Genomic DNA, 56,726 nt, shown 5'->3' with positions numbered 1-56,726 from the left:
CACCGCGTCGCCCGGTGGCCGACGGCTTCAGCGGTCTCGCAGCGCCTCGTCGAGCCGGGTCCTGGCCTCGGCGAGCGACGGGCCGTACCAGGTCAGCAGGCGGCCGTCGACGAGGGCGCTCGGCACTCCGGGGAAGGCCTCGGGCCCGTCGTCGGCGGTGAAGCGGTACGGCTCGTCGGGGAGCACCACCAGGTCCGCGCCCGCCGCGTTCAGTTCGGCGACGGGGACGCGGGGGTAGCGGTCCTCGTGGTGCGCGTACACGTTGTCGACGCCCAGCCGGGCCAGGACGTCCCCCGCGAAGGTGTCGCGGCCCAGCACCATCCAGGGCCGCCGCCAGACGGGCACGATCGCGGCCCTGCGGCGCACCGGAACGGCCGGCTCCGCCCAGGCGGCCTCCGCCTCGTCCAGCCAGCGCGGACGTCCGCGCGCGCCGCAGGCGGCGAGCGCCCGGTCCAGCTCGCGGAAGGCACCCGGCACGTCCCGGACCTCGGTGACCAGCACCTCGATCCCGGCCTCGCGCAGAGCGGCCAGATCGGGTTCGCGGTTCTCCTCCTCGTTGGCGAGGACGAGATCGGGCGCGAGGCGTACGACGGCTTCGAGGCCGGGGTTCTTGGTGCCCCCGATCCGGGCGACGTCCAGGTCCGCCGGGTGGCTGCACCAGTCGGTCGCGCCGACCAGGGCGGCGGGCACCGTCACCGCCACGGCCTCCGTCAGCGAGGGCACGAGGGACACCACGCGCATACCGTCCGCCTCCCTGACGCCGTTCCCGTGTCCCCCATCCTCTCGCGCGGCGCCACCGGGCGTCTCCTCGCCCGTACGCCTCAGCGCTTGCCGAAGGTGTGGGGGTCCTCCACCGCGTCGATGTGGTCGGCGACCTCGACGACCACCACACGGGTGTCCGGGACGGTGGCGCGCCAGCGGTGGCGGACACCACCGGTCAGATAGAGCGTGTCGCCCCGTCCGAGGCGATGGGCACGGCCCTCCGCCTCGACCTCGACCCCGCCGTCGGCGACGTACATCAACTTGTCGTTGCGGTGCTGGAGTTCGCGGGCCTCTTCGTGTTCGCCGGTGAACTCGGTGGCGTGCAGCTGATGGTGACCGCGCACCAGGGGACGGGCCTGCGCCTCGGGAGTGAACTCGGCCCCGGCGTCGGCGCGCACGACGTCGACGCTGCACGCCGGGTCGGCGGCGGCGAGCAGGTCGGCGGCCGTGGTGCCGAGGGCCTCGGCGACCCGCTCCAGGGAACTTCTGCTGGGCCGCGCCCGCTCGTTCTCCACCTGGCTGAGAAAGGGCACCGACAGACCGCTGCGCTCGGACACGACGGCGAGGGTGAGGCGCAGCGCGCGGCGCCGCCGCCGTACGGCCGCGCCCACCCGAAGGGGCTGTTCTTTGTGGTCGCCCATCGCTCCGGCTCCCTCCCTCGCGTCGTCGGTCCACGAACCGCCCGGTTTTCCGGTCCGCCGGTTCTGTTGAGTTGTTTGCACCCTACGCATGTTCGGCAAACCGTTTCATGGAGCCGTCACATCGCTGTCACTTCGAGGGAGTGTGAGGGTTACAGTTCGCGCCACCGCGCGAGCCGTCGTGCGCCCGGCGCCGCCACCCCCGCGTACCGGGGCGAAAGGGCCGATCACGAGGGCGGGAGGCCCGACCGGACCCTTCGGCGGTTCGACGGTGGCCCGAACTCCGCTTCCCCGGTGCGCAGTTGGCGCATCGCGTCACACCGGGGCGCACGGCGGTGGTCGCGTCCGGGGGTTCCCGCGCACACGGGGCTGATGTGCGCCGGGCCAGCGGGCCCCCTCCGGGGCGGGCCGGTGCGGCGGCCCCGCGGCGGACGGCCCGGCCCGGGAGCGCTCCCGGCGGGCACGGCCGCCGGGAGCGCCACGGTTGTCCGGAACTCTCCCGTACGTCAGTACGCGGCCACCGGCTCCGTCGCCCGGGTGTACGGACCGGCGTCCACGTGTGCGGACCGGCCGGCGCGCGGGCGGCCCGGCGAGGCGCGGGCTCCGGGAACGCCACGAGGCTCGGGCTCCGGGAACGCGGTGAGGGGTGGTCCCCGTCGTCCGGTCGAACCGACCCTGACGACGGGGACCACCCCTCGGGGTGAACCGCGTACCGCGCGCCCCGTGCTCCGCGCGATGACGGCCCGCCTTCTACCGCGGAGTCATCCGCCGCACGACGTCCTGGTGCTTCTCGACCCACGCGGCGACGGCCTGCTCCTCGTGCCCCTGCCCGTGCTGCCTGATCTCGCTCTCCAGGCCGCCGAGTTCGGACTCGCTCATCCGGAAGTTCCTGATCCACCGCGTGAGCTCCGGGTACCGGCCGGGGAACTCGTTGCCGGCGATGGTCCGGATCGTGTTGCCCTCGCCGAACAGCTTCTTGTCGTCGGAGAGCTTGGTGAGCCCGTACTGGCTGTACGCCCAGTGCGGCGACCAGAGCACGACCGCGACCGGCTCCTTCTTGGCGTACGCGCGCTTCAGCTCGGCCAGCATCGCGGGCGTGGAGCCGTCGACGACCTCGTACTCCTTGTCCAGGCCGTAGCCCGGAAGCACCTTCTTCTTGAGGAGGTTCATCTCGCCGGTGCCCGGCTCGATGCCGATGATCTTCCCGCCGAAGGTCTTCGACCTGCCCTTGAGGTCGGCGAGGGACCTGACGTCCTTCACGTACCAGGGGACCGCGATCTCCAGGGAGGTCGGGCTGTACCAGGAGCCGAGGTCCCTCAGGTCACTCTTGTGCTGGTCCCAGTAGTTGGACTGGGCGTGCGGCAGCCAGGCGTCGAAGTTGAGGTCGAGGTCACCGGAGGCCAGGCCGGTGTAGACCGGGCCGACGTCCATCTGCTTGAGGTTGACCGTGTAGCCGCGCCGGGCCAGCACGTTCTTCCAGAGGTAGGTGACGGCGACGTCCTCGTCCCAGGGGAACCAGGCGACGTCCAGCGGGCGCTTCGCCTCGGCCGGCGCGGCGGCGGAACCCTTGACGGGGGCGAGGTCGCCGACGACCGAGGGGTTCTTCTTCAGCCAGGCGCGCACGGCGTCCTGCTGCCTGCCCTTGCCGGCCGTGTTGATCTCGGCTTCGAGACCGGTCAGCTGCTTCTCGGTCATCCGGAACTTCTTCAGCCACGCGCCGACGACCGGGTCGTCCTGCGCGAAGCCCTTGCGGGACAGCGTGTGCACGCCGTCGCCCTTGCCCCAGGCGCCCTTCGGGTCCTTCAGCTTCTTCAGCTTGTAGTCGCTGTAGGCCCAGTGCGGCGACCAGAGGGTGGCGACGATCGGCTGCTTCTTGGCGTACGCGCGCTTCAGCTCCGCCAGCATCGCGGGCGTGGAGCTGTCGACGACCTTGTACTCCTTGTCGAGCCCGTACGCCTTGAGCACCTTGCTCTTGAGCAGGCCCATCATTCCGGCGCTGGGCTCGATGCCGGTGATCCGTCCGCCGAACTTCGCGGACTGCCCCTTGAGGTCGTCGAGGGAGTCGATGCCCTTCATATAGGCGGGCACGGAGAGTTCCAGGGACGTCGGGCCGTACCAGGAGCCCAGGTCGTCGAGCTGCTTGCCGTACTTCTTCCAGTACTCGGCGTGCGTGGTCGGCAGCCAGGAGTCGGTCTCGAAGTCGATGTCCCCCTGGGCGAGCGAGGTGTAGAGCGGTCCGGCGTCGAACTGCCTGGCCTCGACCTGGTAGCCGCGCTGTTCCAGGATCTCCTTCCAGAGGAAGGTGGAGGCGACGCCCTCGTCCCAGGGGATGTAGCCGATGGTGATCTTCTTGCCCTGCCCGACGTCCTGGCCGTCGGCCGCGGTGGCGGGCGTGCCCGCGCCGCCGAACAGGCCCATACCGCCCGCGACCAGGGCGAGGACGACGACCCCCACCAGGGCGAACGCGGGACGGGGCCGGTACGACCAGAGCTTCACACCCTGCGCGGCCCGTGCGCGGGCGGCGGCGCGCCGGCCGAGCGGGGAGACCTGGGTGCCGAGCGCGCCGGTCATGCGGTCGAGGTAGATCGCGAGGATGACGATGGCGACGCCCGCCTCGGAGCCGAGGCCCACGTTCAGCTGGCCGATGGCCTCGTTGACGTCGCCGCCGAGACCGCCGGTGCCGACCATGCCGGCGATGGCCGCCATGGACAGGCCCAGCATGATCACCTGGTTGACGCCCGCCATGACGGTGGGCAGGGCGAGCGGCAGTTGGATGCGCAGCAGCGTGGCGCGCGGGGTGGTGCCGAACGCGTCGGCGGCCTCGACCAGTTCCTTGTCGACCTGGCGGATGCCCAGTTCGGTCATGCGGACGCCGGGGGCCAGCGCGAAGATCAGGGTCGCGACGATGCCGGCGGGGGCACCCGTCCCGAAGAACAGGATCGCCGGGATGAGGTAGATCATCGCGGGCAGCGTCTGCATGAAGTCGAGGACCGGCCGGACGATGCCGCTGACCCGGTCGGAGCGGGCCGCCCAGATGCCCACGGGCACGGACACGACGAGGGCGATCAGCGTCGCGACGAGGACCAGGGACAAGGTCGTCATCGCGTCCTCCCACAGTCCGAGGGAGTCGATGAAGGCGAATCCGGCGAAGGTGAGGACACCGGCGGAGGTGCCGCGCAGCCAGAAGGCGACGACGGCGAGGATGCCGGAGAGGAGCAGCGGCTGAGGCGCCTGGAGGACGGCGTCGATGCCGTCGTAGGTGCCGGAGAAGACGGTCTTGAGGAAGTCGAAGAGCCAGGCCATGTGGTTGAGGAGCCAGTCGACCGCGCTGTTGACCCAGTCACCGAAGGGAACCCTAGGCATGGGCCTTCACCCCCGTGTCCCGTCCGCCGGGACAGTTCGCGGGGGCGATCCGCTCGTCGCCGAGGAAGCCGAGGAGCCGCTGCCAGGGGACGACACCGACGAGGGCGTGCCCGGCGTCGAGGACGGCGACCGGGTGCGGGAGGCGGGAGGCGATCGCGCAGAGGTCCACGAAGGGGGTGTCCGGCCTGGCCTTCTCACAGGCGCAGTCGGCCTCGTCGCCACGCACGTCCGTGTCCATGACGGCGCCGGCGGTCAGCACGCGCGAGCGGTCGACGTCCTGGGTGAAGGAGGCGACGTAGTCGTCGGCGGGCCGGACGAGGATGTCCTCGGCGGTGCCGGTCTGCACGATGCGGCCGTCGCGCATGACGGCGATGCGGTCGCCGAGGCGCATGGCCTCGTTGAGGTCGTGCGTGATGAAGACGATGGTCTTCTCGAGCTTCTTCTGGAGCTCGATCAGCTGGTCCTGCATGTCGCGGCGGATCAGCGGGTCGAGCGCGCTGAACGACTCGTCCATCAGCAGCAGATCGGCGTCGGTGGCGAGCGCGCGGGCGAGACCCACCCGCTGCTGCATGCCGCCGGAGAGCTCGTCGGGCCAGGACTTCTCCCAGCCGGCGAGTCCGGCCAGTTCCAGGGCGGTGGCCGCCCGTTCCCGGCGTTCGGCGGCCGGTACGCCCTGGACCTCGAGGCCGTACCCGGCGTTCTCCAGCACGCTGCGGTGCGGGAACAGCGCGAAGTGCTGGAACACCATGCTGATCTTGCGCGAGCGGACCTCGCGCAGTTCACGCGCGCTGAGCGCGGTGAGGTCCTGGCCGTCGAAGCGCACGTGTCCCGCGGTGGGCTCCAGCAGACCGTTGAGCATGCGCAGCAGCGTCGACTTGCCGGATCCGGACAGGCCCATGACGACGAAGATCTGCCCCGGTTCCACCGTGAAGGACGCGTCGATCACGGCGGCGGTGGTGCCGTCGGCGCGCAGTTCCTCACGGTCGGCCCCCTGACGGAGCCGCTCCACGGCCTCTTCCGATCGTCTTCCGAACACCTTGTAGAGATGGTCGGCCTCAAGCCTGGATGACACAGGTACCTCTCTTCGGGGCAGGGGCACACGCTGGACGGGCGGTTCAGGTGGTCCCGGCTGCCGGTGACGGTTGAATACGTTCCATATGCAACCGAGTTCGTTCAGAGGCCGCGCCTGCCCCCGCTTACACGGAGCAAACGGGGGAGTGGTCCAGGTCACTGTCCGTGGCGTACGGCATGATGCGGAGCGTGACAGCTCAGACGCGACGACTCATGCTCCTCGACACCGCCTCGCTGTACTTCCGCGCCTATTTCGGCGTGCCGGAATCCGTGAAGGCCCCGGACGGCACACCGGTGAACGCGGTGCGCGGACTGCTGGAGTTCATCGACCGCCTGGTCAAGGACCACCGGCCGGACGATCTGGTGGCCTGCATGGACGCGGACTGGCGTCCGCAGTGGCGGGTCGACCTGATCCCGTCGTACAAGGCGCACCGGGTCGCGGTGCCGACCGAGACCGGCCCGGACGAGGAGGAGGTGCCGGACACGCTCTCCCCGCAGGTGCCGGTCATCGAGGAGGTCCTGGACGCGCTGGGCATCGCGCGCGTGGGGGTCGCCGGGTACGAGGCGGACGACGTGATCGGCACGTTCACCGGACGGGCGAGCGGCCCGGTCGACATCGTCACCGGCGACCGCGACCTGTATCAACTCGTGGACGACAAGCGGGGCGTGCGCGTGCTGTACCCCCTCAAGGGCGTCGGCACGCTCCAGCTGACCGACGAGGCCTGGCTGCGCGAGAAGTACGGCGTCGACGGCCCGGGGTACGCGGATCTGGCGCTGCTGCGGGGCGACCCGAGCGACGGGCTGCCCGGGGTGCCGGGCATCGGGGAGAAGACGGCCGCCAAGCTGCTGGCCGAGTTCGGCGACCTGGCCGGGATCATGGCCGCGGTCGAGGACCCCAGGGCGAAGCTGACGCCCTCGCAGCGCAAGCGGCTGGACGAGTCGCGCCCGTACCTCGCGGTGGCGCCGACGGTCGTCAAGGTGGCGGGGGACGTACCGCTCCCCGAGGTGGACACCGCGCTGCCGCACGCCCCGCGGCGTCCCGCCGAGCTGGACGAGCTGGCCGCGCGCTGGGGTCTTGGCGGCTCGCTGAACCGTCTGCTCACGACTTTGGAGGCATAGATGAACACTTCTGGCGTGACCGATACCGGTTCATGCATGGTTACCGCACACGAAGAGGTGCTAACTTAGGTAAGCCTAACCATGTGAACAGGAGGCAGTGATGGCAGAGCGCCCGGAACGCAAGCCCCGGAAGCCCCACTCCGCGAAGGTCGTGCGGACCGAGCGGCTGACCCCTCACATGCAGCGCGTGGTGCTGGGGGGCGACACCCTCGCCGGCTTCGCCACGAGCGGCAGAACCGACCACTATGTGAAGCTGCTGTTCGGACCGCCGGGTGTCACCTATCCCGAGCCCTTCGACCTGGAGCGTGTCCGCGAGGAGTTCCCGCGCGAGCAGTGGCCGGTGACACGGACGTACACGGTGCGCGCCTGGGACCCCGAGACACGTGAGCTGACCCTGGACTTCGTGGTGCACGGGGACGAGGGGCTCGCCGGGCCGTGGGCCCTTCGGGCGCAGCCGGGCGAGGCCGTGCGGTTCATGGGCCCCGGTGGCGCCTACGCCCCCGACACGGACGCCGACTGGCATCTGCTCGCCGGTGACGAGAGCGCGCTGCCCGCCATCGCCGCGGCGCTGGAGTCGCTGCCCGACGCCGCCACGGTCCGTGCCTTCGTCGAGGTCTCCGGTCCCGAGGAGGAGCAGAAGATCGACTCCGACGCGGAGATCGTCTGGCTGCATCGCGGCGACCGGCCCGTCGGCGCCGCCCTCGTGGAGGCCGTACGGGCCCTGGAGTTCCCGGAGGGCCGGGTGCACGCGTTCGTGCACGGCGAGGCGGGCTTCGTGAAGGAACTGCGGGCGCTGCTGCGGGTCGAGCACCGGATTCCGCGTGAGGACCTGTCCATCTCCGGCTACTGGCGCCTCGGCCACAACGAGGACGGCTGGCAGGCCGCGAAGCGCGACTGGAACGCCCGGGTGGAGGCGGAACAGGAGACCTCGGCCTGACGCCGGCTCCTTCCCCGCACCCCCCGTCAGGAGGCGGGCCCGCGTCATGCGGGCCCGCCTCCTGACGTCTGCGCGGGGTGCCCTTCGCCCGGCACCTGGGCGTCCACCGGCGGCACGAGCGGTACGACCGGAAGCCGCCGCCCGGCCGCCTGGCCGCCCGGCCGCCTGGCCGATGGCTACACCGAGCGCTGGTACGACCGGAAGGTGCGGATCGACAGCCAGACCGCCGCCACCGCGAGCGCGAGCAGCGCGCCCGTCCGGCCGAGGACGACACCCCAGTCGGGGTCCGCGGACATCGCCGAACGGCCCGCGACCATCGCCCAGTCGAGCGGGTTGAAGTCGGCGATGTGCCGGATCCAGTCCGGCATCCGGGACGGTGGCATGAAGGCGCTGGAGAGGAAGGTCAGCGGCAGCAGCAGGAAGGTGTTGATCCCGATGATCGACTCCCGCTCCCGCACCAGCATGCCCAGCGCGTTGGACAGCGCCCCGAACAGCGTGCCGAGCAGCACCGAGGCGAGGACCAGGACGGCCACGCCACCGACGCCGCCGGGGTAGTCGGCGCCCCCGGCCAGCCCGAGCAGGACGATGACGACCGACTGGAGGGCGGTGATCAGGCCGTTGTTGACGACGTTGCCGTTCATCAGCGCGGCCCGGCTGACCGGGGTGGTCAGGAACCGGTCCAGGGTGCCCCGCTGGATCTCCTCCAACGTCCCCATGCCGGCCCACATGTTGGAGCTGAGCGCGCTCATCACGACCACCCCCGGCACCAGGTAGTCGAGGTACGAGGTGGTGCCGAACCCGCCGAGCTCGACGACGTTCTTGAAGAGGCCGCCGAACAGGAACAGCCAGATCACCGGCTGGATGAGGGTGATGATCGCGTAGGCGGGCTGACGGGCGAACACCATCAACTGGCGCTGCGTCATGTACCAGGTCTGGGAAACGGCCGCGCTCATCGGGCACCTCCGGCGAGGACGAGGGAACCGGTGGCGTCCGACCCGGCTTCGGAGTAACGGCGGCCCGCGTAGCGGAGATAGACGTCGTCGAGCGAGGGACGGGCCACGGTCGCGGACACGACCGCGGTCCCGGCCCGCTCCAGCGCCCCGAGCAGCGCGGGCACGGTGGCTCCGCCGTCGTCGGCGCGGACGCTGATCCGCCGTCCGTCGAACAGGACTTGATGCACGCCCGGCAGTTTCCCGAGGGCGCCCTGGAGGAGCGTACGGCCGGCTTCGCCGACCGCCTCGGCCAGTTCCACATGGACGGCGTCGCCGCGGAGTTCGCCCTTGAGCGCGTCCGGGGTGCCCTCGACGACAACCCGTCCGCGGTCGACGATGGCGATCCGCTCGGCGAGCCGGTCGGCCTCTTCCAGGTAGTGCGTGGTGAGCAGGATGGTCAGGCCGTCGTCGCCGGCCAGCCTCGCGATCTCGTCCCACATCGCGGTGCGGGCCTCGGGGTCGAGTCCGGTGGTGGGTTCGTCGAGGAAGAGCACCTCGGGGCGGTGGACCAGCCCCAGTGCCACGTCCAGGCGCCGCCGCATACCGCCCGAGTACCCCTTGACCGGGCGCCGCGCGGCCTCGGTGAGGGTGAACCGCTCCAGGAGTTCGCCGACCCTGCGGTCCAGGTCCGCGCCCCGGAGGCCGTGGAGCCTGCCCTGGAGGCGGAGGTTCTCCCGGCCGGTCGCCACCGGGTCGGCGCCCGAGTTCTGGGCGACGACGCCGATCGCGCGCCGCACCCGGTCCGGGTGGCGCAGCACGTCGTGGCCCGCGACGGTGGCCGTGCCCGAGTCGGGGCGGGCCAGCGTGGTGAGGATCTTGACGGTGGTGGACTTCCCGGCGCCGTTCGGGCCGAGGAGGCCGAAGACGGTGCCCGGTTCGACGGTGATGTCCATGCCGCTGAGCGCGGTGACGTCACCGGAGTAGGTCTTGATCAGCTGACGCGCCTCGACCGCGGGCGCACGCGTGTCCGTCATGACGACTGCTCTCCCAAGTGAGCGGATTCCCGGCCGGGGGCCGGGTGATCTCGGATTCCCGGGTGGTACCGGGTGACTGCCGGGCCGCCCGGCGTGAAGCCGGGTGGTCCCGGGTGGCCGAGCCGCCCGGCATGAAGCCGGGTGATCTCGGGTGACTGCCGATCCGATCCGCGTGAAGAGCGCCGGGCTATCCTGGGTGTGCCGCACCTCGATCGCCTGGAGCCGCCGCACGGCGGATTCGGTCCGGGGTTCGAGACCCTGGCGGGACTGCTCCAACAGTCCTGCCGGGGTCTTTTTCCGGGGTCACTTCTCGAAGCCGCGTTCCTCCAGGTCCTGGAACTCGGGCGGGATCTCCCCCGTGTCGTGGAAGGTCCGCCACGCCTCGACGCCGGGCAGTGTGCCGTCCCTGAGTTCCGCGAGGAACCCCCGGACCCAGTCCGCCTGCGCCTCGATCATGTGCAGCTGGTACTCGGTCTCCACGAGGAAGAGCCGGGGCAGCGTCTCGTACAGCTTCGTCAGGCCGCCGCGGGCGCTCGCGGCCTGTACTTCCAGGGAGTTGAGCCGCTCCGCGAGCAGGCGCGCGACCTCGTCAGGAGGCAGCACCCCCATCAGGGACAGCGCGGTCTCGAAGATCGGGTACTCGCGCGCGGGGAGCGCCATCAGATCGGAGAGCCATTCGGTCATCTCCTCGCGCCCGGCCTCGGTGATGCCGTAGATCGTGCGCTCCGGACGGTTGCCCTGCCGCTCGACGTCGGTGACCTCGACGAAGCCGTGCTTCTCCAGGTTCTGCACGACCGTGTACAGGGACCCGTAGTTGATCTTCGTGCTGGTGTCCTTGCCCTGGCGGCGCAGCGTCCGGGCGATCTCGTACGGATGCATCGGCTTCTGCCAGAGCGTCGTCATGACGGCGAGCGCCAGCGGGTTGCTCAGCTTGCGCCGCTTCACCGCCATCACCTCTTCCGCCCAGGTCGCCTCGCGCCCGAATATCCGTAGCCGAACATATCGCGTGTCGACGAGAGGCGTCAAGACACACGATGTATCGCGTTTGAATGAACGCGGCAGGGGCGTACGGACGCGCGGGCAGCAGCCACGTAAGGAATTGGGCCCGTCGCCGATACGGCCGCGTCACGCGGGTGAAACAGCGCCTCCCTAATTTCTGTCACCCGACAGGAATCCCGATCGCCCTTCGCGCCGAAGGCAGGTGCCGCCGTGACCACCACCGCCCCCTCCGACGTACGTCCCGATCCGCCCGCGTCCCCGGACGACCGCTCCCTCACCGAGTTCGGCTACCGCCAGGAGCTGCACCGCAGCCTCGGCCGGTACGCCTCGTTCGCCGCCGGGTTCTCCTTCATCTCCGTGCTCACCACGGTCTTCCAGTTCTTCGCCTTCGGGTACGCGTTCGGCGGCCCGGTCTTCTTCTGGACCTGGCCGGCCGTGTTCGCCGGCCAGCTCGCGGTCGCCGCGTGCTTCGCGGAACTCGCCGCGCGCTATCCGATCTCCGGCGCGATCTACCAGTGGTCCTCACGGCTGTCGACCCCCTCCTTCGGCTGGTTCGCCGGCTGGATCATGGTGATCGGACAGATCGTGGTGGTCGCGGCGGCCGCGCTCGCCCTCCAGATGGTGCTCCCCGCGATCTGGTCGGGCTTCCAGCTGATCGGCGACGACCCGGCCCCCACCAGCGCCGACGGCGCGGCCAACGCGGCCGTCCTGGGCGTCGTGCTGCTCGTCCTGACCACCGTGGTCAACCTGCTGGACAACCGCGTGATGTCCGCGGTCAACCGGATCGGCGTCACCGCCGAGATCATCGGCGCGGTCCTGATCGCCGTGCTGCTGTTCACCCACTCCGAGCGCTCCCCCGGCATCACCTTCCACACCGGCCCGGGCGGAGGCACCGGCCTGTTCGGGGCGCTGATGGTGGGTTCGTTCATGGCCGCGTACGTGATGATCGGCTTCGACAGCGCCGGGGAGATGAGCGAGGAGACCCATCACCCGAGGCGCACCGCGCCCCGGACGATCCTCACCGCGCTCGGCGCCGCGGGCCTGCTCGGTGGGCTGATCGTGCTCGGCGGTCTGCTCGCGGCCCCGAGCCTGACCGACGGCCGGCTCGGCGTCGACGGACTGAGTTACGTGCTGACGAGCAGCCTCGGCGACGGGGTGGGCCGGGCACTGCTCGCCGATGTGGTGGTGGCCGTCGCGGTGGCGACCCTGGCGATCCAGACCGCCGCGAGCCGCATGCTCTTCTCGATGGCCCGCGACGGCCGGCTCCCGTTCTCCGGACGGCTCGCGAAGGTCGACCCGAGGACCGGCATGCCGGGCGCTCCCGCGCTGGTCGTCGGTGTCCTCGCGGCGGCCCTGCTGCTGCTGAACTTCGCCTCCCCGGACGCGTTCCTGGCCATCGGGACCACCTGCATCGTGATGCTGTACCTCGCGTACGCGATGGTCACCGGGCCGCTGCTGGTGCGCAGGCTGCGCGGACGGTTCGCCGCGGAGGGCACCGACGAGAACGGCGCCCCGCTCTTCTCCCTCGGCCGCTGGGGCGTCCCCGTCAACGCGCTGGCCCTCGCCTACGGCCTGTTCATGACCGTCAACCTGGCCTGGCCGCGGGCGGCGGTGTACGACCCCGCGGGCGGGCACTGGTACTTCCGCTGGTTCACCCTGCTGTTCCTCGCCGTGACGCTGGTGACGGGCGCGGCGTACCGGGTGTTCACGGCGCGGGCAGCGCGGGGGCGGACGTCCGAGGCGGCCGAGGCCTCGTACGCTTGACCGCGTGAGACGCAAGCCCCGGATTCCGCCCGCTCCCCTCCCGCAGCGCCACGGGGTCGACCCCGTACGGATCAGGCTGCCGCGCGAGGGGAGCTGGGCCACCGCCCGGGCCTATCTGGTGGACCGGCTCGCGGCGGGCGACGGAGTCGTCGACGCGATGATCGGCGAAGGTCTTGTCGTCCGCGAGGACGGCCGGCCCCTCACCGCCGAAGCCGCGTACGCGCCGGGCATGTTCCTGTGGTTCCACCGCGAACTGCCCGACGAGGAGCCGGTGCCGTTCCCGCTGGACGTGGTGTACCGGGACGATCACATCGTCGTGGCCGACAAGCCGCACTTCCTGGCCACCACACCGCGCGGCAGTCATGTCGCCGAGACGGCCCTGGCCCGGCTGCGCCGGGATCTCGGCCTGCCGGACCTGGGCGCGGCGCACCGGCTCGACCGGCTGACCGCCGGGCTCGTGCTGTTCACCGTACGGCCCGGGGAACGCGGCGCGTACCAGTCGCTGTTCCGTGACCGGCTGATCGGCAAGGAGTACGAGGCCCTGGCGCCGTACGAGCCCGGTCTGTCCCTGCCGCGCACGGTCAGCAGCCGCATCCTCAAGGAGCGCGGGGTGATGGCCGCGCGGGAGGTGGCGGGCGAGCCGAACGCGGTCACGGGGGTCGAACTGGCCGAGCGCCGGGACGGTCTCGGGCGCTACCGGCTGACGCCCAGGACCGGGCAGACCCATCAGCTCCGGGTGCACATGAGCGCGCTGGGCGTGCCCATCCTGGGTGATCCGCTGTACCCGGTGGTGACCGGGCCCGTCCCGGCCGGTGACTTCCGGCGTCCGCTGCAACTGCTGGCGCGGACGCTGGAGTTCACCGATCCGGTGACCGGCCTGGCCCACCGGTTCGTCAGCGGGCGGACGCTGGAGGCGTGGACCTCGTACGACTCCTGGTCGGTCCGCGGCGCCGGGGATCAGTAGCCGCGCCACCAGCGCAGCAGGCGCTGCCATGCGCTCGGCCCGCGGACGGGTTCGGGGGCGACGGCGGGGGCGGGTCCTGGGGTGGCCGGCTGCGGGGCGGGCGTGGCCGGTGCCCTGCCTTCGGTGGTCACCTGCCAGTGGGACCGCTGAGCGGGCAGGGCGCGTACGGACGGTTTCTGGGTGACCTCCTGCGTCGGCTTGGGCTCGAACCGCACGGGCAGATCGACGAGGTGGCGCGAGGACATGGTGCTGCGCCAGCGCAGATCGCTCTCGTCGCAGTCGAGTTCGACGTCCGGCAGCCGCAACAGCAGGGCGTCGACGCCGACATCGGCGATGGCACGGCCGATGTCCTGTCCCGGGCACTCGTGCGGGCCGCCGCCGAAGGCGAGGTGGGAGCGGTTGCCCTGCATGCTCGCGGCCAGGTCGGGGCGGATGCGCGGGTCGACGTTGCCGGGCGCGATCCCGAACAGCAGTCCGTCGCCCTTGCGGATGCGCCGGCCGCCCAGTTCCGTCTCCTGCTTGGCGAAGTAGCCGAGGACGGCGCTGAACGGCGGCTCGTTCCACAGCGACTGCTCGACCGCCTCGGGCACGGTCATCTGCCCGCCGTTGAGCTGGGCACGGAAGCGCGGGTCGGTGAGCAGCATGCGCAGCACGTTGGCGATGAGGTTGGCGGTGGCTTCGTAGGCGGCGAGCAGGACGAGCCGCAGGTGCTGGGCCACCTCGTCGTCGGTGAGCCGGGCCGGGTGGTTGATGAGGTGGCTGGTGAAGTCGTCCTCGGGCTCGGCCCGGCGCCGCAGGGTGTGCTGGGTCAGCACGCTCATGACGTACTCGTTGCTGGCGATGGCGGTGTCGGTGCCCTTGAGCAGATCGCGGGTGGCCTGCACCATGCGGTCGTTGTAGTCCTCGGGCATGCCGATGATCTCGCAGAGCACGGACATCGGCAGATGCTCGGCGAACTGGCCGACCAGATCAGCCTCGCCGAGCGGGCAGAACGCGTTGACCAGCCGCTGGGTGGCGCGGTTGATGTAGCGCCGCAGACTGCGGAAGTCGATGGTGGACATGGCGCCGGTGACCGCGCCGCGCAGCCTGAGGTGCTCGTCGCCCTCGGCGTGGGAGCAGATGGGCTGCCAGGCGATGTGGGGGGCGAGCGGATGGTCGGCTCCGGCCGTGCCGTCCTGGACGGCGGTCCACAGCCGGCTGTCGCGCGCGTAGTGCGCGGGGGTGCTGACCACGTGCAGGTTCTCGGCGTGGCCGAGGACCACCCAGATCGGTACGTCGTTGTGCAGCAACACCGGTGCGACGGCGCCGTGTTCGGCCCGCAGCTTCTCGTACAGCGCGCCCAGGTCCTCCGCCTCGGGCCCGTACAGGCGGCGCAGTCCGCCCGGGCCCACACCGGGTCCCATGGCGTGGGCGGGGCAGCCGGGCGGGGGGCCGAACGCGGGGTCTTCCGTACCTGCGGGGGAATGGGATTCGGTCGTCACAATGATCGCTCCGAAGCTCAAATACGTTCTGTGTATGGGTAGTTGGCGTACGGATGCTGTCTTCACCGTACGGTGTTCAGCGGTGCGCCGACGTCATCGCCAGGGAATGCAGGAACCGCATCAGGGTCATCAGGGTGTCGCGGCTCGACGCCCTGCGGCGGGCGTCGCACCGCACGATCGGGATCTCCTCGGCGAGGTCGAGCGCGGCCCGCAGATCCTCGACCGGGTACCGGGGCGCGTCGGGGAAGTCGTTTATCGCGACGACGAACGGAACGCCTCGCTCCTCCAGGCGTCCGATCACGTCGAAGCTGACTTCCAGACGGCGGGTGTCGATCAGGACGACCGCGCCGAGCGCGCCCTCGAACAGGCCGTTCCACAGGAACCAGAAACGCTCCTGGCCGGGGGTGCCGAACAGATAGAGCACCAGCTGGTCCGTGATGGAGATCCGGCCGAAGTCCATGGCCACGGTGGTGGCCGTCTTGGTCTCGGACCCGTAGTTGTCGTCGATCCCGATGCCGGCCTGGGTCATGGTCTCCTCGGTCGTCAGCGGCTTGATCTCGCTGACGGCGCCCACCATGGTCGTCTTGCCGACGCCGAAGCCGCCCACGATCACGATCTTCACGGCCGCCTGGGCGGTGTGCGGGAGGTGGTCCTCGGCACGAGGGCCCGTGATGGTGTCAGAGCTTTTGAAGTCCATGCATCACCGCTTCGAGGAGGGAACGGTCGGGGAGCGCCTGACGGACGATCGGGGCGCGCGCCCTCACCAGTTCTGCCGCCAGCAGCTCGGTGAGCAGGACGGTCACCACGCTGAACGGCAGATGGAGATAGGCCGAGATCTCGGCCACGGACAGGGGGGTCCTGCACAGCCTCAGCAGCGCCGACTGTTCCGGCGGGGTGGCGGGCGGCGGCGTGGCGTCACCGGCCACGACCAGCGTCACGAGGTCGACCTCGGCCCTGTCACCGCCGTCGCCGCCGCCCGTGAGCACGTACAGGCGCTCCGGGTTCTTCGGTTTGCCCTGGCCGTCCTCCCCCGCGGAGCCTTCCGGGTCCGCGCGGGGGGACGGCGGCGCGGGAGGTTCCGGGGGCCGCTCCCTGGGTTGGCGCCGTCGGCGTTGCGGAGGAGTCATACGGTCTGCCCGTTGCGGCGGGGCGGACTCGTGAGATGGGCGCCGATCCGTACGACGAGGTCGCGCATGCGGTTGCTCATCAGCCCGGGTTCCGCGGTCTGGTTGGCGAGCACGGCCAGGTAGGCGTTGGGGCCGGCCGACATCAGGTAGAAGTAGCCGCCGTCGATCTCGATGATGACCATGCGCATCCGGCCGTCGCTGCGGGGGATCTCCCCCGCGACGGCTCCCGCGAGGCTCTGGAGGCCCGCACAGGCGGCGGCGACGCGGTCGGCCGCGTCGGGGTCGCCGCCGTAGCGGGCGATGCGCAGCCCGTCGGCGGAGAGCACCACGATCTGCTGGATACCCGGCACTCCGTCGGCGAGTTCCTTGAGCATCCAGTCGAAGTTGGCTCGCTGCTGGATCACTTGAGGTCCCCCTCGTCGTCGCCCTCGGCCGGGGCCGGCTGGTTGTCCGTGCTGAATGCGGTCGGGTCCGGGTCGCCCTTGAGTCCGTTCATGAACGCCTCGACCCACAGCCCGGGTTCGGGCTCCTTCTCCTGCGGCTCGGGGTCGGGATGCCACGGGGAGGCAGCGCCCCCGGCCTCGGCGGCCTCCTGTTCGGCGCGGGCCTCGGCGTACCGCTGACTGAGCGGGACCTTCATGCGGCTGCGGCGCTGCGGAAGACCGCCGGGCGTCCATTCCGTGACGACCGGGACGTCGTCGTCGAGGGGGTCGCCGCCCGGCGAGGGGATGCGGGGTCCGGCGGTGGGCTTGCGCTTCTTGGGCTTGCGCGCCGGGCCCTCGACACCGCCGTTGTCGATGCCGGCCACGGAGCTGGCGCCGACACCGTGCGCGAGGCCGGGGGCGAAGTCGGTGGTGAGCATGTTCCGCGGTGCGACGAGGACGGCGCGGACACCGCCGTACGCGGACTGCCGCAGCGAGATCTGCATGCTGTACATCTCGGCGAGTCGTCCGACGACGGCCATGCCGAGCCGGGGTGCCTGGCCCATGGTGTTCGGGTCGACGCCGGCCGCGGCCAGCCGCAGCAGCTCCTCGATCTTGCCGCGGGCCTCGTCGCTGAGGCTGACCCCGCCGTCCTCGATCTCGATGGCGATGCCGGTCTGCACCTCGATCGCGGTGACGTGCACCTTGGTGTGCGGCGGCGAGTAGCGGGTGGCGTTGTCGAGGAGTTCGGCCAGGGCGTGGATGAGCGGTTCCACGGAGACACCGTTGACGGCGATGTCGACGATGTTGTGCAGCTCGATGCGGCGGTACTCCAGGATGCGGGACATCGCGCCGCGCAGCACGCTGAACAGCGGTACGGGTTCGGGCCACTGGCGTCCGGGACGGCCGCCGCCGAGCACGGCGATGGAGTCGGCGAGCCGGCCGATCAGCGCGGTGCCGTGGTCGATGCGCAGCAGGTCGTCGAAGACCTCGGGGTTGCGCCCGTGGTCCTCCTCCATCTCGCGCAGTTCGTTGTTCTGCTGGTGGACGATGGCCTGGACGCGCCGGGCGATGTTGACGAAGGAGCGCTGGGCGGCGTCACGCATCGACTCCTCAGTGTCGATGATCTTGATCAGCTTCTTCAGCAAGTCCTTCTGGGACTTGGGGAGCTCGTCCAGGCCCGGGTCGTCACGGCCCAGGGTGCGCATGACCTCCGAGGGGGAGCCGCCCTCGTGCAGCCGGTCGATCGCGTACGGCAGGATCTCGCGGGTGAAGCGCACGATCTCCTGATCGTGCCCGGCGAGACGCTGCTCCAGGGAGGCGGTGCGGCGCGCGAAGTCGGCGCGCAGGTCACGGATGACGCGACCGCGGCGGACGGCTTCGCCGCCGATCGCGATGACCAGCAGGGTGGCGAAGCCGCCGCACAGGGCCACCGCGCCCCGGGCGGGCTCCGTCACGACGGCGACGGCCGCGCCGGTCGCCACCGCCATCAGTACGGCCGGCAGCAACAGCACGCGCGCGTAGGGAAGTTCACTGTCACCGGGAGGCGATTGAACACTCACCATGTATGCCCTCTGAGACAAATCGGCTGGGGGGTGGGGGAATTTTGTGGGGGAATTCGACACGGATCGGTATGGGTCAAACCAGATCTTCGGAACTTTTGGGAACAAGCGCACGAATACATCTCAACTCGGTGCGCTGCGGGCGAGCTTAGTCCGACCGGATCAACGCTGTGTCATATTCAGCAAGCACCTGAAACCGCCCATAAGACTGGAGTACCCTCAGCCCCATTTACACGCTGCGCCCTCGTTCGCACACGGTGCGTGATGACGTACGGGCGCGCGACATCCCTGGCGGTGAGGGCTCAGACTCCGGCGACGCGCAGCGCCGCGTCCGCGGCGGCCTCGGCGAAGGCCGGGACCGGGCGCTGCGGATCGGAACGGCTCACCAGGATGACGCCCTCGATCAGCCCGAACAGCAGATCCGTCCGCAGATCGAGCTCACTCTTGGCGAGCACGCCACCGGGCGCCGTGGCGGCGAGCAACTGACGGTAGGTGTCCTTGAGTTCGGCCCGCACCGCGTGAAAGCCGGCGAAGCGTTCGGTGCGCACCTCGGGCAGCAGATACAGGACGCCGAGGTTGTGCGGTCCTCCGCAGAGCACCTCGACGTCGGCGCGGCACAGCTCCCAGAGCCGCCGCTGCGCGGGGGCCGTGTCATCGGCGAGGAGTTCACGCGCGTACGCCAGGGAGGGGGTGACCGTGGACTCCAGGAGCTCGGCGAGCAGCTCCTCCTTGCCGGTGACGTAGTGGTACATGGACGCCTGGCGCATCCCGGCCCGCTCGGCGACGGCCCGGGTGGTGGTGGCCGCGTACCCCCGTGTCGTGAACAACTCGGCGGCCGCGTCGAGCAGTTCGGCGCGTGGCGTCAGTCCGCTGTCCGGCCGCTGCGCGGCCCGAGGCCTGCCGACCCGCCGCCCGCCACCCGTTCCCATGCGTTCGATCCTCGCACATACGGCACGCCCGGACGGGGCGGCACGGCCCGCGCCGGCCCCGCGCCCCGCGTGAGGGACAGGTAACCCCGCGGCAACACACGGGACACGGCGGCGACCCACCCCGCGCCTAATTTCTGTCGCGCGACAGAAATTACCCAGGAGCCGGAGGACCCGCGATGGCGACAGCGACCACCCACGGAGCACGCGAGCACGCCCGTGCCCAGCAGGGAACCCGCGCCGAGACCATGCCCGTGGTCCCCGCGGCCGACTGGCAGGACCCGCCGCGCGAGGCGGGCCCGCTCGTCTGGGCCGAGACCGTGGCGGGCGGGAACTACACGCACAAGGTGCTGGCCCGGGGCACCGAACTGCGCCTGACCGACCTCGCCGGCGACGCCTGCGCGCACCTTCTGCTGTACGTCGCCGACCGGCCGTGGGAACGCCTGAACGTCGCCGACACCGTCAAGGTCCAGTGGAACGCCTACCTCGGCACGGGACGGCTGCTCCTCTCCGACCAGGGCCGGGTGCTCGCCTCGGTGGTCACCGACACCTCCGGACGCCACGACGCCCTGTGCGGCACCTCCACCCTCGTACGCAACACCGGGCGCTACGGCGACGGAACCCCGCAGTCCGCGTCCCCCGCCGGCCGGGAGCTGTTCAAGCTGGCCGCCGCCAAGAACGGGCTCGGGCCCCGCGATCTGCCGCCCTCGCTCTCCTTCTTCCAGGGCGTGGAGATCACCGAGGACGGCGCGCCGCGCTTCACCGGCTCGGCCGGACCCGGCGCCCACGTCACCCTGCGCGCCGAGCAGGACCTCACCGTCCTGATCGCCAACGTCCCCCACCCGGCCGACCCGCGCCCGGAGTACATCAGCACCCCGCTGGAGGTACTGGCCTGGCGCGCGCGGCCGACCGCGGCCGGCGACCCGCTGTGGGAGGCCACGCCCGAAGGCCGCCGTGCCTTCCTCAACACCGCCGAATTCCTTGCCACGAGGGGGCTCGCATGACCCACGTCACCGTCCCGGCCCGGGCCGCCTGGTCCGCCGTCGTCCGCGCGGGTCGGACGCTCACCGTCACCGACCTGCACGGCAACCAGGCCGTCGACTTCCTGGTGTACGACGCGGCGGACACCGCCGTCCGCTACAGCGCCCCCGACACGATCCAGGCCCAGGAGAACATCTTCCTGACCACGGGCAGCGTGCTGATGTCCAACGAGCACACCCCGCTGATGACGGTCGTCGAGGACGAGGTCGGGCGCCACGACACGGTCGGCGGCGCCTGCTCCAAGGAGTCCAACACCCTGCGCTACGGTCACCACACCTGGTCCCAGCACGCCTGCGTGGACAACTTCCTCGCCGAGGGCGCCCGTCACGGCCTGGGCAAACGCGATCTCGTGTCGAACATCAACTGGTACATGAACGTGCCGGTCGAGAAGGACGGCACCCTCGGCATCGTCGACGGCATCTCCGCCCCGGGCCTGAGACTGACCCTGCGCGCCGAACGCGACGTGATCGTGCTGGTCTCCAACTGCCCCCAGATCAACAACCCGTGCAACGGCTTCGAGCCGACGGCGGTCGCCATGACGATCGGGGACTCCGCATGAGCTTCGACACCCTTCTGGTCGCCAACCGCGGCGAGATCGCCGTCCGGATCATCCGCACCGCCCGCGAACTGGGCCTGCGCACCGTCGCCGTGTACTCCGACGCCGACCGCGCCGCACCCCACGTCCGGCTCGCCGACGAGGCCGTACGGCTCGGCCCGGCCCCCGCCAAGGAGTCCTACCTCGACGCCGACCTCGTCCTGAAGGCGGCCAAGGACACCGGAGCCGGGGCCGTCCACCCCGGATACGGCTTCCTGTCCGAGGACGCGGCCTTCGCCCGGCGCTGCGAGGACGCCGGGATCGTCTTCGTCGGGCCGACACCGGATCAGCTGGAGCTGTTCGGCGCCAAGCACACGGCCAGAGCGGCGGCCCAGGCCGCAGGGGTGCCGCTGGCACCGGGCACGGGGCTGCTCCCCGGCCTGCCCGAGGCCCTGGAGGCGGCCGGCCGCATCGGCTATCCCGTCATGCTCAAGGCCACCGGCGGTGGCGGCGGCATCGGCATGTCGGCCTGCCGGTCCGCCGCCGAACTGACCGACGCCTGGGACCGGGTGCAACGCGTCGCCGCGGCCTCCTTCTCCTCGGCCGGGGTCTTCCTGGAACGCCTGGTCGAGCACGCCCGCCATGTCGAGGTACAGGTCTTCGGCGACGGCCGGGGCCGGGTCGTCACCTTCGGTGACCGCGACTGCTCGCTCCAGCGCCGCAACCAGAAGGTCCTCGAAGAGGCGCCCGCACCCGGCCTCCCCTCCCTCGTACGCAAACAACTCGCCTCCGCAGCACGCGACTTGTGCGCCTCGGTGGGGTACCGCTCGGCCGGGACCGTCGAGTTCGTCTACGACGCCGCCCGCGAGGAGGCCTACTTCCTGGAGGTCAACACCCGCCTCCAGGTGGAACACCCGGTCACCGAGGAGATCTACGGCGTCGACCTGGTCGCCTGGATGCTGCGCCTGGCCCGGGGCGAGTCCGAGGTCGTCCGGGATCCGGGGACACCCCGGGGCCACGCCGTCGAGGCACGCGTCTACGCCGAGGACCCCTCGCGCGAACACCGGCCCAGCGCGGGCCTGTTGACCCGGGTCGAGTTCCCCGCCGGGGTCCGCGTCGACGGCTGGGTCGAGACGGGCACCGAGGTGACCACCTCGTACGACCCGATGCTCGCGAAGGTCGTCGCGTACGGGACGGACCGGGCCGAGGCCCTGGAGCGTCTGGACACGGCACTGGCCGCGACCCGGGTCGACGGGATCGAGACCAACCTCGGGCTGGTGCGGGCCGCGCTCGCCGAACCCTCCTTCCGGCGGGCGGCGCACTCCACCGCCACCCTGGCCGCGGTGAGCGATCCCACCCCTCGGGTCGAGGTCGTGTCCGGCGGCACGCTCACCACCGTGCAGGACTGGCCGGGACGCAGGGGCTACTGGCAGGTCGGGGTCCCGCCGTGCGGCCCGATGGACGACCTCTCGTTCCGGCTCGGCAACCGCGCGCTCGGCAACCCCGAGGGCGCGCCCGGACTCGAATGCACCCTCCAGGGACCGGCGTTGAGGTTCAGCCACGCCACGACGGTCTGTGTCACCGGCGCCCCCGCGCCCATCACCGTGGACGGGTCCGCCGTCGCCCAGTGGGAGCCGGTGACCGTCCCGGCCGGGGCGGTGTTCGAGGTCGGGGCACCTTCCGGGCACGGTCTGCGCACCTACGTCCTGTTCGCGGGCGGCGGCCTGGACGTGCCCGCCTTCCTCGGCAGCGCCGCCACCTTCACCCTCGGCCGGTTCGGCGGCCACGGCGGCCGGGCCCTGCGCACCGGTGACGTCCTGCACGGCGGCACGGCCACGGCGTCCGGGGCACCCGTGCCTCCCGCGGAACGCCCCGCCTTCACCGCCGCGTGGCGCGTCGGCGCGCTCGAAGGACCGCACGCGGCACCGGAGTTCTTCACCGAGGAGGACATCCACGACTTCTACGCCGCCGACTGGAAGGTCCACTTCAACTCGGCCCGCACCGGAGTGCGGCTCGTCGGGCCCAAGCCCCGCTGGGCCCGCGCCGACGGCGGCGAGGCCGGCCTGCACCCCTCCAACATCCACGACACCCCGTACTCGGTCGGCGCCGTCGACTACACCGGTGACATGCCGGTGCTCCTCGGCCCGGACGGCCCCTCCCTCGGCGGCTTCGTCTGCCCGGCGACGGTCGTCAGCACCGAACGCTGGAAGCTCGGCCAGCTCCGCCCGGGCGACACCGTGCGCTTCGCGCCCCTGGCCGACGACGGTTCGGCGCGGGCCGCGATCGTCGACGGCGGGATCCTCGCCCGGGACGGCGATGTCACCTACCGCCGCAGCGGCGACGACAACCTGCTGGTCGAGTTCGGGCCCATGCAACTGGACCTCGCCCTGCGCATGCGCGTCCACGCCCTGATGGAGGCGGTGACGGCCGCGGACCTCGACGGCGTCACCGACCTGACCCCGGGCATCCGCTCGCTCCAGATCCAGGCCGACCCGGGCCGGCTCCCCCAGCGCGCACTCCTGGACGCCGTACGGCACACGGTCCGCGCCCTGCCCCCCGGCGACCAGCTCGTCGTCCCCTCCCGCACCGTCCATCTCCCGCTGTCCTGGGACGACCCGGCCACCCGCGAGGCCATCGCCCGCTACATCGCCGGTGTCCGCGACGACGCCCCCTGGTGCCCGTGGAACATCGAGTTCATCCGCCGCGTCAACGGCCTGGACTCGGTGGACGACGTGTACCGCACGGTCTTCGACGCCGAGTACCTGGTCCTCGGCCTCGGCGACGTCTATCTGGGCGCGCCGGTCGCCACTCCGCTCGACCCGCGCCACCGCCTGGTCACCACGAAGTACAACCCGGCCCGCACCTGGACCGCGGAGAACTCGGTCGGCATCGGCGGCGCCTACCTCTGCGTCTACGGCATGGAGGGCCCCGGCGGCTACCAGTTCGTCGGCCGTACGACCCAGGTGTGGTCCCCCTGGCAGCAGCGCGGCGCGTTCGAACCGGGCTCGCCCTGGCTGCTGCGCTTCTTCGACCGGATCAAGTGGTACCCGGTGGAGGCGGACGAACTCCTGGAGCTGCGGGCCGACATCATCTCCGGCCGCTTCGTGCCCCGCGTCGAGGAGGGCACCTTCTCGCTCGCCGCGTACGAGACCTTCCTCGCCGAGAACGCCGGTTCCGTCGCGGAGTTCCGGTCCCGGCAGGGCGACGCGTTCTCCGCCGAACGGGACGCCTGGGAGGCGGCGGGCGAGTTCGCCCGGGCCGAGGCGGCGGCCGTCCCGCCGGCCCCGGCCGTCGAGGTGCGGGTCCCGGAGGGCGGCCGGCTCGTGGAGGCCGAGTTCGCCGCCTCGGTGTGGCAGCTGAACGTGGCACCGGGCGACCAGGTCACCGCGGGGCAGCCGTTGCTCGCCCTGGAGGCGATGAAGATGGAGTCGCGTGTCCCCGCCCCGATCGACGGCGTGGTCCGGCAGATCCTCACCCGGCCGGGCGACCAGGTGGAGGCGGGCACGGCCCTGCTCGTCCTCGCGCCCCTGGAACCGTCGGCATCCTGACCCCACGCCCCGCCCCGGCCGCCCACCTCCACGGCCTGCACCCCAGCCCCCGTACGACCTCCGTCCCGAGGAGTCCGATGTCCGCCCTCACCCGAGTCCGCGCCGCGTACGCCCGTATCGAGGCCGTGGACCGCCCCGAGATCTGGATCGGCCTGCGCCCCCGGGCCGAGGCCGAGGCCGAGGCCCGCGCCCTGGACGAGCGGGTCGCCGCCGGCGAGCGTCTTCCGCTCGCCGGCCGGCTCCTGGCCGTGAAGGGCAACATCGACGTGGCCGGCCTGCCCACCACCGCCGGCTGCCCGGACTACGCGTACACCCCGCGGGCCGACGCCCCCGCGGTCGCCCGGCTCCGCGCGGCCGGAGCCCTCGTGCTCGGCACCGCCAACCTCGACCAGTTCGCCACCGGCCTGGTCGGCACCCGCTCCCCCTACGGCGCCGTCAGGAACGCCCTGGACCCCGAACGGATCAGCGGCGGCTCCAGCTCGGGATCGGCAGTGGCCGTCGCCCTCGGCATCGCCGACCTCGCCCTCGGCACGGACACCGCGGGCTCCGGCCGCGTGCCCGCAGCGTTCAACGGCATCGTCGGCCTCAAGCCGACCCGCGGCCTGGTGCCGGCCACCGGCGTCGTCCCGGCCTGCGCCTCCCTGGACTGCGTCACCGTGTTCGCCCGCACCCTCCCGGAGGCCGAACAGGCCCTCGCCCACCTCGCGTCCCCCTCCGCGCGCGAACTGCCGCCCCTGGCACAGCGAGCACCGGGACCCTGGCGCGTGGCCGTCCCGCCGACGGCACAGCTCGGCGAACTGGACGAGGGCTGGGCCGAGGCCTACGAGGCGGCGGTGGACCGGCTCGTCGCGGCGGGGGCCGAGGTGCGCACCCTCGACCTCACCCCGTTCACCGAGGCCGCCGCGATGCTCTACGAGGGCGCGTTCGTCGCCGAGCGCTACACGGCGGTCGGAAGCTTTGTCGACAAACAGACCTCGGAGGGAGGTGCCGGACTCGACCCGGTCGTCGCCGGGATCATCACCCGCGCCCGGGACATCCCGGCCCACCGGCTGTACGTGGACCAGGAGCGGCTGGCCTGTCTGCGCGTCCGGGCGCTGGCCGAACTGGCGGACGCCGACGCGCTGTTCCTGCCCACCACGCCCGGTCATCCCACGCTCGCCCAGGTCGCCGCCGATCCGCTGGGCGCCAACGCCCGGCTCGGCCGCTTCACCAACTCCACGAATCTCTTCGACCTGGCCGCCGTCGCCGTACCGGCCGGGCGGACCCCGGCGGGGCTTCCCTTCGGCGTGATGCTGATCGGACCGGCGTTCACCGACGAACGACTCGCCCGGATCGCCCGTTCCCTGGAGCCCGAAACCCGCCTCGCCGTGGTCGGGGCGCATCTGTCGGGCCAGCCGCTCAACCCCCAGCTGCTCTCGCTTGGCGCCCGCCTCGAACGGACCACCACCACCGCCGCCGTCTACCGCCTGCACGCCCTGGCCACCAGCCCGCCCAAGCCGGGCCTCGTCCATGCCGGCGCGGGCGGCTCGGCGATCGAGGCCGAGGTGTGGAACCTGCCGGCGGACGGCCTCGGACGCCTGCTGGCGGCACTCCCCCGCCCTATGTCCCTGGGCAGCGTCCAACTCGCCGACGGATCGCACGTGCCCGGCTTCCTGTGCGAGCCGGGCGCGGCGGCCGGGGCGCCCGACATCACGTCGTACGGCGGCTGGCGCGCGTACCTCAGCCGCTGAAACAGGTGCGGCCGGTGGTGCGACGGCCCGGCTCCGCGAGGGCCGGGCCACGGTCGGTCAACCTGTCATGGGCCTCAGCCCACCGACGAGTAGGCCACCACTCCGCGCAGCAGGGCGTCGACCGCCTTGCGGGCGTTCTTCGCGACCGTGGACTTCTCACCGCCCGAGACCGGTGCGGCGGCCGCGATCTGGCCGAGGACGTCGATGACCTGCTTGCACCAGCGCACGAAGTCACCGGCGGGCATCTCGGCCTCGCGCAGCACCTCGTCCAGGCCCTTGCCCGAGGCCCACTCGTGGGCGGCCCAGGCGAAGCCGAGGTCCGGCTCGCGCTGGCCCACGCCCTCCGTCTGGCTGATCCGGAAGTCCTCCTCCAGCGCGTCCAGCCGGCCCCAGATGCGCACCATCTCGCCGAGCGCGGCCTTGGCCTTGCCCGACGGCACCTTCGGCGCCATCGCGTCGTCGGCGACCCGGGACTCGTAGACCAACGCCGAGACACAGGCGGCCAGTTCGGCCGGGGAGAGGCCGTCCCAGACACCGGCCCGCAGACATTCGCTGGCCAGCAGGTCGAGTTCGCCGTACAGGCGGGCGAGCCGCTTGCCGTGCTCGGTGACCTCGTCGGCCCGCAGATAGTCCAGCTCGGTCAGCAGGGCCACGATCCGGTCGAAGGTACGGGCGATGGTGTTCGTCCGGCCCTCGATCCGGTGCTCGAGCTGCGAGGTGTCCCGCTTGAGCCGGTGGTAGCGCTCGGCCCAACGGGCGTGGTCCTCGCGGTCGTTGCAGCCGTGGCAGGGGTGTGCGCGGATCTCCGTGCGCAGCCGGGCGATCTCCCGGTCGTCGGCCGCCTCGGCACGGCGCTTGCGGTGCCGGTCCGGCACGATGTGCCCGGCCTTGGTGCGCAGGGCGGAGGCCAGGTCCCGACGGGACTGCGGGGAACGCGGGTTGAAGGACTTGGGGATCCGCATCCGGTCGAGCGCCTCGACCGGCACCGGGAAGTCCATCGAGGCCAGCCGCTTCACCTGGCGCTCCGCGGTCAGCACCAACGGGCGCGGCCCGTCGTGCTGCTCGAAGCCGCGGTGGCCGTTCGAACGGCCGGCCGGCAGCCCGGGGTCCAGGACCAGCGCGAGTCCTGCGTACTTGCCGGTCGGCACATGGATCACGTCACCCGGCTTCAGCCTCTCCAGGGCGACGGCCGCCTCGGCACGGCGTTCCGACATCCCCTGCCGGGCCAACTCGGTCTCGCGGTCCTTCAGTTCGCGGCGCAGCCCCATGTACGCGTCGAAGTCCCCGAGATGGCAGGTCATCGACTCCTTGTAGCCCTCGAGGCCCTCCTCGTTGCGCTGGACCTGACGCGAGATCCCGACGACCGACTTGTCGGCCTGGAACTGCGCGAACGAGGTCTCAAGGAGCTCGCGCGAGCGGTGCCGGCCGAACTGCTCGACCAGGTTCACCGCCATGTTGTACGAGGGCTTGAAGCTGGAGCGCAGCGGATAGGTGCGGGTGCCCGCGAGTCCCGCGAGGTGCTCGGGGCTGAAGCCGCGCTGCCACAGCACGACCGCGTGACCCTCGACGTCGATGCCCCGGCGGCCGGCCCGGCCGGTCAGCTGGGTGTACTCGCCGGGCGTGATGTCGGCGTGCTGCTCGCCGTTCCACTTGACGAGCTTCTCCAGCACCACCGAACGCGCCGGCATGTTGATGCCGAGCGCGAGGGTCTCCGTGGCGAAGACGGCCTTGACGAGGCCGCGGACGAAGAGCTCCTCGACGACCTCCTTGAAGGTGGGCAGCATGCCCGCGTGGTGGGCCGCGATCCCGCGCTCCAGGCCCTCCAGCCACTCGAAGTAGCCGAGGACGTGCAGGTCCTCGTCCGGGATGGAGGCGGTGCGCTCCTCGACGAGTTCCCGCACCCGGGCGCGCGCCGCGTCGTCGTTCAGCCGCAGCCCGGCGTACAGGCACTGCTGGACGGCGGCCTCGCAGGCCGCGCGGCTGAAGATGAACGTGATGGCGGGCAGCAGCCCCTCGGCGTCCAGCCGCTCGATGACCTCGGGCCGGCCGGGCGTCCAGATCCGCGAGCGCTGTCTGCGCTCACGCTCCCGGTCGGCCTCGCGCATCGCGCGGCCCCGTCTGCGGTCCTGGTACGAGGGCCGGCTCGCCTCCATGCGCGCCATGCGCGTGAGGTCGGGGTTGACGGCCCTGCGCTGGCCCTCGCCCTCCTCGAAGAGGTCGTACATCCGCCGTCCGGCGAGCACGTGCTGGAACAGCGGGACGGGCCGGTGCTCGGAGACGATCACCTGGGTGTCGCCGCGCACGGTGTCCAGCCAGTCGCCGAACTCCTCCGCGTTCGACACGGTCGCCGACAGTGACACCAGGGTCACCGACTCGGGGAGATGGATGATCACTTCCTCCCAGACGGCGCCGCGGAAGCGGTCGGAGAGGTAGTGCACCTCGTCCATCACCACATAGCCGAGTCCGAGGAGGGTCTGCGAGCCCGCGTACAGCATGTTCCGCAGGACCTCGGTGGTCATGACGACCACCGGGGCCTCGGAGTTGACGCTGTTGTCGCCGGTGAGCAGACCGACCTTGTCCGCGCCGTAACGGCGGCACAGGTCGGCGTACTTCTGGTTGGAGAGCGCCTTGATCGGCGTGGTGTAGAAGCACTTCTTGCCCTGCTGGAGGGCGAGGTGGACGGCGAACTCGCCGACGATCGTCTTGCCCGAACCGGTGGGCGCGGCCACCAGCACACCCTTGCCCGCCTCGAGCGCCCGACAGGCCTCGATCTGGAAGGGGTCGAGGCCGAAGTCGTACATCTCGCGGAAGGGCGCGAGCGCGGTGGCCTGCTCGGCAGCGCGCCTGCGTGCTGCCGCGTACCGCTCGGCCGGTGAGAGATCCTCTGTCATCGTGCTTTCGAGACTACCGGGAGGCACTGACACAAGGACGATCATTATCCGGATCGGGACCTGTGAAACCCCGGATCCCCGCAGCTCAGGGAAGTGCGACGCGCACGGCTGCCCGAACGCACTCCGCGGTGAGCGGCAACGGGCCGAGCGGCTCGCCGTCCGCGTACCCGGTGACGCCCTCGGCGAGGAGCTCGACCCGGGCCGCCCGGTGCACGCTCACCACGGGATGACCGACGTGCGTGCCCCGGTAGACCCGGGGGAAGATCTTGAGCAGCGTCGCGCGGGAGCACTCCCCGACCACCGTGATGTCGAACAGTCCGTCACCGAGGCTGGCGCCGGGACATATCCTCATGCCGCCGCCGTACGACGATCCGTTGCCGACGGCCACCAGCGTCGCCTCGATGTCCCGGATCTCGCCGTCGTCCAGCGTGATGCGGTACGGGACGGGCTTGAACGCGGCCAGTTCGGCGACCATGGCGACGTCGTACTTGAAGCGGCCGACGGGCAGGCGCATGCGGTTGCCGCGGTCGTTGACCCGGGAGTCGAACCCGGAGGCGAGGACGGTGCCGAACCAGGTGCCGTTCACCCGGCCCAGGTCGACCTCGCGCAGCCGCTCGCCCCTCAGCGCCTCGGCGATCATGCGGCCCGCGGCCGCGGGGTCGCCCACGGGCAGGCCGAGGGCCCGCGCGAAGTCGTTGCCGGTCCCGGCCGCGACCAGTCCGAAGGGCGTACGGGTCCCGGCGACGGCCTGGAGAGCCAGGTTCGCCATGCCGTCCCCGCCGACCGCGACGAGGGCGCCGGTACCGCCGGCGACCGCGCCGCGCGCCCGTGCGAGGGCGTCCGCCGCGTCCTCGCCCTGGACGGTCTCGACGGAGAAGCCCGCGGCGCGCAGAGCGGAAGCGGCCGGCAGCGCCGCTCGGGCGCCCCGGCCGCGGCCCGCGGTGGGGTTGACGATGAGGGTGATCTCGCTGGTCACAGGGTGACCCTACGAGGTCCCGGGCTCCGTCAGGTCACGTCGTCATAACCGTTGACCCGGTCCGTGGTGGCCTGCTCCGGAAGGACCCGGCCGGCACCCACGTTCTCGACGTCACCGATCTCCTCGGGAGTGAGGTCGAGGTCGGACGCCTCGTCGTCGGCGAGTCCCGACTCGTCACGCCGACGCTTGCGCCGGTCGTTGTAGAGCGAGAAGACGACCGCGCCGAAGTACAGGATCCAGATCGGTCCGGCCAGCGCCAGCATGGTCAGCGGATCGGTGCTGGGCGTGGCGACGGCCGCGAACACCGTGATGCCGACGATCATGCCCCGCCACCAGCCGAGCATGCGCTTGCCGGTGAGGATGCCCGTGAGGTTGAGCATCACCAGCAGCAGCGGCAGCTCGAAGGAGAGACCGAAGACCACCACCATGCGCGTGACCAGGTCGAGCAGGTCGTCCAGCGGCAGCAGGTTGCTGACGCCGTGCGGGGTGAACGTGAGCAGGACCTTCGCCGTGGTGGGGAGCACCTTGTAGGCGAAGAAGGCGCCGCCGAAGAACAGCGGGACGCCCGTGCCGACGAACGCGTACGCGTACTTCTTCTCGGTCCTGTGCAGACCCGGGGCGACGAACGCCCAGAGCTGGTAGAGCCAGACCGGCGAGGCGATCACGACGCCCGCCATCAGGGAGACCTTCAGCGCCAGGGTGAACGGCGCGAGCAGACCGTTGATGGTGATCTGCGCGCACTGATGGTTCTTGGGCTGCTTCGCCAGTTCGGCGAAGGTCTCCGGGCATCCGACGGAGTCCAGGACCGGTTTGGTGAAGAAGTTGATGATGTCGTTGTAGTAGAAGGCGGCGACGATGGTCACGATGACGATCGCCAGCACCGCCTTCGCGAGCCGGTTGCGGAGCTCGCGAAGATGGTCCGCGAGGGGCATGCGCCCCTCGGGGTCCTTCTCCGTGTTGCGGGCAGACTTGAGCAACCCACGTCCTCATCTCATGCGGCGGGCCGGGTGTCTCCGGCCCTGCGTCAGCGCTGGGTCGTGTCCGTGGGCTCGTTGACCGGGCGCGAGCTGGTCACGTCGCCGGGAGCGGCCTGGATGGTGCGCTGCGCGGGGGGCTGCTCGTCGCCGGTGGCCGGGGCGGGGGCCTGGGTGCTGCCGCTGCCCTCCTCCTTCATCGCCTTCGCCTCGCTCTTGAGGATCCGGGCGGACTTGCCGAGGGAGCGCGCCATGTCCGGAAGCTTCTTCGCGCCGAACAGCAGGATGATGACGACGAGGATGAGAATGATCTCGGGAGCTCCGAGCCTTCCGAACATAAGTCTTTACCTTCTCACCGAGGCTGCATGGTCGGGGTGCTGGCCGATCGGTCGGACATGTGTCCGAGCGTCGTAGTGTCAGCGATCGTAACGCTCAGGGGTGAACGCGGGGCAATCCCTGTGCGTACTCCCAGTTCGCGGCCCGCGCCTCATTCTCCGGGCCGCGCCCCTGAGCGTACCTGGCCCCGGCATGAAGTCGACAGGCCGACGTGACGCATCGCGCATCACGGACGGCTCACACCGTGTCCACGGAGCGCGCGGCCCGGACCGCGGCCTTCTCCAGGTCCTCGGAGGCGGCACTGATACGGAGCGCGGAATCGGCCACCTGGCGGCCCAGACGCCCCGCTTCCAGGAAGACACGCACGGCGAGAACGCCCAGAACCGAAATTCCGAGGAAACCCGCGGCGATCGCAAACATCGGCCAGAACATGACGACGACCCTAGAGGGTGGAGTGCAGCCGCAGCGTGCGGACCCCGCCCCCGGTGAGAAGTTCGACGATGCGCTCTCCGGCCGGCTTGCGGACGGCGGAGCCGCACGCGGGGCAGGTGAACGAGTAGAACGTGGTGCGGCTGCTGGCCCCGATGGCCAGGCGCAGGGCGCCCGGGGTGAGCTCGAAACCGGCCCGGCAGTCGGGGCAGGCGGCCTTGAAGATCACCTCGACGACGCGGCGCATCCCGGCGAAGGCGGTCCCGACCGACATCTCCGGGCCGCCCGCGGCCGAGGCGGCCCGTCCCGGCGTGCCCGAGGGCGCCGCGGTCCGTCCGGGCACCCCCGCCCGCCGCACCGCACCCGGCTTGTCCGGGGCACCCGGCCTTCCCTGCGCACCCGGCATCGACGGCGTCCTCAAAGCCCTTGCTCCCGCCTCTCGTACGGCCTGTCCAGGACCTCCGCGAGCCCCTCGGGCCCGTCATAGGCGGCGAGCGCCTCACGGGCCGCGGCGCGGGCGCTGTCCGCGAGACCTTGCGGCGAGACGATCCGGCCGTCACCGCCGAGACGCAGGGCCAGCCGCCGCAGCGAGGCGGGATCGGGTGTCCGCAAGGTGATACGCAGCCCGCCGTCCGGCAGCTCAACCGCGCTGTCGTGCGGGTAGTACTCGGCGACCCAGCGCCCGCCGGGACCGACCTCGACGACCACCTCCGGGTCCTCGGCCGCGGGCTGCACGAGCCCCTCGGACAGATCCCGCAGCTCGATCTCGGGCGGCGCGGACGGCTCGTCGAGAATGCGGATCTCGGCGACCCGGTCGAGCCGGAAGGTACGGCGCGCCTCCGAGCGGCGGCACCAGGCCTCCACATACGTGTGACCCACACTGACCAGGCGGATCGGGTCGATCTCGCGCTCGCTGAGCTCGTCCCGCGAGGGCGAGTAGTAGCGGATCCACAGCCGCCGCCGCTCCGAGATCGCCCGGTCCACGTCGGCGAAGACCCCGCCCTCGGACTCGAAGGTCACCGACAGCCGGGAGCTGGCGCCCGCCGCCTCGCCCGAGGCGGCCTCCACCTTGGCGGTGGCCCGCAGCAGCGCCTGCCGGTCGCCCTCGCGCAGACCGGGCAGGGTGGACACCGCGCGGGCGGCCACCAGCAGCGCGGTCGCCTCGTCCGCGGCGATCCGCAGCGGTTCGGCGACGTCGTCCGGGTTGTGCCACCAGATCCGGTCGCCGTCCGTGTCGATGTCGAGGAGATCCCCGCCGCGGAAACTGGTGCCGCACAGCGGCAGCACGTCGAGGTCGGAGATCAGCTCGTCCTCGGTGATCCCGAAGGCACGGGCGACATCGCTCACGCGCGCGCCGGGACGCTCGCGCAGATACGTCACCAGGGAGAGCATCCGCCGGGTCTGGTCGATCGCGTTCGTGGGCCTGGCCGGTTTTCCTGCCACTTTCTTACTTTTCCCCTCAGCCCTTGGCCACGGAACGCAGCCGGTCGATCACATCGGCCCGCAGTTCGGCGGGTTCCACGACCACGACGTCCGGCCCGAACTCCACGAGCAGGGCGTCCAGACCGTGCCCGTACGGAATCTCCAACTCGTCCCAGCCCTCGCCCAGTTCCCGCACGGAGACGGCCTTGGCGCGCAGCGGGTAGCCCGCGCCGGAACGCAGCCGGATCAGCGCCGAACGGTCGGTGATCTCCCCTGCCCAGCCGGCCACCGTCTCGCGCACGGTGACGACGTCGGGGACCTCGGCGGTGTAACGGCCCGCACGCGCGCGGACCTTGCCGGTGATCCGGGAGAGCCTGAAGACCCGCTCGGCCGCGCGGTCGCGGTCCCAGCCCGCGAGGTACCAGTGCCCGCGCCAGCACTCCAGGGCCCAGGGCTCGACGTGCCGGGTGCCGGGCTGCGCGGCGTTCGCCTTGCGGTAGTCGAAGACGACCGGGCGACGGTCGCGGCAGGCGAGCATCAGGGGCTCGAAGGCGGCCTCGTGGACGGGGATGTGGGGTTCGAGGGCACCGTGGGAGCCGTACGGGTCCACGTCCTCGGGCAGCCCCGCGGCGCGCAGCTTCTGGAGCGCGCCGCTCGCCGCGCCTGCCAGACGGGCCTGCTGCCAGACCTTGGCGGCCAGACCGAGGGCGGCGGCCTCCTCGGCGTCGAGGGTGATCGGCGGCAGCCGGTTGCTGTCGCGGCGGGCCAGATAGCCGACCTCGCCGTCGAGGTTCTCCACCGTCTCGATGACCAGGCCGAGTTCGCGCAGATCGTCCTTGTCGCGCTCGAACATCCGGTTGAAGCTGTCGTCCGATCCGGCTTCCAGATAGGCCTCGATGGACTCGCGGAGTTCCCGCTTGCTGAGCGGCCGCCGCGTCCCGAGCAGACACAGTGCGAGGTTCATCAGCCGCTCGGCCTTGGCAATGGCCATCGACGCCCTTCCTATGGTGCTTCCGACCGATGACCGTACCGCTCCGGAGTGTCGCGGCAAAAGCCGAGGGCCCATGCCCGGACGGGCATGGGCCTCGGATGATCGGATCCAGGCCGGATCCGGTCCGTGCTGATCAGACGGCGATCAGGTCGACCACGAAGATCAGGGTCTCGCCCGGCTTGATCGCCGGGGTCGGGCTCTGGTCGCCGTAGGCGAGGTGGGCGGGGATGGTCAGCTGGCGACGGCCGCCGACCTTCATGCCCTGCACACCCTTGTCCCAGCCCTTGATGACACGGCCGCCGCCGAGCGGGAAGCGGAACGCATCCCCCCGGTTCCAGCTCGCGTCGAACTCCTCACCCGTGCTGAACGCCACACCCACATAGTGCACCGTGACGTTCTGACCCGACTTGGCCTCGGGGCCGTCGCCCTCCCAGATGTCCTTGATCTCAAGGTCCGCCGGCGGCTGGCCCTCGGGAAAATCGATCTCGGGCTTCTCGATGCTCACGTCTTTGCTCCTGCTTGTGTACGTAAGGACAACACGGACAGTCTCGCATCCCCGGAGGGATTTACATCTTCGCCAGGATGTCGACCGAGAAGACCAGCGTGGAGTCCTTCTTGATACCGCTGCCGGCCGGCGGCTTGTCCGCGTAGCCGAGCGCCGGCGGAATCACGATCAGCACACGGCTGCCGACCTTCTTGCCCGTCAGCCCCTGCGCCCAGCCCTTGACGACCTGCTGGAGCCCGAACGAGGCCAGCTGACCCCGCTTGTACGTCGAGTCGAACTCCTTGCCGCCGTCCCACAGCACACCCTCGTACTGCACCAGGACCGTGCTGTCCGCCGTGACCTCGGGACCGTCGCCCTCGATCACGTAGTTCGCCACGAGCTTCGTGGGAGCGGTCTTCTTCGGCACCGTGATCTTGGGAGCCGAACCGTCCGTGTTCGTGCCGACCGTCGGCAGCGCGGAGTCCTTCTGCGCGACGTCCTTGCCCTTGGCGGAGCTCTTCGAGTTGAACGTGTCCTCGATGTCCACCACGAACACCAGCGTGTCGGTGCCCTTGATGCCCGCCTGCGCGTTGCCCGACGAGCCGTAGCCCCAGGTCGGGGGAACCGACATCTCGACCCGGCTGCCGGCCTTCTTGCCGGTCAGGCCGTAGCGCCAGCCGTCGATGATGCCGCCCTGCGCCAGCTGGATCACCAGCGGCGTCCCCCGGTCGTAGGAGTTGTCGAACACCTTCGCCGTGGCCCAGATCTGCCCCAGGTAGTTGGCCTGGATGTAGTCGTTCTCCGCGACCGTCTTGCCGTTGCCCGCGATCACCGTCCTGACCGCCAGATCCTTCGACGGCTCCCCCGAACCCTTGGCCACGGTCGGCTTCTCACCGAACTTCGTCCCGGCCGTGATCGCCGGGAGCGGACCGTCGACGATCTTCGGCGGCGGCGGCGCGGACGCCGCGGCCGAGGCCGAGGGCGACGGGCTGTCGCTGGACTTCGCCGTGTCTGACTTGCCGTCGTCACCGCATCCGGCGAGCGTGACCAGTCCAGCGGGTACGGAGAGAAGGAGTGAGCGTCGGCGCACGGTGGGAGCCTCGTATCGGTCGATCTTGGTGGATGGCGTGCGCGCAACTCTACGACGTGAGAAGGGCGCCGTACGGAAAACGTACGGCGCCCCGCGTTGCGTTCCGCGTCACCACCGGAACCGCCGGCTCACATCCCCGCGATCAGCTTCTCCACCCGGTCGTCCACCGAACGGAACGGGTCCTTGCACAACACCGTGCGCTGCGCCTGGTCGTTCAGCTTCAGATGGACCCAGTCGACGGTGAAGTCCCGCCGCTGCTCCTGGGCCCGCCGGATGAAGTCGCCGCGCAGCCGGGCCCGAGTGGTCTGCGGGGGCACCGACTTGCCCTCGAAGATCTTCAAGTCGTTGCAGATCCGCGCGGCTTGTCCCTTCCTCTCCAGGAGGTAGTAAAGACCACGACGTCGGTGGATGTCGTGATATGCGAGGTCTATCTGCGCGACCCTGGGATGCGACATGGTCATGTTGTGCTTCGCCCGATACCGCTCGATGAGCTGGTACTTCATGACCCAGTCGATCTCCGTGCCGATCCGGTCGAGGTCCTCGGCCTCGATCGCGTCGAGCGTGCGGCCCCACAGTTCGAGAACCTGTTCGACCGTCCCCGTACGGATACCGCGGCGCTCACAGAAGTCCACGGCCTTCTCGAAGTACTCACGCTGCACCTCGAGCGCGGAGGCCTCACGACCGCTGGCCAGACGCACCTTGCGCCGGCCCGTGATGTCATGGCTGACCTCACGGATCGCCCGAATGGGGTTCTCCAGGGTGAGGTCCCGCATGACCGTGCCCGCCTCGATCATGCGCAGCACGAGATCCGTGGCACCGACCTTGAGGAGCATCGTCGTCTCGGACATGTTCGAGTCGCCGACGATGACATGCAGCCGGCGATAGCGCTCGGCGTCCGCGTGCGGCTCGTCACGCGTGTTGATGATGGGCCGGGACCGCGTCGTCGCGGAGCTGACACCCTCCCAGATGTGCTCGGCCCGCTGGCTGACGCAGTACACGGCACCGCGCGGCGTCTGGAGCACCTTGCCCGCACCGCACAGCAACTGCCTCGTGACGAGGAACGGAATGAGGATGTCCGCGAGCCGCGAGAACTCCCCGTGCCGGGCCACCAGATAGTTCTCGTGGCATCCGTAGGAGTTTCCGGCCGAGTCGGTGTTGTTCTTGAACAGATAGACGTCGCCCGCGATTCCTTCCTCGTGCAGGCGTCGTTCTGCGTCCACCAGGAGACCTTCGAGAATGCGCTCGCCGGCCTTGTCGTGGGTGACGAGCTCCGTCACGTTGTCACACTCGGGTGTCGCGTATTCCGGATGTGATCCCACGTCGAGATAAAGGCGGGCACCGTTCCGCAGAAAGACATTGCTGCTGCGGCCCCATGACACGACACGGCGGAAGAGGTACCGCGCCACCTCGTCGGGAGACAGCCGGCGCTGTCCCCTGAACGTACACGTGACGCCGTACTCGTTCTCCAGCCCGAAAATGCGGCGGTCCATGACTGAACATTACGCCCGATCCCCTGAGCTGAAACGGGGTTCGACGGCTCGGTTTGGATCATTTTCCGATGACGCCGCAACAACCCCGCCCTTCCCGGCGGCCGCGAGGACCCTGCCCGTGGCCAGCAGAACCACCAGAGCGGCGGCACCCGCGACCCCCGGAACGGCGAACCCCCGAGCCGCACCGCCCCACTCGACCACCGGCCCCGCGAGGCCCGTTCCCACCGAGGCACCCACGGTGAACGTCGTCACGAGCCAGGAGAAGGCCTCGGTGACCGTACCGGCCGGAGCGTGCCGGTCCACCAGCACGAAGGCACACGCGATGCTCGGCGCGAGGAACACTCCGGCGAGCGTCGCCAGAGCGGTCATGGCCACCGGACCGGGCACCAGCATCAGCGGGACGTAACACACCGCCAGAAGGCCCACCAGCACCCGCAGTCGCCGCTCCGGCGCCCCGCCCCAGCGGCGCGCGCCGTAGACCACACCGCCCGACAGCGCGCCGAGCCCGATGCCCGCCATCAGCCAGCCGTACACCGCGTCCCCACCGTGCGCGTCGGCGTACGACATCGCCGCGACCGTGATCGAACCGAGCGCGATCCCGATGAACAGGAAGGCCCCGAGCAGGGCCAGCAACCCCGGCGAGCGCAGCGCACCCAGCCAGTGCGCCTCGCGCGGCGCCGAACGCCACGCGCGCGAGGGCTCCGAGAGGACCACGGACAGGGCGCCCAGGACACCGATGACGCTCAGGATCAGCAGGGCGGCCTGCGCGGACCACAGCGACACGCACAGCGTCACGAACAACGGCCCCACGGTGAACATGACTTCCTGCGCCACCGCGTCCATCGCGTACGCGGTGTGCACCTGCTCCTCCTCGCGCAGCACCGAGGGCCACAGCGCCCGCAGCCCGCCCTCCAGGGGAGGCGTGAACAGTCCGGCCACCGCCATCGCGGCGCAGCCGAGCGCCACCGGATCCGTACCGGCCAGCGCGAAGACGACCATGCCGAGTGCCGAGACGACCGCCGCGGGCAACTGCACCCGGGGCTGGCCGTACAGGTCCACGAGCCGGCCGAGCAGCGGCTGCCCGACCGCGTTGGCCACCCCGTACACGGCCGCGAGCGCGCCCGCCAGGCTGTACGTGCCGCCCTCGGCCCGCACGAACAGCACGACGGCGATGGCCGCGGTGGCGTTCGGCAGCCGCCCCACCAGTGTCCCGGCGAGGAGCCGGGTGGCGTGCCTCGCCCTCAGGATCTCCAGGTATCCCGCAGCCATGGCCTGCCCTTCCGGTAGCGCGTGACGTCGAAGTGTTACGTATAACGTCTTCCTCAATACGTACCATGTGCGCTGACCGCGAGTCCAGACGAAGGAGCAGGCCCACGGTGGCAAGAGGTAGCACGCGCCCCACCAGCCGGGACGTCGCCGAGGCCGCCGGGGTCTCCCAGGCCGCCGTCTCCCTCGTGCTCGGCGACAAATGGCGCGGCCGCGTCTCCGCCGCCACCGCCGAACGTGTCCGCGACGCCGCCCAGGAACTCGGCTACCGCCCCAACCTGGCCGCCCGCAACCTCCGCCTCGGCCACACCCGCACCGTCCTGCTGGTCGTCCCCGCGCTCACCACCGAGTTCTTCGCCGGCGTCTACACCGGCGCGGCCCGCGTCGCCGCCGAGCACGGCTTCGGAGTCGTCCTCTACCCCTCCCCCGAAGGCATCGGCCCCGCCCGCGACCCCTTCGGCTCCGCCCAGGCGGCCCTCGACGGCGTCATCGCCTCCTCCATGGCCGCCGACGCCCTCACCGCCATCCGCGGCGACCAGCTCCCCCTCGTCATGCTCGACAGCGACCCCGCCGGCAGCCAGGGCGCCGCCACCGTCAACCTCGACATCCCCGACGGCGTGCGCCAGGTCACCGACCACCTCCTGGGCCTGGGCCACCGCCGCTTCCTCCACCTCGCCGCCGACATCCCCTCCTGGACCTTCGAGGTCCGCGGACGCGAGATCGCCTCCTGCCTGGTCGAGGTCCCCGGCACCAGCCTGCGCGTCGCACGGGCGCCCATCTCCTTCGAGGACGCCCTCGCCGCCGCCCAGACGGCACTCTCCGCCCCCGGCCCCCGCCCCACCGCCGTCATCTGCGACGACGACAAACTCGCCGCCGGCGCCTACAAGGCCGCCCGCCGCCTCGGCCTGCGCATCCCCGACGACATCTCCATCACCGGACTCGACGACCTCGCCCTCGCCCGCGCGCTCGACCCCGAACTCACCACGATCCGCCTCGACGCCGAACGCTTCGGCGAACAGGGCATGCAGGCCCTCCTCGCCGTCCTGGACGGCCGCACGCCACCCCAGGAAGACATCCCCGTCGATCTGGTCGTACGCGGCTCCACGGCCCCTCCTGGCCCCTAGAAGCAGCCCCCGGGCCCGACTCCCGCCCCTGGCGCGCATACGGAAGGGACCGCACCGGTCTGCACCGGAGCGGCCCCTTCCCTACGAGCACCAGCCGAACGAATACGCCGTCCGACCGACGACTCACTCGTCGTCGGCGTCCTCCGCCTCCGTGGCGGTCTCCGCTCCCCCGACCTCCAGCAGCCGGGACAGCTGACGGCCCGTGATCCGCTTGAACTTCCGCTTCTGCGGCCGCGTCCGGTCCAGCACCGCCACTTCGAGACGCTCCGCCGGAATCTCCCGCTCACCGCCGTTCGGCTCCCGGGACAGCGACTGGACGGCCAGCTTCAGCGCCTCGGCCAGCGACATGCCGTCCCGGTGCTGCGTGTCCAGATAGGTGCTGATCTGCTCGGCGTTGCCACCGACGGCGACCGAACCGTGCTCGTCCACGATCGAACCGTCGTGAGGCAGCCGGTAGATCTGGTCCCCGTCCGGCGTCTCGCCGACCTCGGCGACCACCAGCTCCACCTCGTACGGCTTCTCCGCCGCCGAGGAGAAGATCGTGCCCAGCGTCTGCGCGTACACGTTCGCCAGACCACGGGCGGTCACATCGTCACGGTCGTACGTGTAGCCGCGCAGGTCGGCGTACCGCACACCGCCGATCCGCAGGTTCTCGTACTCGTTGTACTTGCCGGCGGCCGCGAAGCCGATCCGGTCGTAGATCTCGCTGAACTTGTGCAGCGCGCGGGACGGGTTCTCGCCGACGAACACGATGCCGTCGGCGTACTGGAGCACGACCAGGCTGCGGCCACGGGCGATGCCCTTGCGGGCGTACTCCGCCCGGTCGGCCATCGCCTGCTGGGGTGAGACATAGAACGGCGTCGACACCGGCTATCCGTCCCTTTCTGTCGAAGTCACTGGATCACCTGGGAGAAGGGACCGGTCTCAGAGCAGCGCGGCGCGCGGGCCGTCGGGCTGCTGGAGTCGCCTCTCCAGGATCACGCGCGCGATCTCGGAGGACTCCTCGTCCGTGAGCCGGCGGAAGCCGCTCTCGGTGATCACGGTGACGATCGGGTAGATCCGGCGCGCGACATCGGGACCACCGGTCGCCGAGTCGTCGTCGGCCGCGTCGTAGAGGGCCTGGATCACCAGCGTGGTGGCCTGGTCCTCCGTCAGATCGTTGCTGTAGAGCTTCTTCATGGCACCGCGAGCGAAGATCGAGCCGGAGCCCGTGGACGCGTAGCCGTGCTCCTCGGAGCGGCCGCCGGTGACGTCGTAGGAGAAGATGCGGCCCTTGCCGCGGTCCACGTCGTAGCCCGCGAAGAGGGGGACCACGGCGAGGCCCTGCATGGCCATGCCGAGGTTGGAACGGATCATCGTGGACAGGCGGTTCGCCTTGCCCTCCAGGGAGAGCTGGGCGCCCTCCACCTTCTCGAAGTGCTCCAGCTCCAGCTGGAACAGCTTCACCATCTCCACGGCCAGACCCGCCGTGCCGGCGATGCCCACCGCCGAGTACTCGTCGGCCGGGAACACCTTCTCGATGTCGCGCTGGGCGATGACGTTCCCCATCGTGGCCCGCCGGTCACCGGCGAGGACGACTCCGCCGGGGAACGTGACGGCGACGATCGTCGTCCCGTGCGGGGCCTCGATCACGCCCTGGACGGGCGGCAGTTGCCGCTTGCCCGGGAGCATCTCCGGCTGATGCTCGGACAGGAAGTCCATGAAGGACGACGACCCGGGCGTCAGGAAGGCAGCCGGTAGACGCCCGGTGCTACGAGTGTTGGCTTCCACGCGTTTCCTTCCAGGTAGTCGGCAGCTCGGTATGCAGCTTCGGGGTCGTCCCTCAACAGACCGAGGCCTGAATTGCAGTTGAAGCACAGTACGCCTCGGACACTACCCGTCTTGTGGCAGTGATCCACCTGTGTGGCCGGCGCCGACAGACAGATACAGCGGACGCCACCCTGGGAGGCGATCAACTCGTCACGTTCGGCCACGGTGAGGCCGTACTTCCGCTTGAGACGGCTGACCTCGTTGCGCTGCGCACGACATGGTCGGCAGTAGCTCGCCCAGCCGTCCGACGTGGAGTTGTTCCGCTCCCAGTCGGAATGAGGCTTGACCTCGCTGCACTGCGGACACCGCTTGCGCCCCAGCGAGACAGAGACCTTCTCGCGCACCTTCTTACCCTTGGCCTCCTGGCGCTGCTGGTAGTTCTCAGCAGAGCACTCCCGGCAGTACGCCTGGAGACCGTCGGGCATGGACTTGTTGCTTGCGAACGCCACTCTCGGCAAGCCCTGCCGGCACCGTGAGCAGCGACGCAACTCCAGCTCTTCGTTCACTCAGGGAGCCCCCGACCTCACCTTCGAATCAAAGGTGAAATCACTCGCCGCCCTTCTGAACGAAGGAGCGCACGAAGTCCTCGGCATTTTCCTCGAGTACATCGTCAATTTCGTCAAGAACCGAGTCGACATCGTCGCTCAGCTTCTCCTGGCGTTCCTTGAGGTCGTCGGTCGTCTGCGCGTCCTGCGACTGTTCCTCGACCTCCTCGGTGGAACGCGTCGCCTTCTGCTGTCCGCCGCCGGTGTCCTTGGTCGCCATAACCCTCACCCCGCTCGGTTCGACGTTCTTGATCAGACCCTACAAGCAGGGTCCGACATCGGCCCCGCAGTTGCCACAACGTACGGGGACCACCTCGATGATTCCCGTAACGCCGGGTATTCCACCCTGTCCGGCGTGTGCCGTCCGGGGGGAAGTTCAATTGCCCGAAAGAACCCTGACCAGGTCCTCCGCCGTCCGGCAGCGGTCCAGGAGCTCCTTGACGTGATTACGCGTTCCGCGAAGGGGCTCCAGGGTTGGGACGCGCTGGAGCGAGTCCCGGCCCGGCAGATCGAAGATCACCGAGTCCCAGGAGGCCGCCGCCACGTCGTCCGCGTACTGCTCCAGGCAGCGCCCGCGGAAGTAGGCACGGGTGTCCTCCGGCGGGGTCGTACGGGCCCGCTCGACCTCGTTCTCGTCCAGCAGGCGCTTCATCCTGCCCCGGGCGGCCAGCCGGTTGTAGAGGCCCTTCTCGGCGCGCACGTCGGCGTACTGGAGGTCGACCAGGTGCAGCCGGGCCGCGTCCCAGTCGAGGCCGTCCCGGCGCCGGTAGCCCTCCATGAGCTCCCGCTTGGCGACCCAGTCGAGTTCTCCGGAGAGGCTCATCGGGTCGTGCTCCAGCCGGTTCAGAGTGTCCTCCCAGCGCAGCAGGACGTCCTTGGTCTGTTCGTCGGCGTCCGCCCCGAAGCGCTCCTCCACGTACTTGCGCGAGAGCTCGAAGTACTCCATCTGCAACTGCACCGCGGTGAGGGTGCGCCCGCTGCGGAGCGTGACGAGGCGCTTGAGGGTCGGGTCGTGGGAGACCTGATGGAGGGTGCGTACGGGCTGGTCGACGGCCAGGTCGACGGCGATGAAGCCGTCCTCGATCATGGAGAGGACCAGGGCGGTCGTGCCGAGCTTGAGGTAGGTCGAGATCTCGGAGAGGTTGGCGTCCCCGATGATCACGTGGAGCCGGCGGTACTTCTCGGCGTCGGCGTGGGGTTCGTCGCGGGTGTTGATGATGGGGCGCTTGAGGGTGGTCTCCAGGCCGACCTCGACCTCGAAGTAGTCGGCGCGCTGGCTGAGCTGGAAGCCGTGCTCGTGCCCGTCCTGGCCGATGCCGACGCGGCCCGCTCCGGTGACGACCTGGCGTGAGACGAAGAACGGCGTGAGGTGGCGCACGATGTCCGAGAAGGGGGTCTCCCGCTTCATCAGGTAGTTCTCGTGCGTGCCGTAGGAGGCGCCCTTGTTGTCGGTGTTGTTCTTGTAGAGGTGGATCGGCTGGGCGCCGGGGAGCTGGGCGGCGCGTTCCGCGGCCTCGGCCATGATGCGTTCGCCGGCCTTGTCCCACAGGACGGCGTCGCGGGGGTTGGTGACTTCGGGGGAGCTGTATTCCGGGTGTGCGTGGTCGACGTACAGCCGTGCCCCGTTGGTGAGGATGACATTGGCGAGGCCGATGTCCTCGTCGGTGAGCTGGCTGGCGTCGGCGGTCTCCCGGGCGAGGTCGAAGCCTCGCGCGTCCCGCAGCGGGTTCTCCTCCTCGAAGTCCCAGCGGGCGCGGCGCGCCCGGTGCATCGCCGCCGCGTAGGCGTTGACGATCTGGGACGAGGTGAGCATGGCATTGGCGTTGGGGTGACCGGGGACGGAGATCCCGTACTCCGTCTCGATGCCCATTACTCGCCGTACGGTCATGCGGCCCTCCTTGCCCGGCGGCGCCCTCGGTCGGGGGCGCTGCTCAAGTACCGCTGGCGCTCCGGTGCGTGTGCGGTGCCCGTCCCCGCACTGCGCGACTCGGCGGTACGAAAGAGCCTAGAACGCCACTGCGCTGGTGGGGAGATCATTTGCGTCATTGCTTGGTCCGGCGGTGACCGGAAAAGCAGGCGGCTGCGGATACCCGTGAAGGGGACCCGCAGCCGCCCTGTCTTTTACAGGTACTGACCGGTGTTGGCCACCGTGTCGATGGAGCGTCCGGTGTCCGCGCCCTGCTTTCCGGTGATGAGCGTTCGGATGTATACGATCCGTTCGCCCTTCTTTCCGGAGATCCTGGCCCAGTCGTCGGGGTTGGTGGTGTTCGGCAGGTCCTCGTTCTCCTTGAACTCGTCCACGCATGCCTGGAGGAGATGGGAGACCCGGAGGCCCTTCTGACTGTGTTCCAGGAAGTCCTTGATGGCCATCTTCTTGGCGCGGCCCACGATGTTCTCGATCATGGCGCCGGAATTGAAGTCCTTGAAGTAGAGGACTTCCTTGTCACCGTTGGCGTAGGTGACCTCCAGGAAGCGGTTCTCCTCGGATTCGGCGTACATCTGTTCCACGGCGGTCTGGATCATGCCGTGGACGGTGGCCGCCCTGTCGCCGCCGTGCTCTCCGACGTCCTCGGGGTGCAGGGGGAGGCGTTCGGTGAGGTACTTCTGGAAGATGTCCTTGGCCGCTTCGGCGTCCGGGCGTTCGATCTTGATCTTCACGTCGAGCCGGCCGGGCCTCAGGATGGCGGGGTCGATCATGTCCTCGCGGTTGGAGGCTCCGATGACGACCACGTTCTGGAGGCCTTCGACACCGTCGATCTCGGCGAGCAGCTGGGGGACGATGGTGTTCTCCACGTCCGAGCTGACGCCGGATCCCCGGGTGCGGAAGAGGGATTCCATCTCGTCGAAGAAGACGATGACGGGGGTGCCCTCGCTGGCCTTCTCCCGGGCACGCTGGAAGACGAGGCGGATCTGCCGTTCGGTCTCGCCGACGTACTTGTTCAGGAGCTCGGGGCCCTTGATGTTGAGGAAGAAGCTCTTGCCAGTGGCCTGGCCGGTCACTTCGGCGACCTTCTTGGCCAGTGAGTTGGCCACGGCCTTGGCGATGAGCGTCTTACCGCATCCGGGGGGCCCGTAGAGCAGGACACCCTTGGGGGGCCGCAGTTCGTGTTCCTTGAAGAGGTCGGGATAGAGGTACGGGAGCTCGACGGCGTCGCGGATCATCTCGATCTGGCCGCCCAGACCGCCGATCTGCTCGTAGCCGATGTCCGGGACCTCTTCGAGGACGAGTTCCTCGACCTCGCTCTTGGGAACGATCTCGTAGACATAGCCGGAACGGGGTTCGAGGAGCAGGGCGTCCCCGGGACGGATGTTGACGTCCAGGAGCGGCTCGGCGAGCCGGACCACCCGTTCCTCGTCGGTGTGCCCCTGCACGAGGGCGCGCTCGCCGTCCTCCAGGATCTCCTTGAGGGTGACGATGTCACCGACGCTCTCGTACTCCATGGCCTCGACCACGTTGAGAGCTTCGTTGAGCATCACTTCCTGGCCGCGCCTGAGCTCGTCGAGCTCGACGCTGGGGCTGACGTTCACCCGGAGCTTGCGGCCCCCGGTGAAGATGTCGGCGGTGCCGTCCTCGTTCGCCGTGAGGAAGACTCCGAAGCCGGCCGGCGGCTGTGCGAGCCGGTCGACCTCCTCCTTGAGGGCCACGATCTGGTCGCGGGCCTCACGGAGCGTGTTCGCCAGTCGTTCGTTCTGTGCGGACACGCCTGCCAGGTTGGTCTGCAACTCGACGATCCGCTCTTCGAGAATCCTCGTGTGTCGCGGAGAGTCGGCGAGCTTGCGTCGCAGGACGGCGATCTCCTGCTCAAGGTAGGCAATCTGCCCGGCGGGGTCATCGGACCCTCTTCCCGGGCGGATGCCGCGGTTCATGTCGTCGTCGTGGGCTGCCACGGTCCTCACCTCCTCCAAGGGGAGCTGGACGCTTCCAGACCCTACCTGGGTGGGTGTCGATTGAAACCCCTAGATCACAAAGACTGTCGGGGTGTGTCCGATCTTCACCCTTGCGCTCTCCCTCACGCCAGGGGAATACCCACCGAACATGATTGGGAAGCGGGCGGAGGTAGGGTCGAAGTGTTCAACACCCGTCAGAGCTGGCCCGATTCCCCAGTCTTCGGTTCGCTCGACGCAGAAAACGGCAGGAGAAATGACCGTGCAGCAGGAGGCCGGAGTCAGCGGCGAGGCGCTTGAGGTCTGGATCGACCAGGATCTCTGTACCGGCGACGGGATCTGCGTCCAGTACGCGCCCGAGGTCTTTGAGCTGGACATCGACGGTCTGGCGTACGTGAAGAGCCCCGAGGACGAGCTCCTCCAGGCCGTGGGCGCCACAACGCCCGTGCCCCTGCCGCTTCTGCGTGACGTGGTGGACTCGGCGAAGGAGTGTCCGGGGGACTGTATTCACGTCCGTCGCGTTTCGGACAAGGTCGAAGTCTTCGGACCCGACGCGGAGTGACCGTCCGGGCACCCCGCGTCATCAGGTGACCGGTTTCCCACACCCTCCGCGGCGCGGAGGGTGTTGCCTTTTGTCGGGGTCTCGCGCCGGGGGCGCGTTCAGGCACCGAGTGCTTCGGACGGCGTCGAGCGGATGAACGCGCCGTTCTTCCACTGCCACTTGGCGTTCTGTTTCAGGTCCGGGCAGCAACTGGGTACGTCGGCCGAGGAGTAGCCGAGGAGCGTGGCGGTGACCGCTCCGTCGCGCACCGCGAAGTCCGTGACGCTGAGGCGGTCCTTGGGGTCGATCAGGGTCGCCACGACCCTGGGCCTCGTGGCTCCGTCGGCCTGGGTGAGGACGTAGACGCCGTTGGGCGGGGTGCCCGAGCCGGCGTCGCAGCGGACGACGGCGACGGTCTCGGGGCGGCCGTCGCCGTCCAGGTCGCCGGACGCCTTCTTCTCCACGAGGACCTTGGTGGGCCCGCAGTCGATCGGGTAGTCCACACCGGCCGGGTCGGGGGCCGCCGCCGTGACCGCCGCCGTCTTCGGTCCGGCGCCGGGCTGGGCCGCTCTCGCCGGGTCGGGATGGATGACCGAGGACAGGGCCACGACTCCGGCGATGGCGGTTGCCGTGGCGACCCACTGGATGGGGCTGGTCTGCGTATGCGCCAGTTCCGGGACAACGGAATGCTGCACTTGGGGTGTCTCCCGCGAGGGCTGTGCCGGTGGGGTGGGTGTCCCGCATGGTGCCACACGTCACAGCCTGGTGGAACGGCGGGGTCCGGACTCGTGACGCGTTCCGCCGGGGTTTCCGGCGGGGGCCGTACGAAGCCCCTGGCGGGCAGCCGTGGCCGCGCTGTCCGGAGTCACGGGAAGGCTCTGCGCACCGGCCCCGGCCGAGCCGCCTCGGCCTCCCCGCATCGGCACATCGGCCTCCCCGGCACAGGCGTATCCGCCTCCCCCGCCCCGGTGTCGTGGCCTCCTCCGCACGACCGTCGTGGCCCCGGAACACGACTGTCGCGGCCTCGCCGCACAGCCGTCGCGGCCTCGCCGGGCAGCCGTGTTCCGGGGCAGCCGAGGGTCCGCGACCCCGCTCTCATCGAGCCGTCGCGAACCCCGTCATGCGCCCTGTCGTCCGCCCCGGCCCACGCTCCGGAGGCGCGGTCGCCGTCGTGACTGCGGTCCGCTCAGCGGTTTCTGGTGGTGTGTCAACGGGAAAGCGTTGTGGCCGAGTTCCCGGAGGGGTCCGGGAACTCGGCCACAGATGTGGTGCGTTGGGTATGTCAGCGGGTGGCGCCGCCGTCGGCGTTCGGGCCGGTGTAGTCCTCGCCGTACGAGCCCTTGGAGGGGCGGCGGCGGCGCATGGGCGGCTCGACGCCGTCCGCGAGGCGGCGGGCGGTGAGCAGGAAGCCGGTGTGGCCGATCATGCGGTGGTCCGGCCGGACGGCCAGGCCCTCGATGTGCCAGTTGCGGATCATCGATTCCCAGGCGGTCGGCTCGTTGAAGCAGCCGATCTCGCGGATCGACTCGACGGTCCGCGCGAGCTGGGTGGTGGTCGCCACGTAGCAGCAGAGGATGCCGCCGGGGACGAGCGCCTTGGAGACGGCCTCCAGGCACTCCCAGGGAGCGAGCATGTCGAGGATGACCCGGTCGACGTCGGTGTCGCTCAGGTTGTCCTGGAGGTCGCCGACGGTGAGCTGCCAGGCGGGGTGGGGTCCGCCGAAGTAGCGCTCCACGTTCTGCTGGGCGATCTCGGCGAAGTCCTCGCGGCGCTCGTAGGAGTGCAGCATGCCCTGGTCGCCGATCGCGCGCAGCAGGAAGCTGCTCAGCGAGCCGGAGCCGACTCCCGCTTCGACGACGCGGGCGCCGGGGAAGATGTCGGCGAAGGCCAGGATCTGCCCCGCGTCCTTGGGGTAGACCACGGCGGCGCCGCGGGGCATGGACAGGACGTAGTCGGGGAGCAGGGGGCGCAGCGCGAGATAGGCGACGTTCCCCGTGGTGCGGACAACGCTGCCCTCGGGAGCGCCGATCAGCTCGTCGTGGGGGAAGGAACCCTTGTGGGTGTGGAAGTTCTTCCCGGCCTCGAGCGTGAACGTGTAGTGGCGGCCCTTGGGGTCGGTCAGCTGAACCTGGTCCCCGACCTTGAAGGGCCCGCGCCTGCGGGCGGCACCGGTCGGTTCGGACATGTGAACAGCGTACCGGTCCCGGGCGGGGCCGCCGACCACGGTCAGGAGGGGCGGGCCATGGCCTTGACGAAGGCGCGTTCCACGTCGGCGGCGGACAGGACGCCGTAGATCTCGCCGGAGTCCTCGACGACGAGGTATTCGGTGGCGGGGCTGGCGCGCAGGACGTCGAGGAGGTCTTCTCCGGCGAGTTCGGCGGAGACGCGCATGCCGTCGGTGAGGTCCTGGGCGAGGCCGCTGACGGCGACCCAGGGGCGGCGGTGTTCGGGGACGCCGACGATGGCGGCTTCGCGGACCAGGGAGAGGGGTTCGCCGTCGGCGTCGACGACGACGAGGGCGCGGGCGCCGACGTCGTTGGCGCGGCGGAGCGCTTCGGACAGCGGGGTGGTGGTCTCGACGGGCACGGCGCGGCGGGTGAGGCTGCGGGCGCGCAGTTCCGGGAGGTGTTCGCGCAGGCGGGCCATGCGGAGGCTGTTGCCGGCGCCGGTCCAGATGATCGCCGCGAGGATGGCGGCGAGCAGGGCGTCGGTGATGGTGTCCATGCTGCCGGTGTTCTCGGGGGCGGTGCCGAGTGCCGAGGACTGGGTGAGCAGGGGGAGGCCGATGAGTACGGAGACGGCGAGGGCGCGGCCGACCCAGGCGGCGGCGACGGTGCCGCTCATGGCTCTGCCGGTGATCTTCCAGACGACGGCGCGGAGCATCCGGCCGCCGTCGAGGGGCAGGCCGGGGAGCAGGTTGAAGGCGGCGACGATGAGGTTGGAGATCATCAGGCCGCCCAGCAGGACGCCGGGGACGGTGCCGGGCTCGACGGGCAGCATGGCGAGGTAGAAGAGGCCGGAAAGGACCAGGGAGAGGAGGGGGCCGACGAAGGCGAGGACGAACTCGCGGCCGGGGGTCTCGGCTTCCTTCTCGATCTCGGAGACGCCGCCGAAGAACTGGAGCTGGATGCGGCGTACGGGGAGTTTGAAGCGGAGGGCGGCGACGGTGTGGGCGAGTTCGTGGACGAGGACGGAGGCGTAGAAGGCTACGGCGAAGAAGAGGGAGACGAGGTAGCGGGCGGCGCCGAGGTCGGGCAGGACGCGGTCGAGCTGGCCGCCGAAGACCCAGGTGATCAGGGCCGCGACGAGGAACCAACTGGGGGCGACGTAGACGGGGACGCCGAAGGGGCGGCCCATGAGGAGTCCGCCGCCGGGTTCCTTGGCGCGGCGGGGCGGGCGTCCCGCGGTGCCGGTGCGGGCGCGGGTGCGGTGGGCTCCGGCGGAGGCGTCCTGGTCGCGGTCCTGGTCGGGGCCGTCGGTCGGGGGTGTGGGTCCGAAGGGCGCGGAGGGCTCTTCGTCGGGTGCGTCGTCGCCGGTGCGCGCGGTGGGGGCGAGGGTCTTCGCCTGCGGGTCGGCGGGTGCCGGGGCCTCGGGTGCGGGGTTCGCCTCGGGTCCGGGCTCCGGGTGGGGCAGGGGGCCGTCGGACGGGTGGGAGGTGGCGTCGTCGTGCGGGTGAGAGATGGTGCCGTCCTGCGGGTGGGGGGTGCCCTCGGGCCGTGCGGGGGGTTCGGTCGGGTCCGGGGTGCCGGTGTCCGTGTCGGGCCGCTTCCGGGAGTCGTGACCGGAGGTCGTGGCATCAGGCCCGGTGGTCTCGGGCGTTGCCGGTCCGGGGTGCGCGCCGGAGGCCGGACCGGTGGAGGCCGGGGGCCTCTCGTGGTGCTCGGTCCTCTCGCCGGTTCCGGACCGCGGCTGCCCGCTCCCGCCGCTCTCGTCCACGATGTCCCCTCGTTCGAAGCGTCCCCCGCCCCCCGGTCGATGTGGAGCGGGAGGGTCTGGGGTCGATGGTATGCGGCCGTCGCGGCGCGTTCCGCCCCGGCACCCCTTCTGTTTTCCGTGCCGTCGTGCCCGCCGGGACCGGTTCACTGTCGGTGGCGGGCCGTATGGTCTGTTGTCATGGAAACCAGCACCGAGGGCGCCGTGCCCGAAGAACCGGCCGTGTCCGGCGGGGCCGTCGTGGACGGGGCCCTCGTGGGCGGGGCCGTCGTCGGCGGAACCGTCGTGGACGGTCCGGCTCCCGCGGTCGCGCGCGCGCCCGCCTCGCTGTCGCCCTCGCGTGCCAGTGACTTCATGCAGTGCCCGCTGCTGTACCGGTTCCGGGTGATCGACAAGCTGCCGGAGAAGCCGAGCGAGGCGGCGACCAGGGGGACTCTGGTGCACGCGGTCCTTGAGCGGCTGTTCGACGCGCCGGCCGCGGACCGGACGGCCCCGCGGGCCAAGTCGTTGATCCCGGCGCAGTGGGACCGGCTGCGGGAGACGAAGCCCGAGGTCGTGGAGCTGTTCGCGGACGATCCGGAGGGTGAGCGGCTCGCGCGCTGGCTGTCCGAGGCCGAGCGGCTGGTCGAGCGCTGGTTCACGCTGGAGGACCCGACTCGGCTGGAGCCGGCCGAGCGGGAGCTGTTCGTGGAGGCGCGGCTGGATTCCGGTCTGACGCTGCGCGGGATCATCGACCGGGTCGATGTGGCGCCGTCGGGCGAGGTCCGGATCGTCGACTACAAGACGGGGAAGGCGCCGCGGCCCGAGTACGCCGAGGGCGCCCTGTTCCAGATGAAGTTCTACGCGCTGGTGGTGTGGCGGCTGAAGCGGGTGGTCCCGCGCCGTCTTCAGCTCGTCTATCTCGGCAGCGGTGACGTGCTGACGTACGACCCCGAGATCGGGGACCTGGAGCGGGTCGAGCGCAAGCTGCTCGCTCTGTGGGAGGCGATCCGGGAGGCGACGGAGACGGGTGAGTGGCGGCCGCGCCCCACCAAGCTCTGCGGCTGGTGTGATCATCGAGCGGTGTGTCCGGAATTCGGTGGTACGCCCCCGGCATATCCGCTCCCGGTCAGGGCGCCCGGGTCGGGTGCGGGTGAGCAGGGCAGAATGGGGCCGGACTAGCGAAGGAGACTTACGTGGCCATCCGCGTCCTACTGGTCGACGACCAGCCGCTGCTGCGCACCGGCTTCCGGATGATTCTGGAGGCGGAGCCGGACCTCGCGGTCGTCGGCGAGGCCGGTGACGGTCTCCAGGCACTCGATCAGGTGCGTGCGCTCCAGCCCGATGTGGTTCTGATGGACATCCGTATGCCGCGGATGGACGGTGTGGAGGCGACGCGGCAGATCACCGGCCCCGGCCGGGACGGTCCGGCGAAGGTGCTGGTGCTGACGACGTTCGACCTCGACGAGTACGTGGTGGAGGCGCTCCGGGCGGGTGCCAGCGGTTTCCTCCTCAAGGACGCGCCGGCCAATGAACTGGTGCAGGCGATCCGGGTGGTGGCGGGGGGCGAGGCGATGCTCGCGCCGAGCATCACGCGTCGGCTGCTGGACAAGTACGCGGGTCATCTGCCGTCCGGGGACGAGCCGGTTCCCGACACGCTGCACACGTTGACCGACCGCGAGGTCGAGGTGCTGAAGCTGGTGGCGCGTGGTCTGTCGAACGCGGAGATCGCGGCCGATCTGTTCGTCAGCGAGACCACGGTCAAGACGCATGTGGGGCATGTGCTGACGAAGCTGGGGCTGCGCGACCGGGTGCAGGCCGCGGTGTACGCGTACGAGAGCGGGCTGGTGCGTCCCGGCGCGCAGTAGCCGCCGGGCCCGGCTTTCCGGGAGAACGCCAGAGGGCGCCCGTTCCGCACAGGAACGGGCGCCCTTCGGCTTGCCGCGGACGAGGTCGGCCCCGACTCTGGGCCACCGTGCGTGCGTTCGCCGGTCCAACCCGAAAGACCCGGGACCGCCGGGTCCCGGGTCTTGGCCCGGGGCCTGTCGGCCCCGGGTCGAACGCTTAGGTCACTCGCTGACGCCGCGACCGAGCTCCCACAGCTGAAGAGTGGAGGACGAGTTGAGCGCCCACTCCGAGCCCGTGATGTCGTCACGCGCGGCTATGTACTGCTTGCCCTGCCAGAGCGGGATGACCGGGACGTCGTTGGCGACGATGTCCTGGATGGTCGTGAGGCTCTTGGACGCGGTGGCACGGTCGGCCTCGCGCCGCGAGTCCGGGATCAGGGTGTTGCTGATCCTGGGGTTCGAGTACGGCGAGCCGAGGAAGTTGTCCTTGTCGAGGAACGGCGCGAGGTAGTTGTCGGCGTCGGGGAAGTCGGGGAACCAACCCATGCCGTAGACCTCGTAGTCGCCCTTCTGCTCGGCGGGGCGGAACTTGGTCCACGGCGCGCCCTGGGTGGTCACGTCGAACAGACCGCTCGCGTTGAGCTGCTTCTTCAGGACCTGGAACTCCTGCGCGGTGACCGCACCGTAGTGGTCGGTCGTGTAGTGCAGGGTCAGCTTGACCGGAGTGGTGATGCCGGCCTTGTTCAGCAGCGACTGGGCACGGCTGACGCTCGGGTCGCCGTACTTGTTGAAGAACGCGTTGGCGTGACCGGTGATGGTCGCCGGGACGAGCGAGTAGAGCGGCTCGGCCTGGGTTCCGTAGACCTTGGAGACGAGCTCGCCGCGGTTGATCACCTGGGCCATCGCCTGGCGGACGGCGGTCGACTTCACCGACGGGGCGTTGGTGTTGAAGGCCAGGTAGCGGATCTCGAGGCCGGGCATCTCGTTCAGGTTGATGTTGCCACCCGAAGCGTTGTCCAGCTTGTTGATCTGCTCCGGCGTCATCGAGCGCGTCATCAGGTCGATGTCGCCCTTGTCGAGGGCCGTGCCCATGGCGTCGGCGTCCGCGAAGGAGCGCAGCTCGACCTTGGAGTTCTTGACCTTCAGCTGTCCCGTGTAGTGGGAGTTCTTCGTGAAGACGGCCCGGGTGACGGTGTCGTCCTTGGACTCGATCTTCACGGTGTAGGGACCGGAGCCGTCCACGGAGAAGCCGTCGCGCAGGTGGTTCTTCTCGTAGTCCTTCGGGCTCACGATGCCGGCGACCGGGGTCGACAGCTTGAACGGGAAGGTCGCGTCGGCGATCTTGAGGTGGAAGATCACCTCGCGGTCGCCTCGGGTCTCGACGGTGTCGATGGTGGACAGCAGGGCCGCCACACCACTGTCGGCCTTGATGGCCCTGGCACGGTCGATGGAGAACTTGACGTCCTTGGCGGTGATCGCGTCACCGTTGGAGAACTCCAGGCCCTCACGCAGCGTGCACGAGTAGCGCTCGTTGCCGCTGTCGGTGAAGCCGCACTTCTCGGCCGCCTCGGGCTGCGGTTCACCGTCACCACGCGGCTGGACCATCAGCGTCTGCACGGTCTGACGGAGCACGTTCCAGGTGCCGACGTCGTAGGCGTACGCCGGGTCGAACGGTGCCGGGGCATCCTTCGACGCGGTGAACTGGTCCGTGGTACCGACAACGATGGCATCGCCGCTGTCGCCCCCGCTGGCGGACCCGCCGCAGGCGGCGAGCACTGGGGCGAGCAGGCCGACCACGGCCGGCAGCACCAAAGTCTTGCGGTTCATGCTCGTGTTTCTCCAGAGCTGTAGGTTCCGCGAACCGGCATGCAGGGGTGGCGCGGCGGTCACGGGGTTACGGCGATGTTCTCGCGATGACATTAGTCCGCACCACAAGGTCGGCCATACCGGTGCGCGAACGGTCTTCCGCTCACGCTGCGAAACCGGGCGCGGACGCACCGATAACCCGACACGGGAAGGATTAGTGCAGGCTTTCATCAATCGGGACACAAGGGCACGCCAAGCCTTCACACATGGGTGGTGCGGGCACAATCCGGTCCGACTGTCGACCCTCCGTCACGTGGCGAACGTCACACCGTAAAATTGATTGAGGAGTACCGGAATTAGTGGTTCCGCCCCGATTTGCATTCCGGGAGCCCCTCGCCCGCGCTTACCACACGCAAGGGCCGCGACTTTCCCGCATATGCGGATCCGCGCGCGTTCCCGCACGCCGCGTCACGGCCCCTTCGGCGTTCGGTGATCATTCAGAGCGCTTTTGCCATCACCCGGTGGAGAAAGGGCAGGTCGACCTCTTCGAGGGAACGCACCACGGTGCGACGGGCGGCCGGGCTGATGGGGGCGACCGAGGGCACGGCGATCACCTGGCAGCCCGCGGCCTCGGCCGAGGCGACGCCGGTCGAGGTGTCCTCGATGACGGCGCAGCGTGCCGGTTCGGCGCCGAGCCGCGCGGCCGCGAGGAGGTAGGGGTCGGGGAACGGCTTGGTCCGCTCGACCTCGTCGCCCGCGACGGTCAGGGCGAAGAAGTGGGAGCCGACGGCGCCCAGGACGCGGTCGATGATCCGTCGGTGCGAGGCGGAGACCAGGGCGGTGGGCATCTCGTGCGCCGCGAGTTCGGCGAGCAGTCTGGCGGCGCCCGGCATCAGCGGCAGGGAGCGGCCGATGCGTTCCTCGAAACCGTCGTTGAGCAGCACGGACAGCTCGGGCAGGGTGATGTCGGCGCCGGTGGCCTCGATGAGGAATCCGGCGCTGCGGGTCATGGGGCCGCCGACCACCACATGGCGCCAGGAGTCGTCCAGCGCGTGCCCGAGGGCGGCGAAGACCGCGACCTCCACGTCCCACCAGAAACCCTCGGTGTCCACCAGGGTTCCGTCCATGTCGAGGAGTACGGCCTGAAGGGCTGAGCCCTCGGCCGTACGGGTTCCGAGCGCGGGGACCGTACTGGTCATCCTGGCGCACCTCCTTGAGGGACGATCAGGCCGGCCACCCCCTGTACGCCAGGGGACGACCGGCCTGCGATGGACCGACCAGTGTACGACTTATCCGATCAGTGTGCGTCGTGCCGTGTGCCACGGCGCGTCGGGCCGCTCACCGTGCGTTGAAGTACTTCGCCTCGGGGTGGTGGATCACGATGGCGTCGGTCGACTGCTCGGGGTGGAGCTGGAACTCCTCGGAGAGGTGGACGCCGATGCGTTCGGGTTCGAGGAGCTGGGCGATCTTGGCGCGGTCCTCCAGGTTCGGGCAGGCGCCGTAGCCGAGGGAGAAGCGGGCGCCCCGGTACTTGAGGGCGAACATGTCGTCGATCGCGGCGGGGTCCTCCCCGGCGAAGCCCAGCTCGGAGCGGACGCGGGCGTGCCAGTACTCGGCGAGGGCCTCCGCGAGCTGGACGGACAGGCCGTGCAGTTCGAGGTAGTCGCGGTAGGCGTTGGCCTCGAAGAGCTTGGCGGTCTCCTCGCCGATGCGGGAGCCGACGGTGACGACCTGGAGGCCGACCACGTCGGTCTCCCCCGACTCCTCCGGGCGGAAGAAGTCGGCGAGGCACAGCCTGCGGCCGCGGCTCTGGCGGGGGAAGGTGAAGCGGGTCCGCTCGTTGCCCCGGTCGTCCAGGATGATCAGGTCGTCGTCCTTGGAGACGCACGGGAAGTAGCCGTAGACCACGGCGGCCTCCAGCAGGTTGTCCCGCTGGAGCCGGTCCAGCAGACCGCGCAGCCGCGGCCGGCCCTCGGTCTCGACGAGCTCCTCGTAGGTCGGGCCGTCGCCGGCGCGGGCCTGCTTGAGACCCCACTGGCCCTTGAACAGGGCGCCCTCGTCCAGCCAGGAGGCGTACTCCTTGAGCTGGATGCCCTTGATCACGCGGGTGCCGGTGAAGGGGGTCTTCGGTACGGGGTTGTCGACGGAGACGTCGGAGCGGACGTGTCCCTCCTGCGGACGTTCCTCGGTCTGTACGGAGGCGGTCGCGCGCACCCGGCGCTGCTTGAGCTCGGGCAGGACCGCGCCGGGCACTCCGCGCTTGACGCCGATGAGGGCGTCCATCAGGCGCAGTCCCTCGAAGGCGTCGCGGGCGTAGCGGACCTCGCCCTGGTAGATCTCGTACAGGTCCTGCTCGACGTAGGCCCTGGTCAGGGCGGCGCCGCCGAGGATGACGGGGTAGTCGGCCGACAGGCCCCGCTGGTTCAGCTCCTCCAGGTTCTCCTTCATGATCACCGTGGATTTGACCAGGAGTCCCGACATGCCGATGACGTCGGCCTTGTGCTCCTCGGCGGCGTCCAGGATGGCGGAGACCGGCTGCTTGATGCCGAGGTTGACGACGTTGTAGCCGTTGTTGGACAGGATGATGTCGACGAGGTTCTTGCCGATGTCGTGGACGTCGCCGCGGACGGTGGCCAGGACGATGGTGCCCTTGCCCTCGGCGTCCGACTTCTCCATGTGGGGTTCGAGGTAGGCGACGGCCGTCTTCATGACCTCGGCGGACTGGAGCACGAAGGGCAGCTGCATCTGGCCGGAGCCGAAGAGCTCGCCGACGACCTTCATGCCGTCGAGCAGGGTCTCGTTGACGATGTCGAGGGCGGGGCGGTCCTGGAGGGCCTCGGCGAGGTCGGCTTCCAGTCCGTTCTTCTCGCCGTCGATGATGCGCCGCTTGAGTCGCTCGTCCAGCGGGAGCGCGGCCAGTTCCTCGGCCTTGCCCGCCTTGAGCGACTTGGTG

49 protein-coding genes (1 of these 49 cut by a window edge) are annotated in these 56,726 nt (G+C 70.5%); 12 read left to right on the top strand and 37 right to left on the bottom strand.

The annotated features are described in order from the left end of the window. Nucleotides 1–27: 27 nt before the first annotated feature. From ACZ4AA_RS18995 to ACZ4AA_RS18980, 4 genes are all read right to left on the bottom strand, one after another. Entirely contained in the window at nt 28–741 is a 714-nt protein-coding gene (locus tag ACZ4AA_RS18995; protein WP_467602915.1) for a helical backbone metal receptor, read from the bottom strand. An 80-nt stretch (nt 742–821) separates the two neighbouring features. Further along, nucleotides 822–1,403, bottom strand: coding sequence for a helix-turn-helix domain-containing protein (locus ACZ4AA_RS18990; protein WP_467602912.1), 582 nt, complete (start codon nt 1,401–1,403; stop codon nt 822–824). A gap of 747 nt (nt 1,404–2,150) precedes the next feature. Beyond that, on the bottom strand, nt 2,151–4,763 hold the full coding sequence (locus ACZ4AA_RS18985; RefSeq protein ID WP_467602909.1) for an ABC transporter permease/substrate binding protein: 2,613 nt from the start codon (nt 4,761–4,763) through the stop codon (nt 2,151–2,153). After that, nucleotides 4,756–5,835 carry a quaternary amine ABC transporter ATP-binding protein gene (locus tag ACZ4AA_RS18980; RefSeq protein ID WP_467602906.1) on the bottom strand — a complete coding sequence of 360 codons (1,080 nt, stop codon included), beginning with the start codon at nt 5,833–5,835 and terminating at the stop codon, nt 4,756–4,758. Before ACZ4AA_RS18980 ends, ACZ4AA_RS18985 begins: the two co-directional genes overlap by 8 nt. Before the next feature lie 179 nt (nt 5,836–6,014). On the opposite strand from ACZ4AA_RS18980, the gene ACZ4AA_RS18975 reads away from it, so the two are divergent. Together ACZ4AA_RS18975 and ACZ4AA_RS18970 are read left to right on the top strand one after the other, a co-directional pair. Then, nucleotides 6,015–6,953 carry a 5'-3' exonuclease gene (locus tag ACZ4AA_RS18975; protein WP_467603317.1) on the top strand — a complete coding sequence of 313 codons (939 nt, stop codon included), beginning with the start codon at nt 6,015–6,017 and terminating at the stop codon, nt 6,951–6,953. Between the two features lie 100 nt (nt 6,954–7,053). Further along, nucleotides 7,054–7,890 carry a siderophore-interacting protein gene (locus tag ACZ4AA_RS18970; protein ID WP_467602902.1) on the top strand — a complete coding sequence of 279 codons (837 nt, stop codon included), beginning with the start codon at nt 7,054–7,056 and terminating at the stop codon, nt 7,888–7,890. Between the two features lie 176 nt (nt 7,891–8,066). Here ACZ4AA_RS18970 and ACZ4AA_RS18965 read toward each other — a convergent pair whose 3' ends face one another. From ACZ4AA_RS18965 to ACZ4AA_RS18955, 3 genes are all read right to left on the bottom strand, one after another. Beyond that, the gene (locus ACZ4AA_RS18965) at nt 8,067–8,843 is read right to left on the bottom strand and encodes an ABC transporter permease (RefSeq protein WP_467602899.1); all 777 of its coding nucleotides are present in this window, start codon (nt 8,841–8,843) and stop codon (nt 8,067–8,069) included. Then, nucleotides 8,840–9,856, bottom strand: a complete 1,017-nt coding sequence (locus ACZ4AA_RS18960) for an ATP-binding cassette domain-containing protein (RefSeq protein ID WP_467602897.1) — start codon at nt 9,854–9,856, stop codon at nt 8,840–8,842. The genes ACZ4AA_RS18965 and ACZ4AA_RS18960 overlap by 4 nt, the downstream gene beginning before the upstream one ends. Before the next feature lie 303 nt (nt 9,857–10,159). Beyond that, nucleotides 10,160–10,807, bottom strand: a complete 648-nt coding sequence (locus ACZ4AA_RS18955) for a PadR family transcriptional regulator (RefSeq protein WP_467602893.1) — start codon at nt 10,805–10,807, stop codon at nt 10,160–10,162. A gap of 258 nt (nt 10,808–11,065) precedes the next feature. Between ACZ4AA_RS18955 and ACZ4AA_RS18950 the strand changes: the two genes are divergently transcribed. Then, entirely contained in the window at nt 11,066–12,619 is a 1,554-nt protein-coding gene (locus tag ACZ4AA_RS18950; protein WP_467602890.1) for an amino acid permease, read from the top strand. Between the two features lie 4 nt (nt 12,620–12,623). After that, on the top strand, nt 12,624–13,583 hold the full coding sequence (locus tag ACZ4AA_RS18945) for an RluA family pseudouridine synthase (protein ID WP_467602887.1): 960 nt from the start codon (nt 12,624–12,626) through the stop codon (nt 13,581–13,583). Here the strand turns inward: ACZ4AA_RS18945 and ACZ4AA_RS18940 are convergent. The 6 genes from ACZ4AA_RS18940 to ACZ4AA_RS18915 all read right to left on the bottom strand — a co-directional run bounded on the left by ACZ4AA_RS18940 (nt 13,577) and on the right by ACZ4AA_RS18915 (nt 19,104). Next, nucleotides 13,577–15,064: a cytochrome P450 gene (locus tag ACZ4AA_RS18940; RefSeq protein ID WP_467602884.1), complete on the bottom strand. Its 1,488-nt coding sequence runs from the start codon at nt 15,062–15,064 to the stop codon at nt 13,577–13,579. The two genes, ACZ4AA_RS18945 and ACZ4AA_RS18940, sit on opposite strands and share 7 nt — an antisense overlap. Nucleotides 15,065–15,140: 76 nt before the next feature. Further along, on the bottom strand, nt 15,141–15,761 hold the full coding sequence (locus ACZ4AA_RS18935) for a GTP-binding protein (protein ID WP_467602881.1): 621 nt from the start codon (nt 15,759–15,761) through the stop codon (nt 15,141–15,143). Continuing rightward, nucleotides 15,742–16,191 (bottom strand): DUF742 domain-containing protein, encoded by a 450-nt coding sequence (locus tag ACZ4AA_RS18930; RefSeq protein ID WP_467602878.1) that lies wholly within the window; start codon nt 16,189–16,191, stop codon nt 15,742–15,744. The genes ACZ4AA_RS18935 and ACZ4AA_RS18930 overlap by 20 nt, the downstream gene beginning before the upstream one ends. Beyond that, the gene (locus ACZ4AA_RS18925; protein WP_037628413.1) at nt 16,188–16,595 is read right to left on the bottom strand and encodes a roadblock/LC7 domain-containing protein; all 408 of its coding nucleotides are present in this window, start codon (nt 16,593–16,595) and stop codon (nt 16,188–16,190) included. The genes ACZ4AA_RS18930 and ACZ4AA_RS18925 overlap by 4 nt, the downstream gene beginning before the upstream one ends. After that, nucleotides 16,592–18,178 (bottom strand): sensor histidine kinase, encoded by a 1,587-nt coding sequence (locus ACZ4AA_RS18920; RefSeq protein ID WP_467602875.1) that lies wholly within the window; start codon nt 18,176–18,178, stop codon nt 16,592–16,594. The genes ACZ4AA_RS18925 and ACZ4AA_RS18920 overlap by 4 nt, the downstream gene beginning before the upstream one ends. A 299-nt stretch (nt 18,179–18,477) precedes the next feature. Continuing rightward, complete coding sequence (locus ACZ4AA_RS18915; RefSeq protein ID WP_467602872.1) at nt 18,478–19,104, bottom strand: TetR/AcrR family transcriptional regulator; 627 nt, start codon at nt 19,102–19,104, stop codon at nt 18,478–18,480. 176 nt (nt 19,105–19,280) lie between these two features. Between ACZ4AA_RS18915 and ACZ4AA_RS18910 the strand changes: the two genes are divergently transcribed. The 4 genes from ACZ4AA_RS18910 (at nt 19,281) to atzF (ending at nt 25,955) form a co-directional block, all read left to right on the top strand. Continuing rightward, nucleotides 19,281–20,105: an urea amidolyase associated protein UAAP1 gene (locus ACZ4AA_RS18910; protein ID WP_467602870.1), complete on the top strand. Its 825-nt coding sequence runs from the start codon at nt 19,281–19,283 to the stop codon at nt 20,103–20,105. After that, a complete protein-coding gene (locus ACZ4AA_RS18905) occupies nt 20,102–20,701 on the top strand; it encodes an urea amidolyase associated protein UAAP2 (RefSeq protein WP_467602867.1) in 600 nt (199 codons plus the stop codon). Before ACZ4AA_RS18910 ends, ACZ4AA_RS18905 begins: the two co-directional genes overlap by 4 nt. Continuing rightward, on the top strand, nt 20,698–24,225 hold the full coding sequence (locus ACZ4AA_RS18900; RefSeq protein WP_467602864.1) for a 5-oxoprolinase/urea amidolyase family protein: 3,528 nt from the start codon (nt 20,698–20,700) through the stop codon (nt 24,223–24,225). Before ACZ4AA_RS18905 ends, ACZ4AA_RS18900 begins: the two co-directional genes overlap by 4 nt. A 77-nt stretch (nt 24,226–24,302) precedes the next feature. After that, nucleotides 24,303–25,955 carry an allophanate hydrolase gene (gene atzF, locus ACZ4AA_RS18895; protein WP_467602862.1) on the top strand — a complete coding sequence of 551 codons (1,653 nt, stop codon included), beginning with the start codon at nt 24,303–24,305 and terminating at the stop codon, nt 25,953–25,955. A 74-nt stretch (nt 25,956–26,029) separates the two neighbouring features. On the opposite strand, the gene ACZ4AA_RS18890 is transcribed toward atzF, so the two are convergent. The 12 genes from ACZ4AA_RS18890 to ACZ4AA_RS18835 form a co-directional block, all read right to left on the bottom strand. After that, on the bottom strand, nt 26,030–28,891 hold the full coding sequence (locus ACZ4AA_RS18890) for a DEAD/DEAH box helicase (protein ID WP_467602859.1): 2,862 nt from the start codon (nt 28,889–28,891) through the stop codon (nt 26,030–26,032). Nucleotides 28,892–28,931: 40 nt separating this feature from the next. After that, on the bottom strand, nt 28,932–29,822 hold the full coding sequence (locus ACZ4AA_RS18885; RefSeq protein ID WP_467602857.1) for a diacylglycerol kinase: 891 nt from the start codon (nt 29,820–29,822) through the stop codon (nt 28,932–28,934). Nucleotides 29,823–29,851: 29 nt separating this feature from the next. After that, on the bottom strand, nt 29,852–30,799 hold the full coding sequence (gene tatC / locus ACZ4AA_RS18880) for a twin-arginine translocase subunit TatC (protein ID WP_467602855.1): 948 nt from the start codon (nt 30,797–30,799) through the stop codon (nt 29,852–29,854). 47 nt (nt 30,800–30,846) lie between these two features. Next, nucleotides 30,847–31,134 carry a Sec-independent protein translocase subunit TatA gene (gene tatA / locus ACZ4AA_RS18875; RefSeq protein WP_467602852.1) on the bottom strand — a complete coding sequence of 96 codons (288 nt, stop codon included), beginning with the start codon at nt 31,132–31,134 and terminating at the stop codon, nt 30,847–30,849. 235 nt (nt 31,135–31,369) lie between these two features. Then, the gene (locus tag ACZ4AA_RS18870) at nt 31,370–31,564 is read right to left on the bottom strand and encodes a hypothetical protein (RefSeq protein WP_467602849.1); all 195 of its coding nucleotides are present in this window, start codon (nt 31,562–31,564) and stop codon (nt 31,370–31,372) included. Between the two features lie 10 nt (nt 31,565–31,574). After that, entirely contained in the window at nt 31,575–31,967 is a 393-nt protein-coding gene (locus tag ACZ4AA_RS18865; RefSeq protein WP_467602847.1) for a hypothetical protein, read from the bottom strand. 11 nt (nt 31,968–31,978) lie between these two features. Then, entirely contained in the window at nt 31,979–33,004 is a 1,026-nt protein-coding gene (locus ACZ4AA_RS18860) for a helix-turn-helix transcriptional regulator (protein WP_467602844.1), read from the bottom strand. 16 nt (nt 33,005–33,020) lie between these two features. After that, nucleotides 33,021–33,974: a helix-turn-helix transcriptional regulator gene (locus tag ACZ4AA_RS18855; protein ID WP_467602842.1), complete on the bottom strand. Its 954-nt coding sequence runs from the start codon at nt 33,972–33,974 to the stop codon at nt 33,021–33,023. A gap of 133 nt (nt 33,975–34,107) precedes the next feature. After that, nucleotides 34,108–34,479, bottom strand: a complete 372-nt coding sequence (locus tag ACZ4AA_RS18850; protein ID WP_467602839.1) for an FKBP-type peptidyl-prolyl cis-trans isomerase — start codon at nt 34,477–34,479, stop codon at nt 34,108–34,110. Nucleotides 34,480–34,540: 61 nt separating this feature from the next. After that, nucleotides 34,541–35,548 carry an FKBP-type peptidyl-prolyl cis-trans isomerase gene (locus ACZ4AA_RS18845; protein ID WP_467602837.1) on the bottom strand — a complete coding sequence of 336 codons (1,008 nt, stop codon included), beginning with the start codon at nt 35,546–35,548 and terminating at the stop codon, nt 34,541–34,543. A 128-nt stretch (nt 35,549–35,676) separates the two neighbouring features. Further along, complete coding sequence (pafA, locus tag ACZ4AA_RS18840; RefSeq protein WP_037628436.1) at nt 35,677–37,038, bottom strand: Pup--protein ligase; 1,362 nt, start codon at nt 37,036–37,038, stop codon at nt 35,677–35,679. 9 nt (nt 37,039–37,047) lie between these two features. Next, a complete protein-coding gene (locus tag ACZ4AA_RS18835) occupies nt 37,048–38,307 on the bottom strand; it encodes an MFS transporter (RefSeq protein WP_467602834.1) in 1,260 nt (419 codons plus the stop codon). Between the two features lie 107 nt (nt 38,308–38,414). Between ACZ4AA_RS18835 and ACZ4AA_RS18830 the strand changes: the two genes are divergently transcribed. After that, nucleotides 38,415–39,428, top strand: a complete 1,014-nt coding sequence (locus tag ACZ4AA_RS18830) for a LacI family DNA-binding transcriptional regulator (RefSeq protein ID WP_467602832.1) — start codon at nt 38,415–38,417, stop codon at nt 39,426–39,428. Nucleotides 39,429–39,551: 123 nt separating this feature from the next. On the opposite strand, the gene prcA is transcribed toward ACZ4AA_RS18830, so the two are convergent. From prcA to arc, 6 genes are all read right to left on the bottom strand, one after another. Further along, a complete protein-coding gene (gene prcA, locus ACZ4AA_RS18825) occupies nt 39,552–40,295 on the bottom strand; it encodes a proteasome subunit alpha (protein ID WP_339128322.1) in 744 nt (247 codons plus the stop codon). Nucleotides 40,296–40,352: 57 nt separating this feature from the next. After that, the gene (prcB, locus tag ACZ4AA_RS18820) at nt 40,353–41,198 is read right to left on the bottom strand and encodes a proteasome subunit beta (RefSeq protein ID WP_467602829.1); all 846 of its coding nucleotides are present in this window, start codon (nt 41,196–41,198) and stop codon (nt 40,353–40,355) included. Continuing rightward, nucleotides 41,150–41,662 (bottom strand): endonuclease VII domain-containing protein, encoded by a 513-nt coding sequence (locus tag ACZ4AA_RS18815; RefSeq protein ID WP_467602827.1) that lies wholly within the window; start codon nt 41,660–41,662, stop codon nt 41,150–41,152. The genes prcB and ACZ4AA_RS18815 overlap by 49 nt, the downstream gene beginning before the upstream one ends. A gap of 121 nt (nt 41,663–41,783) precedes the next feature. Then, entirely contained in the window at nt 41,784–42,002 is a 219-nt protein-coding gene (locus tag ACZ4AA_RS18810) for a ubiquitin-like protein Pup (RefSeq protein WP_467602825.1), read from the bottom strand. A gap of 156 nt (nt 42,003–42,158) precedes the next feature. Beyond that, complete coding sequence (dop, locus tag ACZ4AA_RS18805; RefSeq protein ID WP_467602823.1) at nt 42,159–43,670, bottom strand: depupylase/deamidase Dop; 1,512 nt, start codon at nt 43,668–43,670, stop codon at nt 42,159–42,161. A 233-nt stretch (nt 43,671–43,903) separates the two neighbouring features. Next, on the bottom strand, nt 43,904–45,670 hold the full coding sequence (arc, locus tag ACZ4AA_RS18800; RefSeq protein WP_401333786.1) for a proteasome ATPase: 1,767 nt from the start codon (nt 45,668–45,670) through the stop codon (nt 43,904–43,906). A gap of 253 nt (nt 45,671–45,923) precedes the next feature. Here arc and ACZ4AA_RS18795 point away from each other — a divergent pair, with 253 nt between their 5' ends. Beyond that, nucleotides 45,924–46,229, top strand: coding sequence for a ferredoxin (locus tag ACZ4AA_RS18795; protein ID WP_467602821.1), 306 nt, complete (start codon nt 45,924–45,926; stop codon nt 46,227–46,229). Between the two features lie 98 nt (nt 46,230–46,327). Here the strand turns inward: ACZ4AA_RS18795 and ACZ4AA_RS18790 are convergent, their stop codons facing one another. The 3 genes from ACZ4AA_RS18790 to ACZ4AA_RS18780 form a co-directional block, all read right to left on the bottom strand. Next, nucleotides 46,328–46,903, bottom strand: coding sequence for a hypothetical protein (locus ACZ4AA_RS18790; protein WP_467602819.1), 576 nt, complete (start codon nt 46,901–46,903; stop codon nt 46,328–46,330). Between the two features lie 587 nt (nt 46,904–47,490). Further along, nucleotides 47,491–48,393, bottom strand: a complete 903-nt coding sequence (locus tag ACZ4AA_RS18785) for a tRNA (adenine-N1)-methyltransferase (protein ID WP_467602817.1) — start codon at nt 48,391–48,393, stop codon at nt 47,491–47,493. Nucleotides 48,394–48,434: 41 nt separating this feature from the next. After that, nucleotides 48,435–50,144, bottom strand: a complete 1,710-nt coding sequence (locus ACZ4AA_RS18780; RefSeq protein ID WP_467602815.1) for a site-2 protease family protein — start codon at nt 50,142–50,144, stop codon at nt 48,435–48,437. Nucleotides 50,145–50,321: 177 nt separating this feature from the next. Between ACZ4AA_RS18780 and ACZ4AA_RS18775 the strand changes: the two genes are divergently transcribed. Together ACZ4AA_RS18775 and ACZ4AA_RS18770 are read left to right on the top strand one after the other, a co-directional pair. Continuing rightward, entirely contained in the window at nt 50,322–51,302 is a 981-nt protein-coding gene (locus ACZ4AA_RS18775; protein ID WP_467602812.1) for a RecB family exonuclease, read from the top strand. Nucleotides 51,303–51,316: 14 nt separating this feature from the next. After that, entirely contained in the window at nt 51,317–51,988 is a 672-nt protein-coding gene (locus ACZ4AA_RS18770; RefSeq protein ID WP_081223499.1) for a response regulator, read from the top strand. Between the two features lie 201 nt (nt 51,989–52,189). Here ACZ4AA_RS18770 and ACZ4AA_RS18765 read toward each other — a convergent pair whose 3' ends face one another. The 3 genes from ACZ4AA_RS18765 to metH all read right to left on the bottom strand — a co-directional run. After that, entirely contained in the window at nt 52,190–53,794 is a 1,605-nt protein-coding gene (locus ACZ4AA_RS18765) for an ABC transporter substrate-binding protein (protein ID WP_467602808.1), read from the bottom strand. 476 nt (nt 53,795–54,270) lie between these two features. Then, entirely contained in the window at nt 54,271–54,972 is a 702-nt protein-coding gene (locus ACZ4AA_RS18760) for an HAD family hydrolase (protein WP_467602805.1), read from the bottom strand. 139 nt (nt 54,973–55,111) lie between these two features. Further along, on the bottom strand, nt 55,112–56,726 hold the final stretch of the coding sequence (gene metH / locus ACZ4AA_RS18755; protein WP_467602803.1) for a methionine synthase. The gene runs 1,913 nt beyond the window's last position; 1,615 of the gene's 3,528 nt are visible here — the last part of the coding sequence; its start codon lies beyond the right edge, outside the window; its stop codon occupies nt 55,112–55,114.

It is taken from the genome of Streptomyces sp. NPDC024698 (assembly GCF_055559015.1).
The sequence above is the reverse complement of the archived record's forward strand: the minus strand, read 5'-3'. Positions and strand labels throughout refer to the sequence as shown.

What these genes read in the sequence shown, in the direction of transcription:
- ACZ4AA_RS18995 (WP_467602915.1), bottom strand. Translation starts at nt 741, where the DNA reads ATGCGCGTGGTGTCCCTCGTGCCCTCGCTGACGGAGGCCGTGGCGGTG.
- ACZ4AA_RS18990 (WP_467602912.1), bottom strand. Translation starts at nt 1,403, where the DNA reads ATGGGCGACCACAAAGAACAGCCCCTTCGGGTGGGCGCGGCCGTACGG.
- ACZ4AA_RS18985 (WP_467602909.1), bottom strand. Translation starts at nt 4,763, where the DNA reads ATGCCTAGGGTTCCCTTCGGTGACTGGGTCAACAGCGCGGTCGACTGG.
- ACZ4AA_RS18975 (WP_467603317.1), top strand. Translation starts at nt 6,015, where the DNA reads ATGCGGAGCGTGACAGCTCAGACGCGACGACTCATGCTCCTCGACACC.
- ACZ4AA_RS18970 (WP_467602902.1), top strand. Translation starts at nt 7,054, where the DNA reads ATGGCAGAGCGCCCGGAACGCAAGCCCCGGAAGCCCCACTCCGCGAAG.
- ACZ4AA_RS18965 (WP_467602899.1), bottom strand. Translation starts at nt 8,843, where the DNA reads ATGAGCGCGGCCGTTTCCCAGACCTGGTACATGACGCAGCGCCAGTTG.
- ACZ4AA_RS18960 (WP_467602897.1), bottom strand. Translation starts at nt 9,856, where the DNA reads ATGACGGACACGCGTGCGCCCGCGGTCGAGGCGCGTCAGCTGATCAAG.
- ACZ4AA_RS18955 (WP_467602893.1), bottom strand. Translation starts at nt 10,807, where the DNA reads ATGGCGGTGAAGCGGCGCAAGCTGAGCAACCCGCTGGCGCTCGCCGTC.
- ACZ4AA_RS18935 (WP_467602881.1), bottom strand. Translation starts at nt 15,761, where the DNA reads ATGGACTTCAAAAGCTCTGACACCATCACGGGCCCTCGTGCCGAGGAC.
- ACZ4AA_RS18930 (WP_467602878.1), bottom strand. Translation starts at nt 16,191, where the DNA reads ATGACTCCTCCGCAACGCCGACGGCGCCAACCCAGGGAGCGGCCCCCG.
- ACZ4AA_RS18920 (WP_467602875.1), bottom strand. Translation starts at nt 18,178, where the DNA reads ATGGTGAGTGTTCAATCGCCTCCCGGTGACAGTGAACTTCCCTACGCG.
- ACZ4AA_RS18915 (WP_467602872.1), bottom strand. Translation starts at nt 19,104, where the DNA reads ATGGGAACGGGTGGCGGGCGGCGGGTCGGCAGGCCTCGGGCCGCGCAG.
- ACZ4AA_RS18910 (WP_467602870.1), top strand. Translation starts at nt 19,281, where the DNA reads ATGGCGACAGCGACCACCCACGGAGCACGCGAGCACGCCCGTGCCCAG.
- ACZ4AA_RS18905 (WP_467602867.1), top strand. Translation starts at nt 20,102, where the DNA reads ATGACCCACGTCACCGTCCCGGCCCGGGCCGCCTGGTCCGCCGTCGTC.
- ACZ4AA_RS18900 (WP_467602864.1), top strand. Translation starts at nt 20,698, where the DNA reads ATGAGCTTCGACACCCTTCTGGTCGCCAACCGCGGCGAGATCGCCGTC.
- atzF (WP_467602862.1), top strand. Translation starts at nt 24,303, where the DNA reads ATGTCCGCCCTCACCCGAGTCCGCGCCGCGTACGCCCGTATCGAGGCC.
- ACZ4AA_RS18890 (WP_467602859.1), bottom strand. Translation starts at nt 28,891, where the DNA reads ATGATCGTCCTTGTGTCAGTGCCTCCCGGTAGTCTCGAAAGCACGATG.
- tatA (WP_467602852.1), bottom strand. Translation starts at nt 31,134, where the DNA reads ATGTTCGGAAGGCTCGGAGCTCCCGAGATCATTCTCATCCTCGTCGTC.
- ACZ4AA_RS18870 (WP_467602849.1), bottom strand. Translation starts at nt 31,564, where the DNA reads ATGTTCTGGCCGATGTTTGCGATCGCCGCGGGTTTCCTCGGAATTTCG.
- ACZ4AA_RS18865 (WP_467602847.1), bottom strand. Translation starts at nt 31,967, where the DNA reads ATGCCGGGTGCGCAGGGAAGGCCGGGTGCCCCGGACAAGCCGGGTGCG.
- ACZ4AA_RS18855 (WP_467602842.1), bottom strand. Translation starts at nt 33,974, where the DNA reads ATGGCCATTGCCAAGGCCGAGCGGCTGATGAACCTCGCACTGTGTCTG.
- pafA (WP_037628436.1), bottom strand. Translation starts at nt 37,038, where the DNA reads ATGGACCGCCGCATTTTCGGGCTGGAGAACGAGTACGGCGTCACGTGT.
- ACZ4AA_RS18835 (WP_467602834.1), bottom strand. Translation starts at nt 38,307, where the DNA reads ATGGCTGCGGGATACCTGGAGATCCTGAGGGCGAGGCACGCCACCCGG.
- ACZ4AA_RS18815 (WP_467602827.1), bottom strand. Translation starts at nt 41,662, where the DNA reads ATGCCCGACGGTCTCCAGGCGTACTGCCGGGAGTGCTCTGCTGAGAAC.
- ACZ4AA_RS18810 (WP_467602825.1), bottom strand. Translation starts at nt 42,002, where the DNA reads ATGGCGACCAAGGACACCGGCGGCGGACAGCAGAAGGCGACGCGTTCC.
- dop (WP_467602823.1), bottom strand. Translation starts at nt 43,670, where the DNA reads ATGACCGTACGGCGAGTAATGGGCATCGAGACGGAGTACGGGATCTCC.
- ACZ4AA_RS18795 (WP_467602821.1), top strand. Translation starts at nt 45,924, where the DNA reads ATGACCGTGCAGCAGGAGGCCGGAGTCAGCGGCGAGGCGCTTGAGGTC.
- ACZ4AA_RS18785 (WP_467602817.1), bottom strand. Translation starts at nt 48,393, where the DNA reads ATGTCCGAACCGACCGGTGCCGCCCGCAGGCGCGGGCCCTTCAAGGTC.
- ACZ4AA_RS18775 (WP_467602812.1), top strand. Translation starts at nt 50,322, where the DNA reads ATGGAAACCAGCACCGAGGGCGCCGTGCCCGAAGAACCGGCCGTGTCC.
- ACZ4AA_RS18765 (WP_467602808.1), bottom strand. Translation starts at nt 53,794, where the DNA reads ATGAACCGCAAGACTTTGGTGCTGCCGGCCGTGGTCGGCCTGCTCGCC.
- ACZ4AA_RS18760 (WP_467602805.1), bottom strand. Translation starts at nt 54,972, where the DNA reads ATGACCAGTACGGTCCCCGCGCTCGGAACCCGTACGGCCGAGGGCTCA.